At 62.2% G+C, this 50,695-nt stretch carries 42 protein-coding genes and 1 tRNA gene; 20 read left to right on the forward strand and 23 right to left on the reverse strand.

Annotated features, from left to right (window positions below; all coding sequences use genetic code 11):
- Positions 1 to 689 precede the first annotated feature (689 nt).
- The 4 genes from KEC16_RS15270 (at position 690) to KEC16_RS15285 (ending at position 3,940) form a co-directional block, all read left to right on the forward strand.
- The gene (locus KEC16_RS15270) at positions 690 to 2,405 is read left to right on the forward strand and encodes a tetratricopeptide repeat protein (protein WP_211550482.1); all 1,716 of its coding nucleotides are present in this window, start codon (positions 690 to 692) and stop codon (positions 2,403 to 2,405) included.
- On the forward strand, positions 2,405 to 3,268 hold the full coding sequence (locus tag KEC16_RS15275) for a 4-(cytidine 5'-diphospho)-2-C-methyl-D-erythritol kinase (RefSeq protein ID WP_211550484.1): 864 nt from the start codon (positions 2,405 to 2,407) through the stop codon (positions 3,266 to 3,268). Before KEC16_RS15270 ends, KEC16_RS15275 begins: the two co-directional genes overlap by 1 nt.
- A gap of 38 nt (positions 3,269 to 3,306) precedes the next feature.
- A tRNA-Gln gene (locus KEC16_RS15280) sits at positions 3,307 to 3,381 on the forward strand.
- Between the two features lie 157 nt (positions 3,382 to 3,538).
- Positions 3,539 to 3,940, forward strand: coding sequence for a DUF6481 family protein (locus KEC16_RS15285; RefSeq protein WP_211550486.1), 402 nt, complete (start codon positions 3,539 to 3,541; stop codon positions 3,938 to 3,940).
- Positions 3,941 to 4,270: 330 nt separating this feature from the next.
- Here the strand turns inward: KEC16_RS15285 and KEC16_RS15290 are convergent, their stop codons facing one another.
- Complete coding sequence (locus KEC16_RS15290) at positions 4,271 to 6,046, reverse strand: DEAD/DEAH box helicase (protein WP_211550489.1); 1,776 nt, start codon at positions 6,044 to 6,046, stop codon at positions 4,271 to 4,273.
- A 258-nt stretch (positions 6,047 to 6,304) separates the two neighbouring features.
- Here KEC16_RS15290 and KEC16_RS15295 point away from each other — a divergent pair, with 258 nt between their 5' ends.
- Together KEC16_RS15295 and map are read left to right on the forward strand one after the other, a co-directional pair.
- On the forward strand, positions 6,305 to 6,547 hold the full coding sequence (locus KEC16_RS15295; RefSeq protein WP_428846064.1) for a ParD-like family protein: 243 nt from the start codon (positions 6,305 to 6,307) through the stop codon (positions 6,545 to 6,547).
- 1 nt (position 6,548) lies between these two features.
- Positions 6,549 to 7,307 carry a type I methionyl aminopeptidase gene (gene map, locus KEC16_RS15300; RefSeq protein WP_211550491.1) on the forward strand — a complete coding sequence of 253 codons (759 nt, stop codon included), beginning with the start codon at positions 6,549 to 6,551 and terminating at the stop codon, positions 7,305 to 7,307.
- Positions 7,308 to 7,398: 91 nt separating this feature from the next.
- Here map and KEC16_RS15305 read toward each other — a convergent pair whose 3' ends face one another.
- The 7 genes from KEC16_RS15305 to rpsT all read right to left on the reverse strand — a co-directional run bounded on the left by KEC16_RS15305 (position 7,399) and on the right by rpsT (position 16,323).
- Positions 7,399 to 7,743 (reverse strand): zinc ribbon domain-containing protein YjdM, encoded by a 345-nt coding sequence (locus tag KEC16_RS15305; protein WP_211550493.1) that lies wholly within the window; start codon positions 7,741 to 7,743, stop codon positions 7,399 to 7,401.
- A gap of 184 nt (positions 7,744 to 7,927) precedes the next feature.
- A complete protein-coding gene (gene gyrB / locus KEC16_RS15310; protein WP_211550494.1) occupies positions 7,928 to 10,357 on the reverse strand; it encodes a DNA topoisomerase (ATP-hydrolyzing) subunit B in 2,430 nt (809 codons plus the stop codon).
- 9 nt (positions 10,358 to 10,366) lie between these two features.
- A complete protein-coding gene (gene recF / locus KEC16_RS15315) occupies positions 10,367 to 11,503 on the reverse strand; it encodes a DNA replication/repair protein RecF (protein ID WP_346344100.1) in 1,137 nt (378 codons plus the stop codon).
- Positions 11,504 to 11,514: 11 nt separating this feature from the next.
- The gene (dnaN, locus tag KEC16_RS15320) at positions 11,515 to 12,633 is read right to left on the reverse strand and encodes a DNA polymerase III subunit beta (protein ID WP_211550496.1); all 1,119 of its coding nucleotides are present in this window, start codon (positions 12,631 to 12,633) and stop codon (positions 11,515 to 11,517) included.
- Between the two features lie 223 nt (positions 12,634 to 12,856).
- Positions 12,857 to 14,017, reverse strand: coding sequence for a hypothetical protein (locus KEC16_RS15325; RefSeq protein ID WP_211550498.1), 1,161 nt, complete (start codon positions 14,015 to 14,017; stop codon positions 12,857 to 12,859).
- Positions 14,018 to 14,089: 72 nt separating this feature from the next.
- Positions 14,090 to 15,490 (reverse strand): chromosomal replication initiator protein DnaA, encoded by a 1,401-nt coding sequence (gene dnaA, locus KEC16_RS15330; protein ID WP_211550500.1) that lies wholly within the window; start codon positions 15,488 to 15,490, stop codon positions 14,090 to 14,092.
- 560 nt (positions 15,491 to 16,050) lie between these two features.
- Entirely contained in the window at positions 16,051 to 16,323 is a 273-nt protein-coding gene (gene rpsT / locus KEC16_RS15335; RefSeq protein WP_211550502.1) for a 30S ribosomal protein S20, read from the reverse strand.
- A 152-nt stretch (positions 16,324 to 16,475) separates the two neighbouring features.
- On the opposite strand from rpsT, the gene KEC16_RS15340 reads away from it, so the two are divergent.
- The 4 genes from KEC16_RS15340 to KEC16_RS15355 all read left to right on the forward strand — a co-directional run bounded on the left by KEC16_RS15340 (position 16,476) and on the right by KEC16_RS15355 (position 20,695).
- On the forward strand, positions 16,476 to 16,967 hold the full coding sequence (locus tag KEC16_RS15340; RefSeq protein ID WP_211550504.1) for a hypothetical protein: 492 nt from the start codon (positions 16,476 to 16,478) through the stop codon (positions 16,965 to 16,967).
- 75 nt (positions 16,968 to 17,042) lie between these two features.
- A complete protein-coding gene (locus tag KEC16_RS15345; protein WP_211550506.1) occupies positions 17,043 to 17,396 on the forward strand; it encodes a hypothetical protein in 354 nt (117 codons plus the stop codon).
- A 285-nt stretch (positions 17,397 to 17,681) separates the two neighbouring features.
- A complete protein-coding gene (locus tag KEC16_RS15350) occupies positions 17,682 to 18,701 on the forward strand; it encodes an aspartate-semialdehyde dehydrogenase (RefSeq protein WP_211550508.1) in 1,020 nt (339 codons plus the stop codon).
- A gap of 314 nt (positions 18,702 to 19,015) precedes the next feature.
- Entirely contained in the window at positions 19,016 to 20,695 is a 1,680-nt protein-coding gene (locus tag KEC16_RS15355; protein ID WP_211550510.1) for a methyl-accepting chemotaxis protein, read from the forward strand.
- A gap of 130 nt (positions 20,696 to 20,825) precedes the next feature.
- Here the strand turns inward: KEC16_RS15355 and KEC16_RS15360 are convergent, their stop codons facing one another.
- Positions 20,826 to 21,311: a Dps family protein gene (locus tag KEC16_RS15360; protein WP_211550512.1), complete on the reverse strand. Its 486-nt coding sequence runs from the start codon at positions 21,309 to 21,311 to the stop codon at positions 20,826 to 20,828.
- 219 nt (positions 21,312 to 21,530) lie between these two features.
- Here KEC16_RS15360 and KEC16_RS15365 point away from each other — a divergent pair, with 219 nt between their 5' ends.
- Positions 21,531 to 22,427, forward strand: coding sequence for a hydrogen peroxide-inducible genes activator (locus KEC16_RS15365; protein WP_211550514.1), 897 nt, complete (start codon positions 21,531 to 21,533; stop codon positions 22,425 to 22,427).
- Here the strand turns inward: KEC16_RS15365 and KEC16_RS15370 are convergent.
- The 5 genes from KEC16_RS15370 to KEC16_RS15390 all read right to left on the reverse strand — a co-directional run bounded on the left by KEC16_RS15370 (position 22,421) and on the right by KEC16_RS15390 (position 26,821).
- Positions 22,421 to 23,164 (reverse strand): SDR family NAD(P)-dependent oxidoreductase, encoded by a 744-nt coding sequence (locus KEC16_RS15370; RefSeq protein ID WP_211550516.1) that lies wholly within the window; start codon positions 23,162 to 23,164, stop codon positions 22,421 to 22,423. The genes KEC16_RS15365 and KEC16_RS15370 overlap by 7 nt on opposite strands.
- Entirely contained in the window at positions 23,161 to 24,921 is a 1,761-nt protein-coding gene (gene sppA, locus KEC16_RS15375; protein WP_211550518.1) for a signal peptide peptidase SppA, read from the reverse strand. The genes KEC16_RS15370 and sppA overlap by 4 nt, the downstream gene beginning before the upstream one ends.
- A 248-nt stretch (positions 24,922 to 25,169) precedes the next feature.
- Positions 25,170 to 25,505 carry a rhodanese-like domain-containing protein gene (locus tag KEC16_RS15380; RefSeq protein WP_211550520.1) on the reverse strand — a complete coding sequence of 112 codons (336 nt, stop codon included), beginning with the start codon at positions 25,503 to 25,505 and terminating at the stop codon, positions 25,170 to 25,172.
- 136 nt (positions 25,506 to 25,641) lie between these two features.
- Complete coding sequence (locus tag KEC16_RS15385; protein WP_211550522.1) at positions 25,642 to 26,004, reverse strand: flagellar biosynthesis regulator FlaF; 363 nt, start codon at positions 26,002 to 26,004, stop codon at positions 25,642 to 25,644.
- A gap of 1 nt (position 26,005) precedes the next feature.
- Positions 26,006 to 26,821, reverse strand: a complete 816-nt coding sequence (locus KEC16_RS15390) for a flagellin (RefSeq protein WP_211550523.1) — start codon at positions 26,819 to 26,821, stop codon at positions 26,006 to 26,008.
- A gap of 111 nt (positions 26,822 to 26,932) precedes the next feature.
- Between KEC16_RS15390 and KEC16_RS15395 the strand changes: the two genes are divergently transcribed.
- The gene (locus tag KEC16_RS15395; protein WP_211550525.1) at positions 26,933 to 27,406 is read left to right on the forward strand and encodes a hypothetical protein; all 474 of its coding nucleotides are present in this window, start codon (positions 26,933 to 26,935) and stop codon (positions 27,404 to 27,406) included.
- Between the two features lie 12 nt (positions 27,407 to 27,418).
- On the opposite strand, the gene KEC16_RS15400 is transcribed toward KEC16_RS15395, so the two are convergent.
- From KEC16_RS15400 to fabI, 3 genes are all read right to left on the reverse strand, one after another.
- Complete coding sequence (locus KEC16_RS15400; RefSeq protein ID WP_346344104.1) at positions 27,419 to 30,655, reverse strand: cache domain-containing protein; 3,237 nt, start codon at positions 30,653 to 30,655, stop codon at positions 27,419 to 27,421.
- A gap of 114 nt (positions 30,656 to 30,769) precedes the next feature.
- The gene (gene aroC / locus KEC16_RS15405; protein WP_211550530.1) at positions 30,770 to 31,858 is read right to left on the reverse strand and encodes a chorismate synthase; all 1,089 of its coding nucleotides are present in this window, start codon (positions 31,856 to 31,858) and stop codon (positions 30,770 to 30,772) included.
- A 5-nt stretch (positions 31,859 to 31,863) separates the two neighbouring features.
- A complete protein-coding gene (gene fabI, locus KEC16_RS15410; protein WP_211550532.1) occupies positions 31,864 to 32,682 on the reverse strand; it encodes an enoyl-ACP reductase FabI in 819 nt (272 codons plus the stop codon).
- 96 nt (positions 32,683 to 32,778) lie between these two features.
- Between fabI and KEC16_RS15415 the strand changes: the two genes are divergently transcribed.
- Positions 32,779 to 34,011: a YihY family inner membrane protein gene (locus tag KEC16_RS15415; protein WP_211550534.1), complete on the forward strand. Its 1,233-nt coding sequence runs from the start codon at positions 32,779 to 32,781 to the stop codon at positions 34,009 to 34,011.
- 70 nt (positions 34,012 to 34,081) lie between these two features.
- Positions 34,082 to 36,142 carry a methyl-accepting chemotaxis protein gene (locus KEC16_RS15420; RefSeq protein ID WP_211550536.1) on the forward strand — a complete coding sequence of 687 codons (2,061 nt, stop codon included), beginning with the start codon at positions 34,082 to 34,084 and terminating at the stop codon, positions 36,140 to 36,142.
- Positions 36,143 to 36,156: 14 nt separating this feature from the next.
- Here KEC16_RS15420 and KEC16_RS20140 read toward each other — a convergent pair whose 3' ends face one another.
- From KEC16_RS20140 to KEC16_RS15435, 3 genes are read right to left on the reverse strand one after another with little or no spacing between them, the layout of a single operon-like run.
- On the reverse strand, positions 36,157 to 37,503 hold the full coding sequence (locus tag KEC16_RS20140) for a GNAT family N-acetyltransferase (RefSeq protein ID WP_211550538.1): 1,347 nt from the start codon (positions 37,501 to 37,503) through the stop codon (positions 36,157 to 36,159).
- A complete protein-coding gene (locus KEC16_RS15430; RefSeq protein WP_283091927.1) occupies positions 37,500 to 38,429 on the reverse strand; it encodes a DnaJ C-terminal domain-containing protein in 930 nt (309 codons plus the stop codon). The genes KEC16_RS20140 and KEC16_RS15430 overlap by 4 nt, the downstream gene beginning before the upstream one ends.
- A 60-nt stretch (positions 38,430 to 38,489) precedes the next feature.
- Positions 38,490 to 38,966, reverse strand: a complete 477-nt coding sequence (locus tag KEC16_RS15435; protein WP_211550542.1) for an RT0821/Lpp0805 family surface protein — start codon at positions 38,964 to 38,966, stop codon at positions 38,490 to 38,492.
- Positions 38,967 to 39,081: 115 nt separating this feature from the next.
- On the opposite strand from KEC16_RS15435, the gene pdxH reads away from it, so the two are divergent.
- Positions 39,082 to 39,669: a pyridoxamine 5'-phosphate oxidase gene (gene pdxH / locus KEC16_RS15440; protein ID WP_211550544.1), complete on the forward strand. Its 588-nt coding sequence runs from the start codon at positions 39,082 to 39,084 to the stop codon at positions 39,667 to 39,669.
- Positions 39,666 to 40,586 (forward strand): cation diffusion facilitator family transporter, encoded by a 921-nt coding sequence (locus KEC16_RS15445; RefSeq protein ID WP_211550546.1) that lies wholly within the window; start codon positions 39,666 to 39,668, stop codon positions 40,584 to 40,586. Before pdxH ends, KEC16_RS15445 begins: the two co-directional genes overlap by 4 nt.
- Before the next feature lie 62 nt (positions 40,587 to 40,648).
- On the opposite strand, the gene KEC16_RS15450 is transcribed toward KEC16_RS15445, so the two are convergent.
- Positions 40,649 to 41,131 carry a helix-turn-helix domain-containing protein gene (locus KEC16_RS15450; protein ID WP_211550548.1) on the reverse strand — a complete coding sequence of 161 codons (483 nt, stop codon included), beginning with the start codon at positions 41,129 to 41,131 and terminating at the stop codon, positions 40,649 to 40,651.
- Between the two features lie 301 nt (positions 41,132 to 41,432).
- Positions 41,433 to 41,855, reverse strand: a complete 423-nt coding sequence (ndk, locus tag KEC16_RS15455) for a nucleoside-diphosphate kinase (protein ID WP_211550563.1) — start codon at positions 41,853 to 41,855, stop codon at positions 41,433 to 41,435.
- 150 nt (positions 41,856 to 42,005) lie between these two features.
- Here ndk and KEC16_RS15460 point away from each other — a divergent pair, with 150 nt between their 5' ends.
- The 3 genes from KEC16_RS15460 to KEC16_RS15470 all read left to right on the forward strand — a co-directional run bounded on the left by KEC16_RS15460 (position 42,006) and on the right by KEC16_RS15470 (position 47,002).
- A complete protein-coding gene (locus KEC16_RS15460; RefSeq protein ID WP_211550550.1) occupies positions 42,006 to 43,895 on the forward strand; it encodes an ABC-F family ATP-binding cassette domain-containing protein in 1,890 nt (629 codons plus the stop codon).
- 1 nt (position 43,896) lies between these two features.
- Entirely contained in the window at positions 43,897 to 45,657 is a 1,761-nt protein-coding gene (locus KEC16_RS20145; RefSeq protein WP_211550552.1) for a sensor histidine kinase, read from the forward strand.
- Between the two features lie 85 nt (positions 45,658 to 45,742).
- Positions 45,743 to 47,002 carry an HD domain-containing phosphohydrolase gene (locus KEC16_RS15470; RefSeq protein WP_249209239.1) on the forward strand — a complete coding sequence of 420 codons (1,260 nt, stop codon included), beginning with the start codon at positions 45,743 to 45,745 and terminating at the stop codon, positions 47,000 to 47,002.
- A 7-nt stretch (positions 47,003 to 47,009) separates the two neighbouring features.
- Here the strand turns inward: KEC16_RS15470 and KEC16_RS15475 are convergent, their stop codons facing one another.
- The gene (locus KEC16_RS15475; RefSeq protein WP_211550555.1) at positions 47,010 to 48,092 is read right to left on the reverse strand and encodes an FUSC family protein; all 1,083 of its coding nucleotides are present in this window, start codon (positions 48,090 to 48,092) and stop codon (positions 47,010 to 47,012) included.
- A gap of 305 nt (positions 48,093 to 48,397) precedes the next feature.
- Here KEC16_RS15475 and KEC16_RS15480 point away from each other — a divergent pair, with 305 nt between their 5' ends.
- On the forward strand, positions 48,398 to 50,431 hold the full coding sequence (locus KEC16_RS15480) for an elongation factor G (protein WP_211550557.1): 2,034 nt from the start codon (positions 48,398 to 48,400) through the stop codon (positions 50,429 to 50,431).
- Positions 50,432 to 50,695 lie beyond the last annotated feature (264 nt).

Genomic DNA, 50,695 nt, shown 5'->3' on the forward strand with positions numbered 1-50,695 from the left:
GCGGCGGTCCCAATTATCCGAATATGTAAAAGCGGAAACCCGCCACCTTCGATTCATGACGATATCCCGGCTTCGCCGGGAAGGTGGCGGCGGTCCCAATTATCCGAATATGTAAAAGCGGAAACCCGCCACCTTCGATTCGTGACGATATCCCGGCTTCGCCAGGAAGGTGGCGGCGGTCCCAATTATCCGAATATGTAAAAGCGGAAACCCGCCACCTTCGATTCATGACGATATCCCGGCTTCGCCAGGAAGGTGGCGGCGGTCCCCATTATCCGAATATGTAAAAGCGGAAACCCGCCACCTTCGATTCGTGACGATATCCCGGCTTCGCCAGGACGGTGGCGGCGGCCCCCATTATCCGAATATGGAAAAGCGGAAACCCGCCACCTTCGATTCGTGAGGATGTCCCGGCTTCGCCGGGAAGGTGGCGGCGGCCCCTATTATCCGAATATGTAAAAGCGGAAACCCGCCACCTTCGATTCGTGAGGATGTCCCGGCTTCGCCGGGAAGGTGGCGGTGGCCCCATTATCCGAATATGGAAAACAACGATCCCGCCGGATGGCTCTGGCGGGATTTTTGTTTGTGCGTGGCACATCCGGCTGAAATCGTTATTATGGATTTTTGCTCCGTGGACGCGGCTTGGCGTCCGTCAGAAGGCAAGGGTGACGATGACGAGGTGGTGGAAGATGGCCACGATGCATTGGGCAGCGATGGCCATGATGGCCGGTGTGATGACAGCCTGCTCGCCGCAGGGTGCCCCTTCCAATCAGGGGCGCGACAACCGCCCGCCAGGGGGACTGACCAGCCATAGCGGATTGGGGGCTTTTCTGGCCGGGCGTCTGGCCCAGGGACAAGGCGACACCGACGATGCCGCGGATTTTTACGCTGCGGCCTTGGCCAGCGATCCCGATAACGCCGATCTGTTACAGCGCACCTTTACCCTGATGGTGGCGGAAGGTCGGCTGGACAGCGCCATTCCCATGGCCCGACGCCTTCAGGATCTGGACGCCGAATCGGCGATGCCGGTTTTGGTCGCCGGCTTGGCCGATGTCCGTGGCGGTCTGTTGGGTCAGGCTGAAAGCCGCTTCGCCGGCCTGCCTCGGCGGGGACTTAACGGGTTGGTTGGGCCGTTGATGACAGCCTGGGCCTTGGCCGGCCAGGGACAGTACGAACCGGCCATCGCCGCCCTGGAACCATTGTCGCAAACCAAGGGGTTCGCGGGCGTCAAAGCCTATCACGCGGCCCTGATCAATGATCTTGCCGGTCGGCCCGAAGCGGCCGAGGCCGGCTATGGCGAGGCTTTGTCCGGGCAATTGTCCATTCGCGGCATCGAAGCGGCGGGCAGCTTTTTTCAGCGCCACGGTCAGGCCGAGCGGGCCAAGGAATTGTACGACCGTTATCAACGCGAACATCCCGAAACCTTGCTGTTCGACGGCGCCTCCCTGCTGAAAGCCGGCCACGGCATCGCTCCGGCGGTGCCTGACGCCCAAGCCGGCATGGCCGAGGCTTTGTTCGACGTCGCCACTTTGATGCGTCAAGGCAATGGCCAAGACGCCGCTATCGTTTTTTCCCGTCTGGCCTTGTACATGCGGGCGGATTTTCCGCTGGCCGGCGCGGTGTTGGGGGACATGCTGTCGGCACAAGACCGCCGCGAGGCCGCCAACGCCGTCTATGGCGAGATTGCCCCGACGGCGGCCGCCCATGCCTATGGGCAATTACGCATCGCGGTGAACCTAGAGGAACTGGGCGACACCGCCTCTGCCTTGTCCCGTCTGGCCACGTTGGTCAAGGACCGCCCCGACAGCTTGGATCCGCTGGTGACCAAGGGCGACATCCTGCGGCGCAAAAAGCGCTTTGCCGAGGCGGCCGAAGCCTATGGCGAGGCCATCAATCGCGTCGGCGCCGATCTGTCGATGCAGCATTGGCCGCTGCTGTATAGCCGCGGCATCTGTCTGGAGCGGACCAAGCAATGGACCGGAGCCGAAGCCGATTTCAAAAAGGCGCTGGAGCTCAAGCCCGACCAGCCCGATGTGCTGAACTACCTTGGCTATACCTGGGTAGATGCCGGAATTAATCTGGAAGAAGGCCGGGCCATGCTGGAAAAGGCGGTTTCGCTGCGTCCGCGCGACGGCGCCGTCATCGACAGCCTGGGGTGGGCGCTGTATCGGCTGGGCGATTATCACAATGCGGTGAAATTTCTCGAACGCGCCGTTGAATTAAAGGCCGAGGACCCAACCCTCAACGACCATCTGGGCGACGCCTATTGGCAAGTCGGCCGCGTCTCCGAAGCCATGTTCCAATGGCAACGGGCCATGGGCCTGGACCCTGAACCGGAACAGATCGCGCCGTTGAAAGAAAAGCTGCGCAGCGGACAGGTGCCGGCCAATCCCGTGGTCAAGTGATGTCCGGGCTCAGCGTCGAGGCCTGGGCCAAGGTCAATCTGTACCTGCACGTCACTGGCCGGCGCGATGATGGCTATCACCTGCTGGATTCGCTGGTGGCTTTCGCCGGGATCGGCGACACCATCACCGTGTCGCCTTCTTCGGCGTTGTCCTTGACCGTCGACGGGCCAACCGCGGCCCGGTTAGACGTCGATGACGACAATATCGTGCTGCGCGCCGCCCGCGCCCTGGCCCAAGCGGCGGGGCGCCCGCCCCAGGCTCATCTTCATCTGACCAAGCGCCTGCCGGTTGCCGCCGGCATTGGCGGCGGCTCCGCCGACGCTGCGGCCACCCTGCGGGCGCTGTCGCGGTTGTGGGGGGTGCGGCTGGCTCCGGCGGCGTTACACGCCCTGGCGCTGTCTCTGGGGGCCGATGTGCCGGTCTGTCTGCGCGGCCGGCCAACCCGAATGTCGGGTATTGGCGAGACCTTGGCCGATGCGCCGAGCTTGCCGCCGGCTTGGGTGGTGCTGGTCAATCCGCTGATTGGTTTGTCGACGCCGGCGGTGTTCAAAGCCCGCCAGGGCTGTTTTTCCGACCCCATGCCGCTGGAAAGCCGGCCCGCCGACGCGGCGGCGTTGGCGCGGATGCTGGCGGCGCGGGATAATGATCTCAGTGCCGCCGCCATTTCCTTAGTGCCTGAAATCGCGGTGATCTTGACGGCGCTGAACCGGGATGGATGCCTGTTGGCGCGCATGTCGGGCAGTGGCGCCACTTGCTTTGGTCTGTTCCCCGATCCGGCGGCGGCGGCGGCGGCGGCGGCGGCGATTGCCGCTGATTATCCCGCTTGGTGGATCAAATCAGCGTCATTGATTTCCAGCACTTGAATCATGGCGCAGTTCCTACTATGGTGCGGCCCCGCTGTTGGGGCGTAGCCAAGCGGTAAGGCAGCGGTTTTTGGTACCGCCATTCGGAGGTTCGATCCCTCCCGCCCCAGCCAAGCCTTTTACAGGGTGTGCGTCTTTTCATGGACGCGGTGAGCGCCCGAAAGGCACTTCCCGAATATTTTACAGCTTAGCTCCGCGCGACATCCGGTGCGGATAGGCATTTCAGCCCTGGCACCACGATGCCGTGGCCCGACTGATCGCGGAGAGTAGATGCAAAAAATCGATAAGCGCGGCAAGAACAAGGCCGTTGCCGGCTTTGGCGAGCGCATGAACACCGCCGCCGCTGCCAAAAAGGCGCTGGTGGCGTCCTATCTGGCCAACAAGGTTGATGTTAACGACCCGGCTTTTATCGAGCAGCAGGCTGCCCGTCAGGCCGCCGCCGCCGCTCGGGCTGAACGCGACGCGCAACGCAAGGCGGAAAAGCTGGCGGCTCAGGCTCAGGCCGTGGCCGATCGCAAGGCGGCGCAGGAAGCAGCCGAGGCGCAGGCCATCGCCGAACAAGCCGCGCGCGAGGCTGCGGCCATCGAAGAGGCCGAGGCTTTGGTCGCCCTGGAAGCCCAGCGCAAGGCAGCCCGTGACGCCCGCTACGCCGCTCGCAAGGCGCGTAAATAATTCGACAAGCCCCGATGCATGCATTGCTGCATTGGGGCTTGGTTTGACAGGGGGCGGAAAAGTCCCCCTGTGCATCTCGTCATGCCCGCGCAGGCGCATATCCGCTTTTGGCGGGTATTGTGGACATCGTGCAGGCGTTTTCACTCAGGTGAGAATCGAAAAAGCCGCGTTGATCGTTTCCCGATCAACGCGGCTTTTTCGATTCCAGACCAAGACTTCAGCAGCCTCGGCCCATTTCAATACGGGTAAAGCTTCTCATCACCCCACCGGTATCCGGCCACCATTACGGTGGCGGCCGGACCGACACGGCGAGAGTAAGTCAGCGGCCGATTACGTGGCGCTGTTCGGTCGGCCCTTGGGCTTGGGCTGCCATTGCTTTTTCGGCGCCGACGGATCGGCCCGGCGCGGCGGCGGACGCGGTCCCCGCGATTCCGGGCGCTCGGCCTCGGCATGAGCGCCCTCGGCCAGCGGTTCAATGCGGACATCGCGCCGTTCGATCTGCCCGATCGCCGCCTGGAAACGCTCGGCAACAGCGGCGTCGATCTCGAACTTGGTTTCGCGTTCGAAAATACGGATCGAGCCGATTTCTTGTTTGGTGATCTTGCCGTGACGGCAGATCATCGGGATCAGCCACCGCGGATCGGCGTCCTTTTGCCGGCCGATATTGAGGCGGAACCACTTGCTGGGGCCGGGCAGCCCGCTGGGACGTTCGCCCCGCTGCTCACGCGGTTCACGCGGTTCACGTTGTTCCCGCGGGGCGCGGGCGTCGCGGGCGGTTGGGGCGGGAGCGCCGGAACCGGGATCGAACACCTCTTCGGCCGCCGGCAATTGCGCTTGGTACATGCGCACCAGGGCGGCGGCGATCTCTTCCGGCGACCGTTGGGCCAGCAGAGCCTTGGCCATGGCCAGATCGTCCTCGGACGGATCGGCGGCGATCAGCGGGCTTTGCAGCAGGCGTTCCTGATCCAGTTTGCGGATGTCGTCAGCCGAAGGCGGACCGCTCCACACCGCTTGGACGCCGATCGTTTGCAGCAGCATTTCCGCCTTACGACGGCGCGAGAATTGCACCAGCATGACGCTGACGCCCTTGCGCCCGGCCCGGCCGGTGCGGCCGCTGCGATGCTGCAAGGTGGCGCCGTTTTGCGGCAATTCGGCATGGATGACCAAGCCGATATTGGGCAGATCGATACCGCGTGCCGCCACGTCGGTGGCGACGCAGACGCGAGCACGGCCGTCACGCAGGGCTTGCAACGATTGGTTCCGCTCGTTCTGGCCTAATTCACCCGACAGGGCGACGGCGGTAAAGCCGCGTTCCAGCAAGATGGCTTGCAGATGGCGGACTGAATCACGGGTATTGCAAAACACCAGGGCGGCCGGCGATTCAACATAGCGCAGCACGTTGACGACAGCGTGCTCGATTTCATTGGGGGCGACGCGGATGGCCCGATATTCAATATCGGCATGACCGTGCTGCCCGGCCGAGACGGCAATGCGCCAAGCATCCCGCTGATAGCGCTTGGCCATGGCGATGATCATCTTGGGCAGGGTCGCCGAGAACAAAAGGGTGCGGCGCTGCTGCGGCGTCGCTTCCAAAATGAACTCCAAATCCTCGCGGAAGCCCAGATCCAGCATTTCATCGGCTTCGTCCAGCACCACCGCCCGCAGCTTCGAGGTGCGCAAGCCGCCGCGTTCCAAGTGATCGCGCAAGCGGCCGGGCGTGCCGACGACGATATGGGCGCCGCGTCCCAGCATGCGCTGTTCGGCGCGCGAATCCATGCCGCCGACGCAAGATACCACCTGTCCGCCGGCATGCTGATACAGCCAAGTCAGTTCGCGCTGTACCTGCAAGGCCAGTTCGCGGGTGGGGGCGACGATCAGGGCCAGCGGCTCGCCGGCCGGCTCCAGGGTGAAGTTCTCGCCCAGCAAGGTGTTGGCGATGGCCAAACCGAAGGCAACGGTCTTGCCCGAACCGGTCTGGGCCGAAACCAGCAAGTCGCGGTCGCGGGCGGCGGGATCAAGAACCGCCGTCTGAACAGAGGTCAAATCGGTATAGCTGCGCTCGGTCAGCGCCTGGGTGAGCGGATGGCCCGCCGGGAAAAAGTCCATGGGAGGAACGATGCTTTCATTGCGTTTGCAGGTCATCGGCCCGGTACGGGCAGTGGTTCCGCGCTGTCACGGTCGGCCGATAGGGGTGAAATAACACGATTCCATCGCCGATTACCTCAAGAATGACGGTGCAAGGCTAATTCCCATGCTGGTTTTTGACATCCGCCGCCGTCGCCACCGTCGCCAGCCCCCCGCATGGGCCTGCCGACAGCCAGGATTCCCCGCCGGCCCCCTTGAATCGAATGATACGAATCATATATGGTTCATACTTTCCACTGTTGCGGCGAGGATCCGATGGGGATTGTGAAAATTGACGACGATCTGCACGAGGAGGTCCGCCGCGCCAGCACGGTTATGTGCCGGTCAATCAATGCCCAGGCCGAGTTCTGGATAAAAATCGGAATGCTTGCCGAGGCCAATCCGACCCTGTCCTGCAACGAGATCATGAAAATGCAGTTGGCAGAAGCGCGAATCCGCGTGGCAGAGACGTTGGTCGCCTGAAATGGTCAAGACCGCCGACGAGCTGGCGCTCATGCGCCTGTCCGGCAAGTTGCTTGCGTCAGTCTTCGAGATGCTGGACAGGCTGGATTTTGTCGGGATGTCGACCATGCAGGTCAATGACCTGGTCGACCAATTCATCACCGTTGACATTGGCGCGCGGCCGGCAAGCAAAGGACAATACGGCTTCAAATATGTCCTGAATTGCTCGATCAACCATGTTGTCTGCCACGGCGTGCCCGATTCGGGCACGATCATCGGGGATGGCGACATCATCAATCTCGACATCACCCTGGAAAAGAACGGCTTCATCGCGGATTCAAGCAAGACCTATCTTGTCGGCAATGCTCCGCCGGCCGCGCGGCGGCTGGTGCGGGTCGCGCAAGAAGCCATGTGGAAAGGCATAAAACAGGTGCGGCCCGGAGCGCATCTGGGCGATATCGGTTTCGCCATCGAACGCCATGCCAAAAAGAACGGCTATTGCGTCGTACGGGAATATTGCGGGCATGGGATCGGCCGCAAGATGCACGAGGACCCCCACGTGCTCAATTTCGGTCGCCCCGGAACCGGCCTGAAATTAAAGCCGGGCATGGTGTTCACCATCGAGCCGATGGTCAATCAAGGGAGCGGGATGGTTTCGACCGACCCGGACGGATGGACGGTTGTCACCCAGGACCGGAAGCTTTCCGCACAATTCGAGCACACTGTCGCGGTTACCGCAGAGGGCGTCGAGGTGCTGACCTTGCGCGGCGATGGAACCTGATCGCACTCGTTCGAGTGTCCCGGACTATGGGCAATATCAGCGGCGCCACCAGGCACCGCTGATATTGCCCAAGCTCTGTCGCCAACAGGGCTTAGGCTTTCTTCACGAACTCTGACTTCAGATTCATGGCGCCGATGCCGTCGATTTTGCAGGCGATATTATGTCCATCGGTGGCGTCGACCAGACGGATACCCTTGACCTTGGTTCCGCCCTTGACCACCAGGGACGACCCCTTGACCTTAAGGTCCTTGATCACGGTGACGCTATCGCCATCGGCCAGCATGTTGCCGTTGGCATCGCGCACGCCCTCGGCCTCGGCGCCAGCGGCATCGGCTTCGGGGTTCCATTCATGGGCGCATTCCGGGCAAACCCACAGGTTGCCATCATGGTAAGCGTGTTCAGAGTTGCACTGAGGGCACTTCAAGCCATTGTCCATTGTTTACCTCGTCGATTGTGGCGAGATACTAATGCACTGGCGGATGCAGAGGAATCATAAGCTTGGCTTGGCTGGAAATAGCGTGCGCCATCGCGCTGTCAGCCGCTGCGGACCTCGGTGAGAAAGGTGCCCACTTGCGCGGTCAGGGCGACGGCGTCCCACAAAGCTTGGGCAACCATAAACTTTACACGTCCAGATTAGACACTTTCAGCGCATTGGTCTGGATGAAGTCGCGGCGGGGTTCGACGACGTCGCCCATCAGGGTCGAGAACACCTCTTCCGCCTCGTCGGCGTGGGCGACGCGGACTTGCAGCAGCGAGCGGGCTTGCGGGTCCAAGGTGGTTTCCCACAGCTGTTCCGGGTTCATTTCCCCCAGGCCTTTATAGCGCTGGATGGAAATGCCGCGCTTGCCTTGCTCCATGATCGCGGTCACCAGGGCGACCGGGCCGTCGATCCGGGTTTCGCGGTCCTTGATCAGCAAGGTGGCGGCATCGGCGAAGCTTTCGCGCAAGGTCGCGGCCAATTCGGCCAGCTTGCGGGTTTCCTGCGACCGCAAGATGGCGGCGTCGATGCTATGGGTTTCGGTCACCCCACGCGACGTGCGGGCGAAATTCAGCCCCTCGCCCTCGCTCCAGGTACCTTGCCAGCCCTGTTCCAGCTGATTTTCCAGGGCATTGAGACGCGCCGCCAGGGTTTCGGCCATGGCCTCGCCGGCGACGCTGTCGGTCAGCAGCGCCGGATTGAGCGCCCCGGCGATGGCGGCTTGTTCGATCAGCTTCATCGGCGCGCGCCGCGTCAGCGGATTAAGCAGAGTGCGCACGGTGCGGGCGGTCTCGGCCAGGGCGCGCAGATCGGCGCCGCCCACCTGGGCGCCGCCATTCAGACGCAAGACGGCATCGTTAAGGCCGCCTTCCATCAGATATTCCTCCATCGCCCGCTCGTCCTTGAGATAGACCTCGGACTGGCCGCGCTTGGCCCGGTACAGCGGCGGCTGGGCGATGTACAGATAGCCCTTTTCGATGATTTCCGGCATCTGGCGGAAGAAGAAGGTCAGCAGCAGGGTGCGGATGTGCGAACCATCGACGTCGGCGTCAGTCATGATGATGATTTTGTGGTAGCGGGTCTTGGCGATGTTGAAATCTTCACGGCCGATACCGGTACCAAGGGCGGCGATCAGGGTGCCGATTTCAGCCGAGGACAGCATCTTGTCGAAGCGGGCGCGCTCCACGTTCAAGATCTTGCCCTTCAACGGCAAGATCGCCTGATTGGCGCGGTGACGCCCCTGCTTGGCCGAACCACCGGCCGAATCACCCTCGACGATGAACAATTCGGACAGCGCCGGATCGCGTTCCTGGCAATCGGCCAGCTTGCCGGGCAGCGTGGCGATATCAAGCACGCCCTTGCGCCGGGTCAATTCACGCGCCTTGCGGGCGGCTTCGCGGGCGGCGGCGGCTTCGACCACCTTGGTCACCACCTTGCGGGCTTCTTGCGGGTGTTCCTCGAACCATTCGGCCAGCTTTTCGCTGACGATGTTTTCGACCACCGCGCGCACTTCCGAACTGACCAGCTTGTCCTTGGTCTGGCTCGAGAATTTGGGATCGGGCACCTTGACCGACAGCACACAGGTCAATCCCTCGCGCATGTCGTCGCCGTTCAGCGCCACTTTTTCCTTTTTGGCGATGCCCGATTCATTGGCGTAGGTGTTGATGGTGCGGGTCAGCGCGGCGCGGAAGCCGGCCAGATGGGTGCCGCCGTCGCGCTGCGGGATGTTGTTGGTGAAGCACAATTGCGTCTCGTGGTAGCTGTCGCACCATTCCATCGCCACTTCCACGGTCATGCCGTCACGCTCGCCCGAGACCGCGATCGGCGGGGCATGCAGCGCCGTCTTCGAGCGGTCGAGGTAATGAACGAAAGCCTCGATGCCGCCTTCGTAATGCAGTTCGGTCACCACCTCTTCCGGGTGGCGCTGGTCGCGCAGCCACAGACGAACGCCGGAATTGAGGAAGGCCAGTTCGCGCAAGCGGTGTTCCAGGGTGGCGAAATCGAATTCCACCTTGGTAAAGATGGTGGTGCTGGGCAGGAAGGTTACCTCGGTGCCGCTTTTGTCGGACGGGCCGACCAGCTTCAACGGCGCCTCGGCGTCGCCCATGCGAAAGCGCATGGTGTGTTCGTGACCCGAGCGCCAGATGCGCAGATCAAGGAATTCCGACAGCGCGTTGACCACCGAAACGCCGACGCCGTGCAGACCGCCCGACACCTTATAGGAGTTCTGGTCGAACTTACCGCCGGCATGCAATTGGGTCATGATGACCTCGGCGGCCGAGACGCCTTCTTCCTTGTGGATGTCGGTGGGGATACCACGACCGTTGTCGCGCACGGTGCACGAACCGTCGGCGTTGAGCACCACTTCCACCAGATTGGCATAGCCGGCCAAGGCTTCGTCGATGGCGTTGTCGACCACTTCATAGACCATGTGGTGCAAGCCGGAACCATCATCGGTGTCGCCGATATACATGCCCGGCCGCTTGCGCACCGCGTCAAGGCCGCGCAATACCTTGATGGAATCGGCGCCATATTCTTCGGCAGTGGGGTTGGGGTTCACGGACTCGGTCATGATGCTTCCTTAGGTTGCGGGTAAGACGATTGCATCGGCCACCCGGAAAAACTGTGCCCTTTCCCCGAAACCGGCGAACATGGATTCGTCGGTCCCGGTCATCCAGCTTTGGGCGTTCAGCCCCGCCAGTTCGTCGAACAAGGCGGTTCGGCGGATCTCGTCCAGATGCGCCACCACCTCGTCCAACAACAACAGCGGCGCCAGGCCGCTTAAACTTGTCCGCACGCGGGCCTGGGCCAGGACGATGGACACCAGAACCGCCTTTTGCTCACCGGTGGAACATTCCCCCGCCGGCAAATCCTTTCCCCCGTGGCGCACCGCCAAATCGGATCGATGCGGTCCGATGGTCGCCCCGCCCGCCGCCGCGTCACGCGCCCGCGCGCGTAAAAGAGCGCCCCGGAAACGATCCTCGGCCTCGGCCTCGGCCAATTCGGCCGTCCAGCCCTCGATCTCGCCGGCCAGGGCCAGACGGGCGGCGGGGAAAGCCCCGATCCCCAACCGACAGGCCGCATCCAGACGCGCCACCGTCGCCACCCTGGCCTTGGCCACCGCCACGCCGTGGCGGGCCATGGTATCTTCAAGCGCCGCCAGCCATTTGCCATCGGCGCCCCCCGCCCGCAGCAGCCGCGAGCGTTCGCGCATGGCGTGCTCGTAAGCCCCCGACCGGGCGGCGTGCCCTTCGTCTTGTCCCAGCACCAGACGATCAAGAAAGCGCCGCCGTCCCCCGGCGCCTTCGATGAACAGCCGGTCCATGGCCGGGGTCAACCACAAGGCCGACACCAGACCGGCCAAAGAGCGGGCCTTGGCCGGCTGACCGTCGATCCGGATCGCCCGGCGTTCCGATCCTCCGTCGCGCCCGCTGCCGATTTCAACCCGGCCGGCGGGGCCGTCCAGAACCGCCGCCACCGCCCACGTCCGCGCCGCGCTGTCGCGCCGTCCCACATCAGCCAAGGCGGCCCGGCGCATGCCCCGACCGGGGGCAAGAAAAGACAAGGCCTCCAACAGATTGGTTTTACCCGCCCCATTGGCGCCGGTCAGCACCACTGGCCGGCTGTCGGTGTCGAAGCGCAGGTGGGCGTAACAACGAAAATCAGTCAGCGTCAGCCGGCGAACGGCCAGACGCGGCGACAGATCGGGTTCGCTCACGACGGCGCCGGTCACACCCGCATGGGCATCAGCACATAGATGGCCCCGGCATTGACCCCATCGCGCACCACCGTCGGGCTGGCGGCATCGGCCATGGAGAAGCGGGCAGCCTCGCCCTCGACCTGGCCCAGGATATCGAGCAGGTAGCGGGAATTGAAGCCGATTTCCAGCGGCGTCGAATCGTATTGGGCCTCGATTTCTTCGGTGGCCGAGCCGTTTTCCGGGCTGGACGCCGACAATGTCACCGTGCCTTTTTCCAAGCTCAGCTTGATGGCGCGGCTTTTTTCCGTCGAGATGGCCGAAACGCGATCCACCGCCTGGGCAAAGCTTTTGACGTCAACGTCCAGCTGCTTATCGTTGTCGGCCGGGATCACCCGTTCGTAATCGGGGAAGGTGCCGTCGATCAGCTTGCTGGTCAGCACCGCGTCGCCAAAGGCGAAGCGCAGCTTGGTTTCCGACAGCGACACCGTGACTTCGCCATCGGTTTCGTCAATCAATTTGCGCATTTCCTGCACGGTCTTGCGCGGAATGATCACGCCGGGCATACCGGCCGCGCCTTCGGGCAGGGTGATTTCCACCCGCGCCAGCCGATGACCGTCGGTCGCCACCGCCCGCAGCACTTCGCCGCCGGGCGTGGTCGCCGCATGCAGATAGATGCCGTTGAGGTAATAGCGGGTTTCTTCGGTCGAGATGGCGAAGCGGGTGCGATCAACCAACGCCTTCAACTCGGCCGCGCTCATGCAGAAGGTAAAGGGCAGCTCGCCCCCCGACAGCACCGGAAAATCTTCCACCGGCAAGCACGACAGCGAGAATTTCGACCGCCCCGAACGCAAGGTCATGATGCCGGTATCGGCGTCATGCTCGATTTCCACCTGGGAACCGTCGGGCAGCTTGCGGACGATTTCATAGAAGGTGTGGGCTGGCGCCGTGGTGGCGCCGGGACGGGTGACGTCCGCCGCCGCCGTCTCGATGATATCGAGATCCATGTCGGTGGCGTTCAGGCTCAGACTGCCGGGACGGCCTTCCAGCTTGACGTTGGACAGAATCGGAATCGTGTTGCGGCGTTCAACGACGCTTTGCACATGGGCCAGAGACTTCAGCAGCTGGGCGCGCTCGATGGTCAGCTTCATGACGTGTGGTAGATCCCGTTGATTGCCTGCCATTCCCTACCGATCAGGCAGGGGCGGCAGTATATCACAGGGTTGACGGGGACAAAGCGCTTTCCAAAGCCGAGGGACCGGCGGGGCGCCGCTTGAGTTCAGACACCACGTTCTTTACCAAAACACATCACACACCCCTTTTTCCGCAGTTGGAATCATCCATCGTCAATACTACCGCAAACATGCCCACCCTTCAAGGCAAAGCAGAGGCAACCCCGCTTGCAGAGGACGACACCTCCAAACGAAACGAATAGGCGTTTTCCTCGGGGCTGCAATCATCCACGACGGGAATTTTCACCACACCGCCAGAAGACAGCGGATACACGATTTCCACCCCCCGAACCTTACACTTTAAAGTCACATCCGGTCCATTGCAGGTTCGTTCGATCTTGGTTTCGATTTTCTTGGCGAAGCGAGCCGGATCGAACACCTCGTTCTCGCCCAACTTGCACCAAACCCGGAACTTAACTTCGACGTTGATGGTCTCGCCCTTGCCGATATCGATTGACCATTTCTCATCGATTCCGGCCTGCGGCAAAATCGGCAGCCCCGCCGCCCCCACCTTCTTACGCACCACCCCGTCAGCGCCGGTCACCGTCACCGAAATCAGATGTCCCACCGGATTCTGGCCCGGCACCAAATCGGGGACATAGGAAAATTCCAAAAACTCGGTCGATGCCACATCGCGGATGTAGTGACGGATACTCGCGCGATGCGAAACCGACATCAGGTAACAGTCCTGGGTGAAATCCATTTGCTCGATGCAGTAAACCCGCTCGATGAGGTCGGCGTAATAGCCGACCTTGGCCACCGCCCCGGCAATGTAATCAATATGGCGGCCCGTCTGCCCACCAAACAAAATACGGACACGACGGTCGAAATCGTCGTCCTCCGGTTTGGCCAGGGACGCCACGGTGGTGGCGACACCAAACAGCATGAAAGCAACGAATCCGGCCGTCCAGGACTGGTAGAAACCCGGCCAGAACAACGCCTTCTCAACACTGAGCTGGGCGAAGAACAAGGTCAGGATCGCCGCGGCGGCACAGGCGGCGACGACCACCAGCTTGCGTTTGTCGCGCCAGAATTCCCGCAGCACTTCTCGTGGGCGCGGCCCGACGGCGAAGAAACGGCGCAAACTGACCGCGCCGCCGCCAAGAACCACCCCGACCACCAGGGCCATGGCCGCGAAGCCCCAGCCCTGGCCGGAAATATGTGACAGCACGAACTGCAAGGCCGAACTGGAAACGGCGGCGACGACCAAAATGCCGACGGCCTGACGCAAACCGAGAAAATGGCCCGAAATGAAGATACCCGCAGACAACACCACGACCAGCAGCAATGCGACCGTCAGCATCCCCCCCTCCCGATAAACCCCTCAGAGGGGATACATATCAAAACGGGAATAACTTGGCCAGCCCGCAGCCCGTCAGTTTTGCAACATGCGGCGCAGCAGTTCCACGTCCTCGGAGAAGCCGACATCGGACGAACGCAGCTCCTCGATCTTCTTGACCGCGTGCATCACCGTGGTGTGGTCGCGGCCGCCGAACTTGCGGCCGATCTCGGGTAGCGAGCGGCTGGTCAGTTGCTTGGCCAGATACATGGCCACCTGACGCGGCCGCGCCACCTGACGCGAACGCCGGGCCGAGGACATTTCCGCCAGCTTGATATTGAAATGCTCGGCCACCCGCTTTTGGATTTCCTCGATGGTGATGCGGCGATCCGAGGCCTTGAGCAGATCGTGCAGCACATCTTGGGTGCTTTCCAGGGTGATGGAACGGCCCACCAATTGCGAATGGGCGACGACGCGATTCAGCGCCCCTTCCAATTCACGGACATTGCTGACGATCTTGTGGGCCAGGAACTCCATCACCTTTTGCGGCACCGCCGCCGCCATCTGCTCGGCCTTGGAATGCAAGATCCCCAGCCGCAGCTCATAGGTGGTGGCATGCAGGTCGGCGACCAGGCCGGAATTGAGGCGCGACCGCAACCGGTCCTCCATCCCTTCCAGGTCACTGGGGCTTTTATCGGCGGAAATGACGATCTGCCGCCCCTGATCAACCAACGCGTTGAAGGTATGGAAAAACTCTTCCTGGGTCGCATCCTTGCCGGCAATGAACTGCACGTCGTCGACCATCAGAACATCGACCGAGCGGAATTGTTCCTTGAACGACATGGTGTCTTGCGAACGCAGCGCCCGGATAAAGCGATACATGAACTTTTCCGCCGACAAGTACAGAACCCGGCGCGCCGGATTGTGGTCGCGGATGTGATGGGCAATGGCGTGCATCAGATGGGTCTTACCCAAGCCGACCCCGCCATAAAGAAACAGCGGATTGAACGACACCGCCGAGGCCTCGGCGACGCGCAAGGCGGCGGCGTGGGCGAATTCGTTGGGCTTGCCGACGACGAAATTCTTGAAGGTGAAGCGCGGATCAAGCAGCGCCCCCAATTCGTCCTGATCCGCGGACGCCGCAGGAGCCGCCGAACGCGGACGCAACACACTGACCGTCGCCGTCGGCTTGGCCGATGCCACCGTCGTCGCATCCACCACCGGCGGCGGCGCCGCCGGTTCAGGGACACGGCTATTGGCGACAACAATCTCGATGGCGCTCAGGGCCGGATTTTCCGCCCCCCACAGCGTGCGGATACGCTCGCCGTAATGGGTCGCGACCCAGTCGCGCATGAACCGGGTCGGCAACCCCAGGCGAACCAAACCATCCGCCGCCTGATGCAGGGTAATCGGACGCAACCACGAACGATAAGCGGCATCCCCGACTTCGTCGCGCAAACGCCCCTTGATCCGATCCCATTCGGCATTGATCATCATATGTCCCCGAACATTGGACTCAAGACAAAGGCCGCCCGGAGAAAACTTGGCGCGCGTATCGCCCCACGTCGTCGACATGGACCCGATGGAAACGCCACCTTCCCCTCCCCGAATCGGCCCAGCCGGCAGTTTCTCTTGCCCGCGAGCCCATCGAACATCACCGCGCCAACGGCCCCCAAAGCCGTATCCGACGCAGGACGCATCTTCCACCCATCAGCATATTCACAAACCAACCGTGACACAATCGGCAAAACATAAGTATTTGTGATAACTAGCTGCACTTAGATGAAATCCAATAAAATAGAGATGCCGGCATCACCAGCAAAAAACTATCAAATTTTAACTAGATTTCCTGTCTATTCTTTTGAATAGGCTGGAGAGGGACGGACTCTAACGATGCGTCCGAGTCAACACAACCGGACCGGAACAAGAACGCGGAAAATTTTTCCCTTGCTTTTCATCGGCAACAGGAATCCACAGTGCGGCGACGTGATTCAGTCACAGCAAAAGGCCGCGCCCCTGCGGGCGCGGCCTTCCAACCGAATGAGTGCGACCAGGCCTTAGGCCAGCGGCAGCATGCTCTTGACGCGGGCGGCCAAGCGGCTAACCTTGCGCGAAGCGGTGTTCTTATGCAGCACGCCAGCCTGAGCACCCTTGACCAGTTCGGGCTGGGCGGCAGCCAGGGCAGCCTTGGCTTCCTCGGCATTGCCGCTGACGATGGCAAGCTCAACCTTCTTGACGAAGGTGCGGATACGGCTAACGCGAGCGCCGTTGACTTCGGTGCGACGCTCGGTCTGGCGAATGCGCTTCTTAGCCGACTGATGATGGGCCATGGATCAAACCTGTCAGATCAAGAGTTCAATTGGAAATTCGAAGGCGCGTTTATAGGGACGAGTCGCCGCGTCCGTCAAGCAAGAATCGACGGCAACACCAAAACGCGCTAAAACCATGGCGTCCGCCGTGCCCCTTTGGAGAACTCGAGCCCATGTTCGAGAACGTCGCCGGCTTGCCGCTGGACCTGCCCCACCCCGCCCGCCAAGCCTTGATCGCCGCCGGCATCGACTGGCACGACGAACGCGTCGCCGAGGCCCACGTCACCCACGCGCTGATGCTGGCGCCGGAAGCCCTGGCCACCCGCATCGGCGCCTATAAATTTTATTTCTACCGCCATCGCCTGCAAGAGGCCCTGCCGCACGCCTTCTCTGTCCTTGAAATGGCGGCAAAGCGCCTGCAATTGCCCCATGATTGGCGCCAAATCCAACCCCATCACGGCGCTTTTGGCGAAATCGAGCCGTGGCCGCGCCTGTTCCTGCAAGCCCTGATCGCCTATGGCTATTGCCTGGCCCGGCTGGGACGATTGGACGAAGGCCGCGCCGCCCTGGTCAAAGCGACGGAGCTGGATGGCGGCGACAAGCTGGGAGCCGGCCGGCTGATCGCGATCATCGACCGTGGCGGCCTGGATGACGAGGACGATTAACCTTATTCCAGCCGGGGGTGACAGAGCGTCCGTCGCGACTTATCCTAATCGGACGGAGGAGCGAGGAGATCGACCATGGGCGCCACAATCCGGCTCATGCCCAATCATGACCCCCATTGGCAAGACCGCCTGGAGGCCGCCAAGGCCCGGCAAGCCGAGTTGCTGCGCCGCGAGGGCATTCTGACCGAAGCCGAGCAATCCGAATTGCTGGCCCTGCGCCAGGAAGCCGACCGCGCCTTCAACGCCCGCTTCCGCACCACGGCGGAATATCGTGACTTTTACCTCGGCCGCGCCCGCGATCTTCTTGAGGAAGAGGGCATCGACATGCCCATCCCCGCTTTAGCCGACGACGCCACCGTCGAAGAAATCGACCGCGTCCTTGGCATGGTCTGGCAAGCGGTCGAAGTCACCAACTCGGAAACCTTTTGAATCCCTTGCTTTCCCTGCCCCGCTTGCGTTAAAGATGCCCGGTTGACGGAGAATCTCATGCGCTACCGGCATTTCAGTGCTGTACGTCATGACGCCCCGGCCCCCGTGGCCCCGGCGGCGTTCTTCGTCGCCACCACCAAAACCGGCACTAAGACCACCGCGTAAGCGGGCCGGTTCGTCGTATTCGCACGAAAAAGGCCCGCGGACGATCCCCGCGGGCTTTTTCGCATGAAAACCCCGGGTACAAGCTACGGGCTTCGAGCTTTAGGAACGGAGAGAAAGAGCATGGGTTACAAGGTTGCTGTGATCGGAGCCACGGGCAATGTGGGCCGCGAGATGTTGCAGACCCTGTCTGAGCGGAACTTTCCGGTCAGCGAAGTGGTGGCGTTGGCTTCGGCCCGCTCGGTCGGCCGCGAAGTCTCGTTCGGCGAAGACCAGGTGCTGAAGGTCAAGGACCTGGACACCTATGACTTCAAGGGCACCGACATCGCGCTGTCGTCACCGGGGGCCTCGGTTTCGGCCATCCACTCCCCCCGCGCCGCCGCCGCCGGCTGCGTCGTCATCGACAACACCTCGCATTTCCGCATGGATCCCAACGTGCCGCTGGTGGTCCCCGAAGTGAACCCAGAAGCCATCGCCGAGTACACCAAGTCCGGCATTATCGCCAACCCCAATTGCTCGACCATTCAGATGGTCGTCGCCTTGAAGCCGCTGCACACGCTCGGCACCATCAAGCGCGTGGTGGTCAGCACCTATCAATCGGTGTCGGGCGCCGGCAAGGAAGGCATGGACGAGCTGTTCGAGCAGACCCGTGGCGTTTTCGTCAACGATTCCCGCGATCCGAAGAAGTTCCCCAAGCCCATCGCCTTCAACCTGATTCCGCAGATCGACGTCTTCATGGATGACGGCTCGACCAAGGAAGAATGGAAGATGACGGTGGAAACCAAGAAGATCTTGGATTCCACCATCGAAGTGCATGCCACCTGTGTGCGCGTGCCGGTGTTCGTCGGCCATTCCGAATGCATCAATGTCGAATTCGAAAAGCCGGTCTCGGTCGAAGCCGCCACCCGCGCCTTGTCCAAGGCTCCGGGCGTGATCGTTGTCGATAAGCACGAGCCGGGCGGTTATGTCACCCCCATCGAATGCGTCGGCGAAGACGCCGTCTATATCAGCCGCATCCGCAAGGACCCGACCATCGCCAACGGCATTTCGTTCTGGTGCGTGTCGGACAATCTGCGCAAGGGCGCGGCCCTGAACGCGGTGCAGATCGCCGAGGCGCTGGCCCGCGACTACCTGAAGAAGTAAAGACTTCAGCACCACAACCAAAAGACAAAGCCCTCGTCCTTCCGACGAGGGCTTTTTCGTGCTCATCTTCAATCGTGAAAGTCGCGGGAAAGCACAATTCGGCATTTATGATAAATAAGGCCAAGACCTGACATCCATAACCTTTCCCCTATCGGATATCATCGGCATAAACGTGCGGAATGCTCCAAAAGAACTACACCATCGTATAAAACAACTACGCACATAGTTCTTATTATTTTAGTGACATCTAGGTGATGCGCAAAATCCGGCGTATGGTTTTCCATCTTTTTCAACCGCAAGCGTCGGCATCCACCATGAAGATCAAACTCGGAATTTCCGCGAAATTGATGACGACCATCCTGTTGATAGCGGTCGGCTTCATCACCCTGATCTCTCTCGCCAGTATTGAGCTGCGCAGTTCAATGATGGCCGACCGACAAGCCAAGCTGAAAAATCTGGTCGAATCCACCATCACAACCATCCAGTCGCTCCACGCGCTCAGCCAAAAGGGCGAGATGGACGAAGCGACGGCACAAAAGCTGGCGGCAAACGCAATCCGCAGCGCCCGCTACAACAGCACTGATTATTTCATCGTCTATAACGACTCGACCTCCGTCATCGTTCATGGCGCCGACCCCAAGCGGGAAGGAATGAATTCTTCAGAAACCAAGGATGCCAACGGCGTCTATATTGGTCGCGGCATCATGGAGGCCGGAAGGCAAGGCGGGGGCTTCGTCGACTACGTCTATCCCCGTCCGGGGGAAAAGCAGCCGTCGCCGAAGCTGACCTATGCCCAGACCTTCGCCCCCTGGAAATGGACAGTGGCGACCGGCATCTATGTCGATGACGTCGATACGGAATTCAACCGGGTCCTGATCCGTTTACTCATCGTCACCGCCTTGGTGATGGCGGCGGCCATCGGTCTGGTCTTGCTGATTTCACGCAATATCAGCGGCGGCATCACCCGATTGGTGCAGGTTACCGGCAAGCTGGCCCAGGGGCAGTTCGCCATCGACGTCCCCGGACAGGATCGCAGTGACGAAATCGGCACGTTGGCGCAGACGATCACCGTCCTGCGCGACGGCGCCGCTCAGGCGGAACGCCTGCGCGGTGAACAAGACGCGATGAAGATCAAAGCCGAGCAAGACCGCAAGGCCAGCCTGAACAAGCTGGCGGAAGAGTTCGATCACAGCGTCATGGCGGTCGCCACCGGCATCAATTCCGCCGTCGGCGAACTTGAAGGCTCGGCTCAGGTGGTGTCCTCTGCCGTCAATACCGCCTCGGAACAATCAAGTTCCGTTGCGGCGGCGGCGGAACAAGCCTCGGCCAACGTCGCCACGGTGGCGACGGCAGCAGAGGAATTGTCGGCCTCGATCAGCGAGATCAGCCGTCAGGTCCAAGCCTCTTCGTCCATCTCGCGTGAGGCGGTGGACGAGGCCAAGCGCGCCAATGAACTGGTTGAGGGCTTGGCTCAGGCCGGCGACCGAATTGGCGAAGTGGTCAAGTTGATCAATGACATCGCCAGCCAGACCAATCTGCTGGCGTTGAACGCCACCATCGAGGCGGCCCGCGCCGGCGAAGCCGGCAAGGGCTTCGCCGTGGTCGCCAACGAGGTCAAATCGCTGGCCAATCAGACCGGCAAGGCGACCGAGGATATCTCGGCCCAAGTGATTTCCGTGCAATCGGCGACCCAACAGGCCGTCACCGCCATCCGCGCCATTGTCGGCACCATCAGCCGCATCAGCGAGATCGCCGGCTCCATCGCCTCGGCCGTCGAGCAACAAGGCGCCGCCACCCAGGAAATCGCCCGCAACGTCCAGCAGGCGGCGACCGGGACCAGCGAGGTCACCCGCCACATGGCCGATTTGAGCGGCGCCACCGGACAAGCCGGCACGGCGGCCGGCGGCATGCTGACCTCGACCCGCTATCTGGCCAGCGAGGCGCAGGGATTACGCAACCGGGTTGAATCTTTCCTGTCCAGCATTCGGAGCTAAACTGAAACAAGGCGGGGCCGCGCGGCCCCGCCTTGTTTCTTCCCCGAAAATCCGCCTGGACCATATCCCGCTCTGATCAGAACCGATCATCGCCCCCTTCAGGCGGCATAAGTCGTGCGGCCTCCGAGGCCTAGCCAAGCATGGCGCGCAGCATCCAGGCGGTCTTTTCGTGCACCTGCATGCGCTGGGTCAAAAGATCGGCGCTGGGCTCGTCATGGGCTTCATCGACGATGGGGAAGATGGAGCGAGCGGTGCGCACCACCGCTTCCTGGTCCTTGACCAAAAGCCGGATCATCTCTTCGGCGTTCGGCACGCCCTCTTCTTCCTTTAGGCTGGTCAGCTTGGCGAAGGCGGAATAGGTGCCGGGCGCCGGCAGCCCCAGGGCGCGAATGCGCTCGGCGATCAGATCGACGGCCAAGGCCAGTTCGGTGTACTGCGTCTCGAACATCAGATGCAGCGTGTTGAACATCGGACCAGTGACGTTCCAATGAAAATTGTGGGTCTTGAGGTACAAGGTATAGGTATCAGCCAACAGCCGCGACAACCCCTCGCCAATCTTCTGGCGGGTCTTTTCCTCGATGCCGATATCGATGTGCTCGGCTTTATTCTTGGCCATGACAATATCCTTTCATGGGTTTGATTGAAGGAGCCTACGCCCAAAGCTTATCCGGGTCCACGGCCACACTTTAAAATAATTCCAGACTTTCCCTGCCCTTCCACCGAAGATCGCGGGAAGAGACACGCCGTCGTCTGGCGACACGAAGGACCTTAGCCCCCTTCCATTCATCGATCTAACGAGTTATTTTGTTAATTGAAATCGATGGAGTCGATAGGAATGCGCCCTCTCCCGACGCTGCGCCAGTTGCGCTATTTGACCGCCTTGGCCGAACATCTGCATTTCGGCCGCGCCGCCGAGGCATGTCTGGCCACCCAATCGACCCTGTCGGCGGGCTTGCAGGAACTTGAAACCATCCTGGGCGTCACCTTGGTGGAGCGGACCAAGCGCAAGGTCATGCTGACCCCGTTGGGGGAAGACGTGGTGGTGCGGGCCCGCGTCGTCTTGCGCGGGGCCGAGGATATCGCCGATCTGGCCGCCGCCTCGACCGAGGCGCTGTCCGGGCCGTTGCGCCTGGGAGTCATTCCCACCATCGCCCCCTATCTGCTGCCGCAAGTCCTGCCGCATCTGCGCCAAGTCCATCCCAATTTACGGCTATACCTGCGCGAGGATCTGACCGCCCGCCTGCTGGAACGGCTGGCCACCGGCGATTTGGACGCCGCCTTGATCGCCCTGCCCTGGGTCTCGGGCGAAATCGAAACCGTGCATATCGCCGACGATGCCTTTGTCCTGGCATGTCCGCCCGGCCATGCGCTGGCGGCCCGGCCCAATCTGCGCGCCGCCGATCTGATCGGCCAAGACCTGTTGTTGCTGGAAGAAGGACATTGCCTGCGCGACCATGCCCTTTCAGCCTGCCACCTGCCCGGACCGGCCAAGGGCGAAGGGGTTCTGGGCACCAGCCTTGCCACCTTGGTGCAGATGGTCGCCAACGGCCTGGGCATCACCTTGTTGCCGGAGATGGCGGTGAAAAGCGGGGTCCTGGCCGGAACCGAGGTGGTCACCCGCCCGCTCATGGATGCCGGTTCTCGCGGCATTGGCCTGGCATGGCGCCCCTCCAGCCCGCGCAAGGCGGAATTCCGCCTGCTGGCCGAGGCGCTGAAAGCCGGGCTTCAGTAAAGGTGCTGACCACCGGTGACGAAAACCTCCGAACCGGTGACATAGCCGAAATCGTCACCGCACAGACGGAAAACCGTCCCGGCCACGTCTTCGGGGCTGCCCATGCGATCCAATGGGATGCGCGGCACCAGCGCCTCGTATTCGGCCGAAATCATCGCCGTGCTGATCTCGCCCGGCGCCACCGCGTTGACCCGAACGCCAAGTTGCGCCAGTTCCACCGCCATTTCCCGCGTCAGTCCCGACAGTGCCGCCTTTGAGGTCGAATAGGCCGACCCGGCAAAAGGATGGACGTAATGGCCGGCGATCGAGGTGATGTTGACCACGGCGCCCTTGCCCCGGTGCAAGGCGCTGGCGAAGCCGCGGGCCAGACGCAAAGGGGCGAAGAAATTCAGCTCGAACACTTCTTTCCAGCCGTCGATGGAGCCATTGAGAACCCCCAGACGTTCCTTGTACGGCGTCTTGGGGCTGATGCCGGCATTGTTGACCAAGGCATGCAGCGGCGCCCCGGCCAGCAATTTGTTGGCCTCGACGACAAAGGCCTGGGTGCTGGCCGGGTCGGCCAGATCGGTGGGAATATGGTGAACCCAATTGGGGTCGCGCCGGCATTCCGGCGGGGCCTCGGCCCGGGCGCAGGTAATGATGCGCCAGCCCTCGGCCAGGAACCGCCGGGCGATGGCATGGCCAATCCCCCGACTGGCCCCGGTGATGACGACGGTGCGCGGGGCGTCCGCCGTCATGGCCCGACCGGCGGCATGCGCAAGGCCCCGGCTTGCGGGGAGACGGCCTCCAGCTGTGCCGCCAGCGGCGCCATCACCTTGGCCACCCGCAACAGGGCGCGCATTCCCTCATCCTCGGCCAGCGAGCCGCCGCTCAACGCTTGCGCCAGCTTTTGCCACGGCGCCTTGGCCTTGGGATAGGCGACCAGATCCAAGCTGGCATCGGGGGTCAGCTTCAGCAATTCGCGCACTTGGCCCTGGGCCACATCCCAGCCGCCAAGAACATCCACCAATCCCCGCGCCTGGGCATCCGAGCCGGCCCAGACCCGCCCCTTGGCCAGTTCTTCCAGCCGTTCGGGGGCGAGGTTGCGGCCCTTGGCCGCCTTGGCGGTGAAATCGCCATAAATAGCGTCGAGCATGCGGTTCAGACGCTCCCAGGCTTCGGGGCTGAACGGGGTGTTGGCGCTGAACATGTCGGCGTTGTCGCCGCGCTTGACGCCATCCCAGCTGATCCCCAGCTTGGCCCAGAAATCACGCAGCACCATCTTGCCCGAGAACACGCCGATGGAGCCGGTGATGGTGCCGGGCTGCGCCACCACCCGATCGGCCCCCATGGCGACGAAATAACCGCCCGAGGCCGCCACCCCGGCCATGGAGGCGACCACCGGCTTGCCGGCGGCACGCGCCCGCCCAACCTCGTGCCAGACGGTATCGGACGCGACGTAAGAGCCGCCGGGGCTGTCGATGCGGAACAAGATGGCCTTGACCGCCGGATCGTCGATGGCGGCGCGGAAGGCGCCGGCAATGGTGGCGGCGCCAAAGCCATCATCACCGCCAAAGGGGCTGTCGGCTTCCCCCCGGGTGATGGCGCCCGAGCCGGTGATCACGGCGATGCGCGGACCGCTGCCGCTGGGCAGATGGCCGGCATAGGCGGCCACGTCCACTTCCTCGCCCTTTTTGCTGGTGCCGCCTGCCGCCGCCCAAGCCTGATCGCGATAGCCCAGATGATCGACCAGACCGGACGACAAGGCTTCCACCGCCAGGAACGGCCCCTTGCCGAACAGGGCGCGGACCTTGTCCTCGCCCAAGCGCCGGCCCTGGGCGATGGCGGCGACGCTTTGCTCGGTCCAGGCGTCCAGCAGCGCCGTCACCGATTGACGATGCGGCTCGCTGTAATGGGTCTCGGTAAAGGTCTCGATGGCGGATTTGTATTCCTTGCGCCCGGCCATTTGCGGCTCGATGCCCAACAAATCCAGACTGCCCTTGATGAACGGCGTCTCGGCGGCGAAGCCGGTCAGGCCAACATCGCCCGATGGCTGCAACCATACTTGGGAAAAGGCCGAGGCCAGCACGTAATCGACGGTCCCGTTGCCCGATTCGCCGATGGTTTCGGCAAAAGCCACCGCCGGCTTGCCGGAGGCGCGGAACCGGGTGATCGCGGCGCTGATTTCCTGTGTCGATGCCAGACTGAGATGACCACTGCCCAGGGTGGCGAACAATCCCTTGACCTTGCCGTCGGTCGCGGCGTGGTCGATGGCCGCCACCACTTGGCGCAGGACGTAAGGATGTTCACCCGACAGGGCGGCCAGCGGATCGCTGACCGGGGTTTCGCGGAATTTCGTTTCCAGATCCAGGGACAGAACCATGGATTTGGGCAGGCTTGGTTCCAAGTGATCTTGGAAGGCGACCATCGCCCAGATCCCACCGCCGACGATCACGATGACGATCAGGCCGATACTGGCCAGGGTGGCGACGAGAATTCGGCCCAGACGACGCATGCGAAACCACCTTGCCAGAAAAAAGGGCGTTACAGATGTAAGCGCGCCCTTGGTTCAGGTCAAGGCGGAGCCGTCGTTCCGCCCTTGACGGTGGCGTGACCGCCGCCGGCAACCGGCCCCGTTCACGTCTTCGTCTAGACCAGTTTCAGCTAAAGCGGAAACTGGTCTAGATTTCAAAAGTGGCCCGTGACGGGCCGCTCCGGCGCCGCTCCGGCTTATCGCATGTCCACGCTTCGCGTGAAAATGCTCTAATCCTGGGTAATGGTCGGCAAACCGGCGTCTTTCCAGGCGTTCAGTCCACCCTTCATATGGCTTACCCAGCCGTGGCCGGCCGAGATCAGCTTGTTGCCGATGGCGGCCGAGCGCACGCCGCCCAAGCACGAGATAATCACCTTCTTGCCGGTGACGCTCGGCCACTTGTCCACCTCGAAATCGCTCATCGGATACAGCAGCGAGCCGGCGATGTGTTCTTCGGCGTATTCGTCATCCTCGCGCACATCGACCAGCACGGCTTCGCCAGCGGTCAACAGGGTCTGGACGGTCGCCGGGTCCAATTCGATCAGGGCGGAATTAACAATGCTCATGGCGGGCTCGCAAGTTTTACGGTGTTGTCATTCTATATCGCATTGCGGCAGCCAATTTCAACACAAGAATTTTGCTAATGACGTTATTTGCTTTATAAACAACACTATTATTTTGTTAATTTTGCCGCTCAAAAAATCACCCCAGCAATCCCGAGGCAACCTCGCGGTTGATGGCGATCAAGGGACGCACGTCGGCGGCGCCGCCGCTGATCAGCGCCTTGACCGTCTGGCGGTCGACAAACAGCGACAGACTGAGCAGATTGGCGCGCAAACTGATCGGCAGCGGATGGCTGTCGGGGGCAAGCAGGCGCTGCACCTGCGTCCACAGGCGCAGATTGCGTTTCAGCGCCGCTTCCAAGGCCGGCCGACCTTGCCCGCAACAGGTTTCAAGAAGATTGGCGGCTTGGGAAAAGGCCAAGGAATCCGCTTGCCGCAGCGACAAGGCCGAACCCTGGGCGCGCCCATAGGCGCCATAGGGCGTATCCGGCGGCCGGATCATGTCAGAACAAGGTCAGCAGCGACGATTGCGCCTGTTGCGACACGGTCTGACCGACCCGCGCCAATTTCTGCCGGGTCTGGGTCGCCACCAAAAGGGCGGCTTCCTCGTTCAGGTTGGCCTCGGTCAGCTTGCCCGCCCCCTCGGCCGCGATGTTGGCCTGATTTTGCACCGCCTCGGCACGAATGGACAAGGCGCTGATCGTGCTGCCCAGACTGGCTTGGGTGGCGTTGACGCTGCTGCGCGCCGTATCCAATTGGGACAAGGTGGCCGCGGAAAAAGTGCTGCCATCGGCAGCCACCGCCGCCACCCCCAATCCAGTGGCGCTGACGTCTTGGGCTGCCACCGTCACATTGTCGCCGGTATTATTGCTGAACGCCACCGTCAAGGCCGAAGAGGACGCGGACAGCAAGTTAACGCCGTTATAGCCGGAATCGGCGGCCAAGGAATCGATTTGCCCCCGCACCTGATTGTACTGCGTCGCCAACGAAGCCCGTTCACTGGCGTTATCACTGCCGATGGCGGCGCTGGCGATGCCCTTCAACTGGTCGAGCAGGCTGTTGACGCCCTCGGCCCCGGCCTGGGCGGCATTGATGGTGGAAACCCCCTGCCCCACCGAATCCTTGACCGCCGCCAGATCGCCAGAGCGGTCGGTCAGGGCCCGCGCGGCGACAAAGGCCACCGCGTCATCGGTGACGCGACTGACTTTTTTGCCCGTCGACAGGTTTTGCGTCCGCTGTGTCGCCGCGCTGGCCAGACTTTGCTGCGTCGCCAAACTGGCACGCGCGCCCGCGGTCAGATTGATGGAATCAACCGGCATCTTTCTGATCCCGTATAAAACGCCCGACAGCGATCATATCACATATGCGCGCACCGAAACAATTTGCCACGTTGACGTTGCAGTGCGGCGTTCCTATCTTGCCCATTGATCATGCGCCACGCACACGCCCTCTTCGCCCTGTCATTGCTGCTGTCCCCGCCTGCCCAGGCGCAGGAGGATCTGCCGCGTCCGGTAGCCCAAATCGCCCTGTTGCCAATCGGCGATGATGGCCGCGATGACGTCATCGCCCTGGTCAGCGCCCATTGGTCGCCGTATTTTCAAACCGCGCATCCGCAGGCCTTTGGCCGCGAGGCCATCCGTGCCGGTCGTTTCGACCTTGATGGCGATGGTCAGCCGGAATTGCTGCTGATGCTCAACAAGACGGGGTGGGAAGCCCAGTATGGGTTTCCCCTGGTGATCGCCAATTGGACCGACAAGGGCTGGAACGCGGTCGGGTGGTCCTGGGGCGATGAAGACACCGTCTTCGCCACCGACGAAATCGTCGATGGCTGGCGCAGCGTCGATACCGGCACCCAGTTGCTGCGTTGGGATCGCGGCCTGTACAGCCGGGTGGAAAGAAAGTAGCCGGCAAACGGCCTAAGCCGGCAAGGCCACGCTGACCGTGGTGCCGCCCTCGTCGCCCTTGCCCAACCACATGTCGCCGCCATGCGCCTGTGCGATGACCCGACAAATAGCCAGACCGATCCCGGTGGAATCAACCGATTGCCCGACCCCGGCCTCGAACGCCTGGGGATCATGGCTCAGTTGTTCCTGGGACAATCCCGGCCCATCATCACAAATTTCCAGCACCCAGTCGCTTTCGCGTCGGCTCGCCCGCACCCGCACCCGCACCGCGTGATCACGGCCGCGATAGGTGATGGCGTTGGCGAAAACCTGATTGAGCAATTCCATCAGCATGCCGCCATCGGCGTTCAGAACCGGCAAGGAATCGGCCTCGACCAGCAACACCGCCGGGCCAAACCGCCGGGCCATGTCGTCGGCCACCAGTCGGACCAAAGCGCTCAAATCCACCGGCGCCATTTGCGCCGACATGCTGATGATCGAGACAAAACGCTGGAAATCGCGCAACAGAACCGATAACCGGGTGATAGCCGTCGACACATAGATCACTTCATCTTGGCGATGCGGATCGCCGGCCTCCACCTCCAGCACGCCGGTCAGGATGCGAACATCGGCTTGCAGGGCGGCCAGCGGCACCTCAAGGTCGCGGGTGACCACGCCGAGCAAATCCCGCAATTGCCCGTTCAGACGTTCCAGACTGGCGGCACGGGCATCGGACAAGGCACGGGCGGCTTCCAGTCCATGGGTTCGCCGCAAAACCTCGGCCGCCAATTCACCATGCTGCCGACGAATGCGGGTCATGCCGTGATCGACCATCCAGGCCAAACTCAACAACGCGATGGACAGCAGGGCGACAGCGCCGATCGCCACCCCCAATCCCTGGCGCCACGCGACCAGGGCCTTGTTGCGCGATACCGCCGACGTCACCACCAGCGGATAAGGCGACAGCAGGCGGTAAGCCAAATACTTGTCGTTGCCATCGGCCTTCGAGATCAGGTGCGCGGTGCCGATGGGGGATGCGGGCAGCCAGCGGGTGAACAAGTCGCTGGACGAAATATCCATGCCGAATTTTTCCACATGCGCCGGGGCGCGGGCGATCATCTTTCCATCCGCCCCAATCAGGGCGGTACCGCCCTCACGATCCAGCAGAACCCGGTCGAGAAAACGGGCATAGAGATCGGGATCCACATTGGCGAAGACGATCCCGTTGAACCGCCCCTTGGGACTGCGCAACGGCCGCGCCACATGCAAAGAACGTTCATCGCCGATCCGGCCGCGCACCGGATCGCCGATGACCATATTTGACTGGGCGGGATCGGCCTTGGCACGGGTGAAATAGCTCCGGTCCGTGATCGCGATACCGTTCTCGGGCAGCAGGCGGGGCGGCCAGACCAGAGTGGACATCTGACCGGCCGCATCCGCCAGACCGACATGGCGGATTTCGGGAAAGGCCCGCAAGATCGCTTCCATGCGGACAGAGAACGCCAGACTGAGGTGGTCCCCCTGTTCGATCGCCGCCGCCGCCTCGGCCAAAATGGTGTCGATGCCCCGCAATGACCCGGAAATCTGTTGATCGATGGAATTCGCCACCGCCCGCGTCAATACCTGAGCCGCATGAATGGCGCTATCGCGTTCCCGCTCGACTTGCCAAAATCCCGCCGCCGCCAAAGCCGCGATCAGCCCCAAGGCCTGAAACCGTGCGCCGAATTCGCCCCGCGTCGGTTCCGCCTGGGTGGGCGGCATCGCATCCGTTTCCTCGGCTTCCGAGGGCGGTAAATCCAGATAAAAGGTAGCGTCGGCAAAGGTCAGGGGCTGGTCATTCAGGCCGGCCAGGGACAGACAAACCCGAACCGCCACCGAATTTTCCGCCCCCTCGCGCAAGGCGCCGTCACCGCGGACGACCAATTGCCACCCTTCCGGCCGATGCCGGGCGCCAACCGCGATGGAAGCCGCCCCCAAGCCGTCGAGAGTTCGGAAAATCTGCACCAGCAACTCGCCCGTGGCCTGACGCTGCACCGACAGCACCGGCAGCGATTCGGGCCTGATCGCCACCCCGGTTCCGGCATCGACCATGGCCCGCTGCATCACTTGCCGCAATTCCGCCGCCTCGGCCGGGGCATCAATGCTGAGACTGGCCACACGCTGCTGAAACCCTTTCAGCAGCGCCTTCATGTCCTTGCCGCCCTGGATCAGGTGCGCCAGCACCTGTTGGCCGGTCAGCAAATCCCCCGGCAGACGCCGCCCCAGCATCTGGCTATAGCTGACCAACGGCCGTAACGGCTCTTGCAGATGATGCGCCGCCACCATGGACAGACGTTGCAATTCGCGGTTGGCGGCGCTGACTTGGCGCGCCCTTTGTTCCAAAACGGCACGCGCCTGCCGCACTTCGATCCCGCGTCGGACGACCAGTTCCTCTAATCCGTCACGGGCGGAAATCACCTGGCGCCAGGCCAAATCACCGCGCCGCGCCCACGCCAGAATGGCAAAGCAAAACAGCAAGAACAGGGCGATTTCCAAAGCGGCATTGACGCGCCAAAGCTGAAACGCGCTGTCGTGGCTGGCCGCCACCCAAACCCTGAGGTCCAGATTTTCCACCGGCAACGTCGCGCCGATCTGTTCGGGGCTGGCCACCGCCAAACGGGCAAAAAGGGTCTGGTGGTCAGGGGCCGCCGCCGCGATCAGGCCCGAGCCATGAACCACCGCCACCATATCGGTCTCGACGACCCGCACCGTTTCCAAAAAGGCGGCAAGGCTGTTGGCGTCCGTCAGCGTCACCACTGCCGCCGGACCGCCATTAAGAACAAAGATACGGGCGACCACCATCAGACGCCGGCCTTGGCTTGCATCCACATAGGGCGGCCCAACCACCAGCCGGGCTTCGCCCCGCCCCATTTGCGACAACAGCCACGTCACCTGCGGCAGCGCCAGTTGTTGGTCCCCCATCAACGACAGCGTCCGGCCGTTATTGTCCAGCACGATCAATTCGTCGATTTCGGGAAAAGCGGTCAGCCGCTCCCGCAGGTGGTTGAGAATGGCGGGGGTTTGGTGGTGATTGGCTTGGACCTGAGCGCCGGTCTCATCCAGCAATGCGGCGATGCCGCGCATCTGACCGCCCACATGCTGTTCGATGGCCTGAGCAAGGGTCGCGGCCATCAGCCGAGCATCGGCTTGCGCCTTGGTGTGGCTGCTCCACAGATGAGCAATCAGCAGACCGCTCAGACACGCCAGCAAAAGCACCGCGACCACAGGCACCGGCCGCAACAGGCGTCTTGCTCCACTAATGATGGCGACAGACCCATGGTTGTGCACGATGCTCAGGCCTACCAGCGGTTAGGAGCAAGATGATCGGCCCATCGATACCTTTGGTCAAGAGGCTGCGCACTGTCCCCGCTGCCGCAGCAGATGATCGGCGATGGTCACCGCCATCATCGCCTCGGCCACCGGCACGGCGCGGATGGCGACGCAGGGGTCGTGCCGGCCCTTGGTGATGACCTCGATTTCGGCGCCATGCCGGTCGACGCTTTTCTTTGGCGTCAGGATCGAAGACGTCGGCTTGACCGCCAGGCGCAGCACGATGTCCTGACCGGTGGAAATGCCGCCAAGAATGCCGCCGGCATTGTTGGACAGGAAGTGAACCTTGCCGTCGGCGCCCATGCGCATTTCGTCGGCGTTATCTTCACCCGACAATTGGGCGGCCAGGAAACCGGCGCCGATTTCCACGCCCTTGACGGCGTTGATGCTCATCATCGCCTTGGCCAGATCGGCGTCCAGCTTGTCATAGACCGGCGCCCCCAGCCCGACCGGGACGCCCGAGGCGGTCACCTCGACGATGCCGCCGGCACTGGAGCCGGCCTTGCGCACGCCATCGAGAAAGGTTTCCCACACCGGCACGGTCTCGGCATCGGGGCACCAGAACGGATTGGCGGCACGGCTGTCCCAATCCCAGCGGCCGGGATCAATGCAATGCGGCCCCATCTGGACCATGGCGCCGCGAATGACGATCCCCGGCGCCAGCGTGTTCAACAGCACCCGCGCCACCGCGCCGACCGCCACCCGCATGGCGGTTTCCCGCGCGCTGGAACGTCCGCCGCCGCGATAATCGCGGATCCCGTATTTCTGTTCATAGACCCAATCGGCATGACCGGGACGATAGGTGTCCTTGATGTCGCCGTAATCCTTGGACCGCTGGTCGGTGTTTTCGATCAGCAGCCCAATGGAGGTGCCGGTGGTGACGCCCTCGAACACGCCGGACAGGATGCGGACCTGATCCGCTTCCTGGCGCTGGGTGGTGAAACGGTTCTGGCCGGGCTTTCGTTGATCCAGCCATGGCTGGATATCCGCTTCCGACAGCTTCAGCAACGGCGGCACGCCATCGATGACACAGCCGATGGCCGGGCCGTGCGACTCGCCGAAGGTGGTGAAGCGGAAGGTGTGGCCGAAACCGTTTCCCGACATCAAGTTCAGTCCTTGGATACGGTGATATCGGGGGCGTCCACCGCCTTCATGCCGACGACGTGATAGCCGCAATCCACATGATGGCATTCGCCCGACACGCCCGACGACAGATCGGACAACAGATACAGGCCCGAGCCGCCAACGTCTTCCAAGGTGACATTGCGCTTGAGCGGGCTGTTGTACTCGTTCCACTTGAGGATATAGCGGAAATCGCCAATGCCCGAGGCGGCCAGGGTCTTCATCGGACCGGCGGACAGGGAATTGACGCGGATGTTCTGCTTGCCCAGATCCACCGCCAGATAGCGCACGCTGGCTTCCAGCGCCGCCTTGGCCACGCCCATGACGTTGTAATGCGGCATCACCCGCTCGGCGCCGTAATAGGTCAGCGTCAGCATGGAACCGCCATCGGGCATCATGTCGGCGGCGCGGCGGGCCACCGACGTGAACGAGAACACCGAAATATGCATGGTGTTCAAGAAATTATCCAAGGTGGTGTCGGCATAGCGGCCGCGCAGCTGTTCCTTGTCGGAATAGCCGATGGCGTGGACGATGAAATCCAGCTTGCCCCACTTGGCCTTCAACGCATCGAACATCTGGTCGATGGATTCTTCGGTTGAAACGTCGCACGGCAGCACGATATCGGAGCCAACCGACGCGGCCAGCGGACGCACGCGCTTTTCCAGCGCCTCGCCTTGGAAAGAGAAGGCCAACTCGGCCCCCTGTGCATGGGCGGCCTTGGCGATGCCCCAAGCGATCGAGCGGTCGTTGGCGACGCCCATGATCAAACCCTTCTTGCCGGCCATCAACGGTGTGGGAGCGGTCATTCAGTCCTCATCTGTCGCAATGTTGTCTTGTGGCCTGCGAAGGCGGCGGGCATCCTACACGAAGTAAGGTCTAAGACAAAAGGGGGAAGCGGTGCCATGACCGCCAGGGGCACAGTCGGGATTGCCGCGGATTTTCTGCGCTTCGCCATCCGGCGGGGACGCGATGATGGCGTTTCACGCATGGCTGGGTCGCTTGCCTATACCTCGTTGCTGTCGCTGGTGCCGCTGTTCGCCATCGCCTTGGCCATGCTGGCCGCCTTTCCCGCCTTTGACACCGTGCGCCAGGATTTGGTGTCTTGGGCCTTTCGCACCTTTGCCCCTTCCATCGGCGAAGTGGTGCAATTGCAGATTCACCGCTTCATCGACAATGCCGGGCGCTTATCGGCCATCGGCATTTTGTCGCTGGTGATCACCGCCATCATGCTGCTGGTCACCATCGAAGGCACCATGAACGCCATCTTCCGCGTCGCCAAGGCGCGCTCGGCTCTGTCCAAATTGCTGGTCTATTGGACCGCATTGACGCTGGGGCCGTTACTGATGGGGGCGGCGCTGTCCTTGCAGGGCTATGTCACCGCGCTGTCCCGCTGGTCGGTGACCAAGGTGGTGACGCCCTTCGTCGCCCTGCCCTTGCCCACCTTGCTGACCACACTGGCCTTCGCCGTCATGTTCGCCGCCATCCCCAACCGCCGGGTGGCGGTCAGGGACGCCTTGATCGGCGCCGCCACCGCCGCCTTGCTGTTCGCCGCCTTGCGATGGGGCTTTGGTCTCTACATCACCTCGTCTCGCACCTATGCCAGCCTGTACGGGGCGGTGGCGGTGCTGCCGGTCTTTCTGCTGTGGACCTATTTGTCCTGGCTGGCCATCCTGATCGGGGCCGAAATCACCGCCGCGCTGCCGGAATGGCGCTCGGGCCAACATCTGGGCGGGGTCTCGTCCCGCCCCGCCCGGCGCCTGAGCCTGGCGCTGGAATTGCTGTCGATCCTCCATGATTTTTACCGTCGCGGAATCGTCGGCGCCAGCCGCCGCGACCTGCTGGCCCAGACCTCCTGCAATGAACGGGAACTGATCCGGCTGTTGGCGCGATTACAGGCCACCGGCTTCACCGCGCCAACCAGCCGCCGCCGGGTGGTGCTGGCCCGCGACCTTGAAACCACCACCTTGGCCGATCTGGTCGCCGCCCTTGATCTGGAATTGGGCCTGGAACCATCCTCCGCCAACGCCCCGTGGCGGACCAAGGCGGAAACCCTGATCAACCAAGCAACGCAGCAAAGCCGGACGGAACTCTCTGTAAAATTGCGCGATCTGGTGGATTTCAGCGATAAAGCGTAGTCCGTTTACAGCATTGCCCCCGACAGCGGAACGCGGCACTCTGACATGCTTAAGCATGGGGGTGCTGAAAATGAAAATCCGCCACTTCTTCTTCTTGTGCATGTCCATGGTCGGCGCGCTGGCCTTGCTGTCGGCGCTGAGCATGGTCGTCGACGCCACCAGCAGCCGAACCCGCGTCATCAGCGCCAAGCAATTGGTCGCCGGCCAGGGGGCGTTGTTGCAATTGGCCGAACTGGTCAGCCTGGAGCGCGGATCGCACAACCTGGCCTTGACCCGCCCCCCGGCGGTGACCGCCGACGAAGCCGCCAAACTGGCCAGCGAGCGTGACAGCACGGACAAGGCCTTTGCCGGCGCCATCGAGGTGCTGCCGCCGCTGTCGGCCAAGACCATCGGCGACTGGCAGGCAAAGTTGCACGCCGCCCGCGCCCCCATGACCGCCGCTCTCGTCAAGCCGCTGGAGCAGCGCGAGCCCGGTTCCGCCAAAACCTGGACCACCGCCAATTTCGCTGTCGGCGACGCCGCCATCGCCGAAGGCGGACGGCTGCTCCAGGAACTCAACCGTCTGGACGGCAATGTCGGCGATTTCGTCACCCAGGCCCACGCCGCCGCCAGCCTGCGCAACATCGTCGGCCAGCGCAACACCACCCTTCTCAACGTCATCGCCGCCGGCAAACCGATGAACATGGGACAGGCGGAAAGGCACGCCCGCTTCAGCGGTCAGGTCGATCAATTGTGGGAAACCATCAAAAGCCAGACCGCCTTTCTCGAAAGCGGCAGCGATGTTCCGGCCAAGATCGCCGCGCTACAGGCCGCCATTTTCGGCGAGGTTCAGGCCGTCATCCACACCATGGAAGAAGCGTCACGGACGCAAGCTCCCTATCCCATGAGCGCCGGCGAGTTCCGCCAAAGCACGGTCAGCAAGTTCGCGGCCATCGCCGATCTGCGCGACGCCTATGTCGCCCGCGCCGATGCCCTGTGCGACGAGGAACTCGGCGCCCTCAACCGCCGCCTGATGCTGGCGGTCGGCATGCTGGCGGTTCTGGCCGGCATGATCGTCATTGTCACCATCGTCTTCAATCGCCGGGTGGTGTCGTCCTTGATGCAGATGGCCCAGACCATCACCAGCATGGCCGGCAACGACCTGGGCGTGATCGTTCCCGGCCGTGATCGCCACGACGAAATCGGCCGCATCGGCCAAGCGTTGGAAACCTTGCGGCTGAATGCCGTCACCGCCCGCGAGGCGGAAACCACGGTAACCGCCGAACGTGCCGCCCGCGATGTTTCGCGTCGTCAGACCGACGAAAAGCTGGAAGAATTCGCCACCCAGGTGGATGCGCTGATGGTGGCGGTGCACGACAATATCGGCGCCTTGCGGCGCAATTCCGATGATTTGGGACGCTTGGCCAAGGATGCCTCGGATGGTTCGGGCGATGTCGCCCGCGCCGCCGAACAGGCCGCCGTCAACGTCCAGACCATCGCCACCGCCACCGAGCAATTGCTGGCCTCTATCGGCGAGATCAGTCAGGTGGTCGTCAACATGGCCAACGTCTCGGCCGAAGCGGTGCAACAAGCCCGGCAATCGCGCGAAACCGTGCATGAATTGACGACCGCCGCCGATTGCATCGGTGAAATCGTCTCGCTGATCACCACCATCGCCAGCCAGACCAACCTGCTGGCGCTCAACGCGACGATCGAGGCTGCGCGGGCCGGCGATGCCGGCAAGGGCTTCGCCGTGGTCGCCAACGAGGTCAAGGCCCTGGCCAATCAAACCGCCAAGGCGACCGAGCAGATTCAAAATCAGGTCGCCGCCATCCAAAAAGGCTCGAACAGCGCCTATCGCGCCATCACCGGCATTGATCAGATCGTCGGCCAGATCAGCGAATTGGCCACCTCGATCGCCTCGGCGGTCGAGGAACAAAATTGCGCCACCGCTGAAATCTCCCGTTCGATCCAACAGGCTTCCGACGGCGTCGGCGAAGTCGCCAACACCATCGCCGTGGTCCGCGTCAGCGTCGATTCAACCGAACATTCCGCCTCGGAGGTCAGCCGTTTCACCTCGCAGGTGGCGAACGAAACCGACGGCCTGCATCAGCGTTTTGGCAATCTGGTCACATTGCTGCGCCAGCATTAAAGTCTCGGCATTGGTCAAGCGGGTGGATAGACCGCATGCCACAGCACTGGTTGGAAACTGCGGGTAAACCCGCGCTTGAACAACGCGATCGAGTTCAGCTTAGCGGAAAAACCGGCATCCACATGCAAGAAGCCGAAATGGAATCGCCGCAAACCGTCGTCACGCGCTTGCCGCATGGCGTGCGCGATCAGGGCGTGTGATTGCGGGCGTTTATCCCCCGGCGTGGTCAAGCCGGCGGCGTAATAGGCCGTATCGCCATGGCGGGTGATGATCTGGGCGCAGACGGGAATACCGTCGAAAGCGCCGACATCCAGCCAGGCTTTCTGGTGTTCTAACAGCCCTTGCAGCGCTGCGGCGGGCATGGCGATGCGCTCGGCCCGTCGGCACAAATCGGCATATTGGTCGAGCATGGCGCAATCGGCCGGGCCGCGCCAACGGGCGATGGTCAGATGAGCCATTCCCCAACGCACCTGTTGCCGATGGGTCTGGCGCATGTCCCGCAACAAGCTGGCGTCATCATCGGCAAGATCAACCCACGCCCAACCCAGCCGCCGCGAGACCCGGCCATAAGCGGCAATCCAAGCGGTCAGCGGCTCGGGGTTGGGGTGGTCGCCATCGGTTTCCATCAAGATGAACGGCGCCCGCGCCCAGGTCCGGCAATCGGCCAAATGACGCAGGGCCAAGGCGATGACCCGGTCCCCGACCGGAACCAGCGGCATCAGCCGGATCGCCGTCTGGAAACACGATAACGGGCCGTCACCCTCGACCCCGCAAGCCACCAGCAACAACGGGGTGTCGCCATCGGCGACGATGAAGGAAAAATCCTCGGCCCCGCCGGTCACCGGATCAAGTTTGACCAAACGCTCGGCCACGGCATTCGCGGACCGGACCGGGTCATTTCGCTGGGGATTGTCGGCGACGCCGTCACGCAAATCGCGGAACACCAGCGGCTCAAGCCGGATCGACACCACCCGCAACGTGCCGTCGCCCTGGGCTTGCAGCGGCTTGGGTGATGAAATCACCTGCCCCAGCAAACGCTGGCCATGGTGTTGGGCGGTGAGGGGATCACCGCCCAACCGGCGCCGAGCCTCGGCGATTTCCAGCCATATGCGCCCCCGCACCGGCGCGGCCACGGTCGATGCCGCCGCCCGCTCCAGCGCCGCCAAGGCCGCAACCGGCAAGCCGCCCCCTCCCAACACCCCGGCCAAGCCGTGCAATTGTTCGGCCGAGCCGCCGTTATTCCCCAGCAAGCGGGCGATGGCGGTCAGAAAATCCTCCGGCAAGTCCCCGACCAGGGGGGACAGCAAGGCTGGATCGCCGGCGGCGATGGCCCCGGCCAACAGCGCGTCGGCGGATGTCACTCCATTCCCGCTTTGGCGCGGGGGTCATAGCCATTGCGTGGCCCCCACTTTTCCACCAGCTTGGCGAATTCCGCGTCACCGTCGGGCAGAACCACCTTCAGCGTCACCAATTGATCGCCGCCATCAATCCCCTTGCCCTTAAGACGCATGACCGTGCCGCTATTGGCTCCGGCCGGGATGGTCAGCATCACCTTGCCGTGGACGGTCGGGACCGGCACCTTGCCGCCAAGCACCGCTTCTTGCACCGAAACCGGCAGTTCCAGCAGCACATCCTTGTCGCGGCGATTGAAATAAGCATGCGGTTCGACCTTGAGGTCGATAAAGGCATCGCCATCGGCGTCGCCAAAGAAACTGGGATAGCCCTGCCCCTTCAAACGCAAGGATTGGCCATCGACAGTGCCAATCGGAATTTTCACATCCAGCGACTTCCCCGAGACCAAGGTGACGCGCTTGGTCGCCCCCACCGCCGCGTCAAGAAATGAAACCGTCAAGGCATGGTGGGCATCCTCGCCCTTGGTGCTGTGGCCGGCCTGGGCGCCGGTCCGGTGCGATTGCTGACGCCCCTTTTCCTTGCGCCGCATCATTTCGGATAAGATGTCGTCGACATCCTCGCCAAAGGAAAAGCCCGAGGAGCGGGCGTTGCGGAAACCACCGCCGCCGCCGGCCCCGGATGACCGCCACGTCTTGCGCTTGGCCGCGCCCGAGGCGTCGATCTCGTCATTGTCGTACTGACGGCGCTTTTCCGCATCGGACAGGAAATCATAGGCCGCGGTGATTTCCTTGAAGCGTTCCTCGGCCCGCGCGTCACCGGGATTGACGTCGGGGTGAAGTTTGCGCGCCAGCTTGCGATAGGCTTTCTTGATTTCGTCATCGGTGGTGGCCTTGGCCACCCCCAGCACCTCATACGGATCCTTCACCGGCGTCATCCTTGGGTCAAACGATTAGGGCGGCAAAAGCCGCCCCTTTGTTCTGCCAGAAAAACGCGGTTACTTCACCACCTTCCAACTGCCATCGGGCTGACGGCATGCGGTCCCATAGGCGCGCTCGCTTTGGCCGCCGATATTCACGCTGGTTTCGTATTCGCGACAATAATTCCCCGACTGATCCCGCCCGTCGCGGGTCGGCGTATAGCTGCCGGAATTGCCGCTATCGGGATTATTCCACGAAATGGTCTGGCCGACAGGGGCGGCATGGGCCCGGTTTTCCGCCTGCATGGCATATTGCTGGTCGGCTTTGTCCAGGCTTTTGCCCACTTCCGAACCGATGAACGCCCCCAAAAGCGTGCCGATGGCGGTCATTGCCAGATTGCCCGTGCCCTTGCCGAACTGGGCCCCGGCAACGGCGCCGCCAACACCGCCCAACAAGGTTCCGCCGGTCTGCTTGGGGCCGTAATCGCTGGAACAGCCGGCGACCAAGGCGACGATCATCGCGGCGGGAAGGGTCTTCTTTATCAAACTGATCATGACGAGCCTGCTTTTCCGAATTCGAGCATTACCAAAGTTACACGGAATTGGGGCTGTTTTTGGGCACTGCGCCAGGATAAAAAGAAGACCACCCCCTGCGGCGCCAAGGAGTCCCATGTCCGCCATGGAAACCGATCCGTTCTCGCTGTTCGGCAAATGGATGGCCGAAGCCGAAAAAAGCGAACCCAACGACCCCAACGCCATGGCCCTGGCCACCGTCGATGGCCTTGGCCGTCCGTCCGTGCGCATGGTGCTGCTGAAGGGGTGGGACGAAGCCGGCTTCGTTTTTTACACCAACCTGGAAAGCCGCAAGGGGGGCGAATTGGCCAACAACCCCCATGTCGCCCTGTTATTCCACTGGAAAAGCCTGAAACGGCAAATCCGCATCGAAGGCGATGTGGTTCCGGTGACGACGGAAGAGGCCGATGCCTATTTCGCCTCCCGCCCACGCATCAGCCAGATCGGCGCCTGGGCTTCGGCCCAATCGCGGCCGCTGGAAGGCCGTTTCGAGCTGGAAAAGCGGGTGGCCGAATACACCGCCAAATTCGGCCTGGGGGAAATCTGCCGCCCGGCCCATTGGTCAGGCTTCCGAGTGGTGCCCCAGGCCATGGAATTCTGGCATGACCGCCCCTTCCGCCTGCACGATCGCTTCGCCTATGGCCGCGACAATGATTCGTGGACCGCAAGGCATCTCTACCCATGAGCGCACTGACCGTTCCGCCGGAAAATGAAAAGCTGATGCGTCAGGCCACCTATGCCTCGGTGGCCACCGCCTCGATCCTGATCGTCGCCAAATTGACCGCCTGGGCCATGACCGGCTCGGTGGCGATCTTGTCGACGCTGATCGATTCCACCTTGGACGCCGCCGCATCGCTGATCAATCTTTGGGCGGTGCGTCATGCCCTGACCCCGGCCGACCATGATCACCGCTTCGGCCACGGCAAGGCCGAGCCCCTGGCCGGGCTGGGCCAAGCCGCCTTTATCCTGGGGTCGGGCATCTTGCTGATGATCGAGGCGGTCAAGCGCTTATTTCAACCCGAGGAAGTCACCCAAGGCTTGATCGGCATCGGCGTCATGGTGTTTTCCATCGTCATGACCTTTGCCCTGGTCGCCTTTCAAAAATACGTGCTGACCCGGGCCAAGTCGGTGGCTATCGCCGCCGATTCCCTGCATTACAGCGGCGACGTCCTGATCAACGGCAGCGTCATCATCTCGCTGAGCATGGGCATGTTTTCGGGCTGGACCTTCCTTGATCCGTTATTCGCCATCGCCATCGCCCTGTTCCTGCTGTGGAACGCCTGGAGCATCGCCCAAAGCTCCATGGACATGTTGATGGATCGCGAACTGGCCGAGGATGACCGCAGCCGCATCATCGCCATCGCCCGCTCGCACCCCGAGGTGCGCGACCTGCACGATTTGCGCACCCGGCTGTCGGGCCAATTGGGCTTCATTCAATTGCATCTGGAACTGGAGCCGCAATTGCCATTGGTCCGCGCCCATGCCATCGCCGATTGGGTCGAACACGCCATCGAGGAAGCCTTCCCCAATTTCGAAGTGATCATTCACCAAGACCCGGCCGGTCTGCGCGAAAGCCATCCCGGCGCCGATGACCTGCCCTGATAAAAAGCCGCCCGGAAGATTTCCGGGCGGCTTTTTTAAAACATCCCCTCAGCGTTACGCCGTCAGCCCTCGGCCTCCTCGGCCCCCCCCAGGGCACGGGCCAATTCCTGGACCTGGCGACGAACGTTGACGTCCTTGATGCGGGTATAGGCGCGCACCAGTTCCAAGGTTTCGCGCTGGGCCAAAATGGCTTCTTCCGATTCCGGCGGATCCTCGGTCGCCCGAACCATGTGGCGCGGGCTGGCCGCCATGGTTTCATCGTTCATGTCGTCAAAGAAATAGCTGACCGGCACGTCCAGAACCCGCGACAGGTCGTATAGACGCGATGCCCCCACCCGGTTGGCGCCGCGTTCGTATTTCTGCACCTGCTGAAAGGTCAAGCCCAAGGCCTCACCCAACCGCTCCTGACTCATTCCCAACAATGTGCGCCGCAGCCGCACCCGATTGCCCACGTGAACGTCGATGGGATTGGGCTTTCCCGATGGCGTCCGCCCCCGACTGGCACGACGCGATACCCCAGAAGCCTTACGAACAGGTTGAACCATGCTGTTGTCCCTAAGCCGATGGGAAGAATCGATCCCCAATTCTTCCCCAGTTTATCGTCCCGCCCCCGGCGAATCCCCCCCTTTAAGACGGGCACTGCCGACGACAACCATGCTTATTTCAGGCATCATATCGTTTGTGTGGTATGGCGGGTAGCCGGAAACGCACAACCGAAACTTAGGAACTTCAACTATCCCAATGGATTAGAGGATAGACACGAGAGCTTCGATTGTTTTCCAACGCAAAACGCCCCCGGACAAGTCCGAGGGCGTCGCAAAAATCGGGGCGCAAAAGCCGATTGGCTTAGGCGACGATTTCGCTTTGCGCGAAGAAATAGGCGATTTCGATGGCGGCGTTTTCAGCCGAATCGGAACCGTGCACCGAATTGGCTTCCACCGATTCGGCGAAATCGGCGCGGATGGTGCCGGCGGCGGCATTGGCCGGATTGGTGGCGCCCATGATGTCGCGGTTCTTGAGGACGGCGTTTTCGCCTTCCAGAACCTGCACGACCACCGGACCGGAGATCATGAAGGCAACCAATTCGCCGAAGAACGAACGCTCGCGGTGAACGCCATAGAAGGCCTCGGCCTGTTCCTTGGTCAGGCGGACGCGCTTTTGAGCGACGATGCGCAGACCATTTTCCTCGAAGCGGGCGTTGATCTTGCCGGTCAGATTGCGGCGGGTGGCATCCGGCTTGATAATGGACAGGGTGCGTTCGGTGGCCATGTTGGTCATATCCTTGAAGTGACGATCGGGCATGCGCCGGCCTTCGGGCCGGCATCAACAAAGCCCAGAGCGGGCGGGTTATAACTCTTATGCGCGCTTTCGGCAACAAGCTCGTGGCGAAGCGACGTTCTCCGTGTTAGACAGCCAGCCATGCTGCATATCAACGACCTTGTTTTCCGCTTTGGCGGCCGCGTCTTGTTCGACCAGGCCAGTGTGCATATTCCGGCAGGGGCCAGGATTGGCTTGGTCGGCCGCAATGGCGCCGGCAAATCGACGCTGTTCAAGCTGATCTTGAACGAACTGGCCGCCGATGGCGGCGATATTTCCATCCGTCCGCGCGCCCGCACCGGCTGCGTCGCCCAGGAAGCGCCCGAAGGCGAGACCAGCTTGCTGGATTGCGTGTTGGCGGCGGACATCGAACGCAGCCAGTTGTTGGCCGAGGCCGAACACAGCCACGACCCCCATCGTCTGGCCGAGGTGCATGAGCGCCTGAACGCCATCGACGCCCATTCGGCCCCGTCGCGGGCCGCCTCCATCCTGGCCGGCCTGGGTTTTGACGCCGTCCAGCAGGCGCGTCCGGTGTCGTCTTATTCCGGCGGCTGGCGCATGCGTGTCGCCCTGGCCGCCGTCTTGTTCATCCGCCCCGATCTGCTGCTGTTGGACGAGCCGACCAACCATTTGGATCTGGAAGCCACGCTGTGGCTGCAATCCTATCTCGGCAGCTATCCCGGCACCTTGCTGGTCATCAGCCATGACCGTGAATTGCTGAACGAGGTGTGCAACCGGATCGTCCATCTGGAGCGGACCAAGCTGGTTTCCTATGGCGGCAATTACGACGATTTCGAACGCACCCGCCGGGAAAAGATGGATCTGGCCGCCAAGGCCCAGGTCAAGCAATTGGAACAGCGCCGCAAGATTCAATCCTTTATCGACCGCTTCCGCGCCAAGGCCACCAAGGCCCGGCAAGCGCAAAGCCGGATCAAGATGCTGGAGCGCATGGGGCCGCCCATCTCGGTGATCGAGGATCGCAGCATAAGCTTCGACTTCCCCGACCCCGACGCCCTCAGCCCGCCGATCATCGCCATCGACAACGGCATCGCCGGCTATGGCGATAAGACGGTGCTGGCGGATCTGAACATCCGCGTCGACATGGACGACCGTATCGCCCTGTTGGGGGCCAACGGCAACGGCAAGTCAACGCTGTCCAAGGTGCTGTCGGGACGCCTGAAACTGCTGTCTGGCGACATGCATCGTCCCGCCAAGCTGCGCATCGGCTATTTCGCCCAGCACCAGACCGACGAGTTGGATCTGGGCCGCACGCCCTATGATCACATGCTCGATCTGATGAAGGCGGCGCCCGAATCCAAGGTCCGCGCCCAATTGGGCCGTTTCGGTTTCGAGCAAGACCGCGCCGACGTCAAGGTCGAGAACCTGTCCGGCGGCGAAAAGGCCCGGCTTTTGTTCGCGCTGATGAGCCGCGACGCCCCGCATCTGATGATCTTGGACGAACCCACCAACCATCTGGACATCGATTCGCGCGAAGCCCTGGTGGCGGCGCTCAACGCCTATGAAGGCGCCGTGGTGCTGGTCAGCCATGACCCGCATCTGGTCGAACTGGTGGCCGATCGCCTGTGGCTGGTCGCCGATGGCAAGGTTGCCCCCTTTGACGGCGATCTGGCCGATTACCGTAAATTCCTGCTTGATCAGGCCCGCGACGCCCGTCGTGGTGGTGGAGGGGGGGGTGAACGCCCATCCGCCGCCACCCGCAAGAATGACCGCCGGGCCGCAGCCGAAGCCCGCGCGCAAACCGCGCCCTTGCGCAAGAAAGTGCAGGATGCGGAAAAGCGGCTGGAAAAACTGAACCAGGACAAGACCAAACTTGCGGCCAAGCTGGCCGATCCCAAATTGTACAGCGGCCCCGGCGAAACGGTCACCGCCTTGCAAAAGGAACTGGCCAATCTGGAGCGAGAGATCGCCGACACCGAAAGCCTGTGGCTTGAGGTGCATGAACAACTGGAAGCGGCGACCGCAAGCGCTTAGAGTGTCTGATGTCTTCTCCCTTGCCCATAGCCGCGACGTGACCAACCAGGGCCAACGCCAATCCCTTCTGCCTCCGATGAACGTGGCGCCGCGCCAGACGTTGCGGGCGCTGATCGTCAGCGTCACCGTGCTGATCGTCATCACCTGCGGCCTGTTCCTCGCATATTTGCGCGGCGAGGTCCTGCATGCCGCCGAGGAAAAAGCCGCCTCGGTCGCCCGCCTGCTGGAAGAACACATCTCTCGCACCTTCCGCACCGCCGACTTCATCGTCGAACAGGTCGCCCTGCTGGGCCGGACCATGCCCATGGACCAATTGGGGGCATCGGAAGCGGCCTGGATGCACCTGACCGAACTCAAGCGCGGCATGCCTGAACCGGGCACCTTGTGGATCATCGACAACAAGGGCCGCGCCCGTTTGGGCACCCTGGCCTTCCCCATCCGCCCGATCTCGGTCAGCGACCGCTATTACTTCACCGCCCACACGGAAAAGCGCCGCGATCTGGTCATCGGCCCGTTGGTGCAGACCAAGCAACGAGATTCCCAGGCCTTTCATCTCAGCCGCCGCATCGACGATGCCGACGGCAACCTTGCCGGTATCGCCGCCGCCGGCTTCGACGCCATCACCTTCACCGATTTCTATCGCAATCTTGGCCTGGGACCCCATTCGGTTCTCACCGTTTCCGGCCTGGACGGCCGCATCATCCTGCGCCAACCCGACCCCGAGCAATGGGCCGAAATCAGCGTGCCGACCGGGCCGCTGATGAGCGCGATAAATGCCGGCCGCACCCGCGGCATTTTGCGCACAGCCTCGCCCTTGGACGGGGTTGAGCGGGTGTTGGCCTATCGGGTTCTGCCCGATTTCGGTGTTGTCGTCTCCACCGGGGTGGCGCTGGACGACGTGCTGTCCAACTGGTGGGACACCGCGCTTTTGACCATAACGGCGGTTCTGTTGCTGATGGGTTTGCTCGGATGGCTGACCGCCATGGCCTTCGACAGCCTTAAGCGTGAAGAGGAACTGATCCAAGGCCTGGAAGAAACCGTCCGCGACCGAACCCACGAGGCCGAGCAACGGGCGGAAGAAGCGCGGCGGGCCAATGACAGCAAGACCCGCTTCCTCGCCGCCGCCAGCCACGATTTGCGCCAACCGCTGCAAGCCGCCGGCATGTTCGTCGAAGCTTTGTCAGCACGGCTGGGCAACAGCCCGCACCAGAACATTGTCGATAAGATGCGGCAAAGCGTCGATGCCACCCAGGCCCTGCTGGCCACCCTTTTGGATGTCTCGACACTCGAAGCCGGCCATATCGAGCCGGTCCCGACCACCTTCTCGGTAGCCCCCATGCTGACCGCCCTGGTCGAGCAACTCGAGCCCGAAGCCAGCAAACGCAATCTTGTTCTGCGACTGGTGCCCACCGACGCCGAAATAATCTCGGACCCGGTCCTGCTGGAACGGATGCTGCGAAACCTGCTGTACAACGCCTTGCGCTATACCAAGGAAGGCAAAATCCTGGTCGGCTGCCGCCATCGCGGCAACAAGATCGCCATTTGCGTCGTCGATACCGGTATCGGTATCCCCGAGGACAAATTCACCGCCATCTTCGAGGATTTCTCTCGCCTGGGGGTGAAGGGGCATGGCTCGGATCGCGGCTTGGGCCTGGGCTTGGCGGTGGTGCGACGCATGGCCGAACTGTTGGGGCATGGCATCGAAGTCCGATCCCAGGTGGATAAGGGGTCGTCTTTCGCGGTGATCGTCCCCCTCGCCTGATACGTCCTCATTTCTTCTTGATCGTTACGCACAAAAGGGCCATCTACAGGTTGAGAAAAGTCGCCGGAGACGCGCCGTGAACGCCATGGAAAAAAACTCAGCGCCCCTGGGCGGGCTTTCCATCGATCTTGGCCGCGTCGCCCATACGGTGACCAAGGCGCTGGATTATGTCGGCGTCGATGACAAAAGCCACGGCCGCCGGGTCGGCTTGGTCTGTCACCGGATCTCACATTATTTGGGCTGGGATCGCCAGACCCGGCATTTCATGCTGATCGCCGGCATGATCCACGATTGTGGCGTTTCCTCGACCGCGACCCACCAAAAACTGATCGACGAGATGGAATGGGTCGGCGCCGACGATCATTGCCTGCGCGGGGCCGCCTTTTCCCGCAGCTTCGCCCCCTTCGCCCCCTATTCCACCGTGATCCGCCATCACCATGACCGCTGGATCAACCTTCCGGATCATCTGGACGCGCAAACCAAGGAATTCACCAATCTGGTGTTTCTTGCCGATCGTTTCGACGTGGTCCGCGCCGGTTTTCTTGCCGATCATCAAAACTTCGAGGTCTTGCGTGCCCGCGACCAATTGACCGGCTTGCTCGCCCCCCATGTGGGCACATTGTTTTCGCCGCGCCTGTTTGCCGGTCTGCTGGAAGCGGTGCAAAAGCATGCTTTTTGGATGGAGCTGGAAGACGAATTCCTTGACGGGGCCATCTTCGAGACCCTGGCCTATTGGGATCACTGGATAGATTTGGGTTTCGACGACATCATCGCCTTGGGCGAGATGGTCTCGCATATCGTCGATGCGAAAAGCCCGTTCACCCATTATCACAGCCTGCGTGTCGCCGACCTGACCCACGCCCTGACCGGGCTGTTGAATTATCCGCCTCAGCAGCGGCAATTGCTGCGCATGGCGGCGTTGTTGCACGATGTCGGCAAGCTGCGAACACCCGATGAAATTTTAGAAAAGCCCGGCGCCTTGAGCGAAAGCGAGCACGACCTGATGCTGCGCCACCCCCTGGACAGCAAGGTGGTGCTGACGGCGTTGTTCCCCAACACGCCCATCGCCAACTGGGCCGCCCACCATCACGAAAAACTGAATGGATCGGGCTATCCCTATGGCTGGAGCGGCGATCAAATCGACGCCGAAACCCGAGTATTGACCATCTGCGACATCTTCCAGGCGCTCTGCCAAAAGCGCCCCTATCGCCCGCGCCTGCCGGTGGAAGAGGTGATTAAGATCATGAGCCGCATGCAAGATAACGGCGAGATCGACGCGGACCTGTTCGCCCTGGTCCTGAGCCATCGGGATGTTTTGTACCAAATCGCCATCCGCGAGGGGTAAAGGCGGCTTACCGACCTAACCGGCGCATCTGCCGCCCAACCACATCGCGAAACCAAGAGCTGTGCAGACAGATGCCGCCGACCAAGCCGACGAAACTGCCCAAGACGGTATCAAGCAAACGGGCGTGGATCAGAACCGAGGGCGAGCCATGCCCCAACGTCGCCGCCTCGGCCAACATGATGGCCAAGGGGGTGATGAAGATGGTGGCAAAGGCATAGTGGCGGACCACGGCGGTTTCGATGATGAAGGCCAGCACCATCATCAGCACGGACAAGCTCCAGCTGTTCAGCGGCAGCGACAACAGGCCCCAAGACAGCAACAGACCGATCCCGGTGCCGACGACACGATGGATTTGCTTGGTCCATACAGCCCGTAACGATGCCCCTTGAATAACCGCCAAACAACTGACCGGCACCCAATAGGCCTTTTCCAGGTCCAAAACCTGCGCCAGGGCCAACGAGATGCCGACGAACACCCCGATCACCACCGGATCGAAGACCATGGTCTCGAAGCTGGGCTGCGGCAGTGCCGGTACGGGCTTGGGGTCTTGCCGGCGCAAGATGTAGACGCTGTAGAAAAAGGCGATCAGGCAGGCCAGCAGCGCCCCCATGCTGATCAGGCCGACCATCAACGGCACCTGCAACACCTCAGTCGGCGCATAAGCCCCGATCGAGGCGGCCATGATGAAGAACAGACTGCCCGGCATGCCCACACCGTAAAAGCGGCACAGCATGGTGGTCAAAATGGCGATGAAAACCAGCACCGGCATCATCAATACCGGGACGAAATGACTCATCACCCCCAGGGTGTAACAGGCGGTCATGGCAAAAGCGCAGGCCATCAACATGACCATGCGATGCGACAACGCCGTCGCCGGCATATACAAGAACACCAGCCCGCCCAACGATGACACCAAGCCATATTCCAGATGGCCGAACCACGAGCCGACCAATAGCGGCAGCCCCGTCGCCAGCGCGGCGGCAAACGGCATTTGCCACGGCCGGTCACTGGGATTGATGGTGACCAGATGACGGAGTTCCGTCCCCAAAAAGCCCATCACCTTGGTCCACCGCTTGTCCGCACGGATCATGCCCACGCCTTCTCTTGCCTGCCGCCACGTTCAGTCTCTCGACGGGCCTCTTTTACGGCCCCTTTTAATGGCCGATCGCATAAAAGAGTCAAACACATGCTGCGCATGGCGTCTCCCCGCAAACCGAAAATCAAGACCGCGGCTCGACGTGACGTGGGCGCGCGCCATGCTCGTTCACCTCGGCCTTGCCTTGACTGGCCGCCTCGGCCTCGGTCGACGCTGCGGGAATCCCCCTTGCCAGCCCATTCGCCAAGGAGGACCATGTTGGGCGACAAAATGAGATTTTGCTTGGGAGGGCCTGAATTATGACTGGCAAGACAGTTTCGCTTCCGCGCGCCGCCGCTCTGGTGGGGCCGTTTTCCAGCGGCAAGACCAGCCTGCTGGAAGCACTGCTGTTCCGCGCGGAAGCCATCCCTCGCCAAGGCCGCATCAAGGACAGCAATACCGTCGGCGATTCCAGCGCCGAGGCTCGGGCCCGGATGATGAGCGTCGAGCCGAATTTGGTCGGCGTCGATTATCTGGGGGAAAAATGGACCTTCATCGATTGTCCCGGCTCGGTGGAATTCCAGCAAGATGCCTATAACGCGCTGATGGCGGTGGACGCCGCCATCGTTGTCTGCGAACCCGATCCCGCCCGCGCGGTGATGGTGGCGCCGTTGCTGAAATTTCTCGACGACCGCAAGATTCCGCACCTTTTGTTCATCAACAAGATCGATACCGCCGGCACCCGCCTGCGGGAAACGCTGGAAGCCCTGCAAGCCGTCTCCGAGCGGCCGCTGGTGCTGCGCGAAGTGCCGATCCGCGACGGCGAGCAGATCACCGGATTCGTCGATCTGGTCAGTGAGCGGGCCTATCAATACCGCCCCGGCCAAGCCTCGGATCTGATCAAGATTCCCGATTCCATCAAGGACGATGAGCAAGTGGCCCGCCAGGAAATGCTGGAGCATCTGGCCGATTTCGACGACCACCTGATGGAAGAATTGCTGGAAGACATCGCGCCCCCCAAGGACGAGCTCTACGACGATTTGGCCAAGGATCTGGCCGATGACCTGATCGTTCCGGTGTTCTTCGGCTCGGCCGAGCATGATGGCGGCGTGACCCGGTTGTGGAAGGCCTTGCGCCACGACGTGCCCGCCCCCACCGCCACCGCGGCCCGTCTGGGCTTTGCCAATGGCGGCGCCCCGGTCGCCCGGATTTTCAAGACCGTCCATGCCGCCCATACCGGCAAACTGTCATGGGCGCGGGTGTTGCGCGGCGAATTCGCCGATGCCCAAACCCTGGGCGATGGCAAAGTTTCCGGCCTCTACGTTCCCGCCATCGCCACCCCATCCAAGGTCCCCAAGGCAAGCCTGGGCGAGGTGGTCGCTTTCGGTCGTCTTGACCATGCGGCCACCGGCGATGTGCTGGGGGGAGACGGCCAAATCGCCAGCGATTGGCCCAAGCCGCTCGATTCCTTGTTCGCCTTGGCGTTGGAGGCGGAAAAGAAGGGTGACGACGTCAAATTGTCCGGCGCATTGACCAAATTGGCCGAGGAAGATCCGTCATACCGGTTGGAACAGAACGCCGAATTCGGCGAAACCGTGCTGTGGGGGCAAGGTGAAATCCACCTGCTGGTGGCTTTGGAGCGGCTGAAAAGCCGTTTTGGTCTGGGGGTTGTCACCCACAAGCCGACGGTGCCGCACAAGGAAACCATCCGCAAATCGGTACCGGTGCATGGTCGCCATAAAAAGCAATCGGGCGGTCACGGCCAATTCGGCGACGTCCATATCGAGATCCGGCCGCAACCGCGCGGCGCCGGTTTCGTTTTCGAAGACAAAATCGTCGGCGGCGCCGTCCCGCGCCAATACATCCCGGCGGTGGAAGACGGAATCGTCGATTTTCTCCGACAAGGCGCCCTTGGCTTCCCGGTGGTGGATATCGCCGTCACCTTGACCGACGGCTCGTATCACAGCGTCGACAGCTCGGACATGGCCTTCAAGACGGCGGCCCGCATCGCCATGGCCGAGGGCATGCCCCAATGCGACCCGGTCTTGCTTGAGCCGATCTTGGCGGTGGAAATCTCGGTTCCGGCCGATTTCACGTCGAAAGCCCAACGCATCATCACCGGCCGGCGCGGCCAGATTCTCGGCTTTGACGGCAAAGAAGGCTGGAACGGCTGGGATCAGGTTTCAGCCTATCTGCCACAGGCGGAAATGGGGGATTTGATCGTCGAATTACGCTCGTTGACCATGGGCGTCGGCACTTTCGGCTGGCGCTTCGATCACTTGCAGGAAGTCTCGGGCCGTGCGGCCGAAAAGGTGGTGGAAACCCGCAAGGAAGCCCTGGCGAAAAAAGGCTGAGCCCACCGAATAGTGTTGACGGAAAAAGCCGAGGTGGACCCCGCCTCGGCTTTTTTATGGTTGACCCAGAATATGGAAATGCGCGTCAGTCGGTACAGACCTTGGCCGCAAAATCTTCAACGATTTGGTAAAGCATGAGCATGGCGTTAGTGCCTTCTCTTGCGAAGTTTATCCCTAAGATATCCTCTAATACCAATTCCCGATAATTGCGACTCATGGCGGGGATTCCCAAGGAGGCGCTGATCTGATTCAACATGGCAAACG

This window comes from Magnetospirillum sulfuroxidans (assembly GCF_018224925.1).
Classification (GTDB): domain Bacteria; phylum Pseudomonadota; class Alphaproteobacteria; order Rhodospirillales; family Magnetospirillaceae; genus Magnetospirillum; species Magnetospirillum sulfuroxidans.

Bases quoted from the DNA above. Each gene is read 5' to 3' on its own strand.
- KEC16_RS15390 (WP_211550523.1), bottom strand. From the start codon at position 26,821: ATGCCGGTTGATTCCATCAATCTGACCGCGGGCGCGCGTGCCAGTTTG.
- gyrB (WP_211550494.1), bottom strand. From the start codon at position 10,357: ATGACCGAGTCCGTGAACCCCAACCCCACTGCCGAAGAATATGGCGCC.
- fabI (WP_211550532.1), bottom strand. From the start codon at position 32,682: ATGACCGCTCCCACACCGTTGATGGCCGGCAAGAAGGGTTTGATCATG.
- KEC16_RS15355 (WP_211550510.1), top strand. From the start codon at position 19,016: ATGAAGATCAAACTCGGAATTTCCGCGAAATTGATGACGACCATCCTG.
- KEC16_RS15275 (WP_211550484.1), top strand. From the start codon at position 2,405: ATGTCCGGGCTCAGCGTCGAGGCCTGGGCCAAGGTCAATCTGTACCTG.
- KEC16_RS15360 (WP_211550512.1), bottom strand. From the start codon at position 21,311: ATGGCCAAGAATAAAGCCGAGCACATCGATATCGGCATCGAGGAAAAG.
- KEC16_RS15285 (WP_211550486.1), top strand. From the start codon at position 3,539: ATGCAAAAAATCGATAAGCGCGGCAAGAACAAGGCCGTTGCCGGCTTT.
- pdxH (WP_211550544.1), top strand. From the start codon at position 39,082: ATGTCCGCCATGGAAACCGATCCGTTCTCGCTGTTCGGCAAATGGATG.
- rpsT (WP_211550502.1), bottom strand. From the start codon at position 16,323: ATGGCCCATCATCAGTCGGCTAAGAAGCGCATTCGCCAGACCGAGCGT.
- KEC16_RS15435 (WP_211550542.1), bottom strand. From the start codon at position 38,966: ATGATCAGTTTGATAAAGAAGACCCTTCCCGCCGCGATGATCGTCGCC.
- KEC16_RS15325 (WP_211550498.1), bottom strand. From the start codon at position 14,017: ATGCTGACGGTCGCATTGCTGCTGGTCGTGGTGTTGTCTGCGGGTATC.
- dnaA (WP_211550500.1), bottom strand. From the start codon at position 15,490: ATGATGATCAATGCCGAATGGGATCGGATCAAGGGGCGTTTGCGCGAC.
- KEC16_RS15470 (WP_249209239.1), top strand. From the start codon at position 45,743: ATGGAAAAAAACTCAGCGCCCCTGGGCGGGCTTTCCATCGATCTTGGC.
- KEC16_RS15415 (WP_211550534.1), top strand. From the start codon at position 32,779: ATGACCGCCAGGGGCACAGTCGGGATTGCCGCGGATTTTCTGCGCTTC.
- KEC16_RS15475 (WP_211550555.1), bottom strand. From the start codon at position 48,092: ATGATCCGTGCGGACAAGCGGTGGACCAAGGTGATGGGCTTTTTGGGG.
- KEC16_RS15395 (WP_211550525.1), top strand. From the start codon at position 26,933: ATGCGCCACGCACACGCCCTCTTCGCCCTGTCATTGCTGCTGTCCCCG.
- KEC16_RS15460 (WP_211550550.1), top strand. From the start codon at position 42,006: ATGCTGCATATCAACGACCTTGTTTTCCGCTTTGGCGGCCGCGTCTTG.
- sppA (WP_211550518.1), bottom strand. From the start codon at position 24,921: ATGCGTCGTCTGGGCCGAATTCTCGTCGCCACCCTGGCCAGTATCGGC.
- ndk (WP_211550563.1), bottom strand. From the start codon at position 41,855: ATGGCCACCGAACGCACCCTGTCCATTATCAAGCCGGATGCCACCCGC.
- KEC16_RS15370 (WP_211550516.1), bottom strand. From the start codon at position 23,164: ATGACGGCGGACGCCCCGCGCACCGTCGTCATCACCGGGGCCAGTCGG.
- KEC16_RS15345 (WP_211550506.1), top strand. From the start codon at position 17,043: ATGGGCGCCACAATCCGGCTCATGCCCAATCATGACCCCCATTGGCAA.
- KEC16_RS15420 (WP_211550536.1), top strand. From the start codon at position 34,082: ATGAAAATCCGCCACTTCTTCTTCTTGTGCATGTCCATGGTCGGCGCG.
- KEC16_RS15445 (WP_211550546.1), top strand. From the start codon at position 39,666: ATGAGCGCACTGACCGTTCCGCCGGAAAATGAAAAGCTGATGCGTCAG.
- dnaN (WP_211550496.1), bottom strand. From the start codon at position 12,633: ATGAAGCTGACCATCGAGCGCGCCCAGCTGCTGAAGTCTCTGGCCCAT.
- KEC16_RS15365 (WP_211550514.1), top strand. From the start codon at position 21,531: ATGCGCCCTCTCCCGACGCTGCGCCAGTTGCGCTATTTGACCGCCTTG.
- aroC (WP_211550530.1), bottom strand. From the start codon at position 31,858: ATGTCGGGAAACGGTTTCGGCCACACCTTCCGCTTCACCACCTTCGGC.
- KEC16_RS15270 (WP_211550482.1), top strand. From the start codon at position 690: ATGGCCACGATGCATTGGGCAGCGATGGCCATGATGGCCGGTGTGATG.
- KEC16_RS15385 (WP_211550522.1), bottom strand. From the start codon at position 26,004: ATGATCCGGCCGCCGGATACGCCCTATGGCGCCTATGGGCGCGCCCAG.
- map (WP_211550491.1), top strand. From the start codon at position 6,549: ATGGTCAAGACCGCCGACGAGCTGGCGCTCATGCGCCTGTCCGGCAAG.
- KEC16_RS15305 (WP_211550493.1), bottom strand. From the start codon at position 7,743: ATGGACAATGGCTTGAAGTGCCCTCAGTGCAACTCTGAACACGCTTAC.
- KEC16_RS15480 (WP_211550557.1), top strand. From the start codon at position 48,398: ATGACTGGCAAGACAGTTTCGCTTCCGCGCGCCGCCGCTCTGGTGGGG.
- KEC16_RS15295 (WP_428846064.1), top strand. From the start codon at position 6,305: ATGGTTCATACTTTCCACTGTTGCGGCGAGGATCCGATGGGGATTGTG.
- KEC16_RS15450 (WP_211550548.1), bottom strand. From the start codon at position 41,131: ATGGTTCAACCTGTTCGTAAGGCTTCTGGGGTATCGCGTCGTGCCAGT.
- KEC16_RS15430 (WP_283091927.1), bottom strand. From the start codon at position 38,429: ATGACGCCGGTGAAGGATCCGTATGAGGTGCTGGGGGTGGCCAAGGCC.
- KEC16_RS15340 (WP_211550504.1), top strand. From the start codon at position 16,476: ATGTTCGAGAACGTCGCCGGCTTGCCGCTGGACCTGCCCCACCCCGCC.
- KEC16_RS15350 (WP_211550508.1), top strand. From the start codon at position 17,682: ATGGGTTACAAGGTTGCTGTGATCGGAGCCACGGGCAATGTGGGCCGC.
- KEC16_RS15380 (WP_211550520.1), bottom strand. From the start codon at position 25,505: ATGAGCATTGTTAATTCCGCCCTGATCGAATTGGACCCGGCGACCGTC.
- KEC16_RS15290 (WP_211550489.1), bottom strand. From the start codon at position 6,046: ATGGACTTTTTCCCGGCGGGCCATCCGCTCACCCAGGCGCTGACCGAG.